General features: G+C 44.1%; 53 protein-coding genes (1 of these 53 running past the window's edge). 20 read left to right on the forward strand and 33 right to left on the reverse strand.

Annotated elements, in window-relative coordinates; all coding sequences use genetic code 11:
* Window positions 1-664: 664 nt before the first annotated feature.
* Window positions 665-1,342 carry a LuxR C-terminal-related transcriptional regulator gene (locus tag C4S39_RS00010; protein ID WP_103965022.1) on the reverse strand — a complete coding sequence of 226 codons (678 nt, stop codon included), beginning with the start codon at window positions 1,340-1,342 and terminating at the stop codon, window positions 665-667.
* 391 nt (window positions 1,343-1,733) lie between these two features.
* Here C4S39_RS00010 and lysS point away from each other — a divergent pair, with 391 nt between their 5' ends.
* Window positions 1,734-3,239 (forward strand): lysine--tRNA ligase, encoded by a 1,506-nt coding sequence (gene lysS, locus C4S39_RS00015; RefSeq protein WP_103965023.1) that lies wholly within the window; start codon window positions 1,734-1,736, stop codon window positions 3,237-3,239.
* Here lysS and C4S39_RS00020 read toward each other — a convergent pair.
* From C4S39_RS00020 to C4S39_RS00040, 5 genes are all read right to left on the reverse strand, one after another.
* Complete coding sequence (locus C4S39_RS00020) at window positions 3,236-3,898, reverse strand: histidinol-phosphatase (RefSeq protein ID WP_103965024.1); 663 nt, start codon at window positions 3,896-3,898, stop codon at window positions 3,236-3,238. The two genes, lysS and C4S39_RS00020, sit on opposite strands and share 4 nt — an antisense overlap.
* Window positions 3,895-4,572, reverse strand: a complete 678-nt coding sequence (hda, locus tag C4S39_RS00025; protein ID WP_103965264.1) for a DnaA regulatory inactivator Hda — start codon at window positions 4,570-4,572, stop codon at window positions 3,895-3,897. The genes C4S39_RS00020 and hda overlap by 4 nt, the downstream gene beginning before the upstream one ends.
* Before the next feature lie 186 nt (window positions 4,573-4,758).
* Complete coding sequence (locus tag C4S39_RS00030; protein WP_103965025.1) at window positions 4,759-5,820, reverse strand: AI-2E family transporter; 1,062 nt, start codon at window positions 5,818-5,820, stop codon at window positions 4,759-4,761.
* 10 nt (window positions 5,821-5,830) lie between these two features.
* Window positions 5,831-7,219: an aspartate aminotransferase family protein gene (locus C4S39_RS00035; RefSeq protein ID WP_103965026.1), complete on the reverse strand. Its 1,389-nt coding sequence runs from the start codon at window positions 7,217-7,219 to the stop codon at window positions 5,831-5,833.
* A 406-nt stretch (window positions 7,220-7,625) separates the two neighbouring features.
* Window positions 7,626-8,840 (reverse strand): succinylglutamate desuccinylase/aspartoacylase family protein, encoded by a 1,215-nt coding sequence (locus C4S39_RS00040; protein WP_103965027.1) that lies wholly within the window; start codon window positions 8,838-8,840, stop codon window positions 7,626-7,628.
* 573 nt (window positions 8,841-9,413) lie between these two features.
* On the opposite strand from C4S39_RS00040, the gene purM reads away from it, so the two are divergent.
* The 4 genes from purM to C4S39_RS00060 are packed head-to-tail and all read left to right on the forward strand — an operon-like array spanning window position 9,414 to window position 13,161.
* Window positions 9,414-10,472: a phosphoribosylformylglycinamidine cyclo-ligase gene (purM, locus tag C4S39_RS00045; RefSeq protein WP_103965028.1), complete on the forward strand. Its 1,059-nt coding sequence runs from the start codon at window positions 9,414-9,416 to the stop codon at window positions 10,470-10,472.
* 19 nt (window positions 10,473-10,491) lie between these two features.
* Window positions 10,492-11,130 (forward strand): phosphoribosylglycinamide formyltransferase, encoded by a 639-nt coding sequence (gene purN / locus C4S39_RS00050; RefSeq protein ID WP_103965029.1) that lies wholly within the window; start codon window positions 10,492-10,494, stop codon window positions 11,128-11,130.
* Window positions 11,127-11,852, forward strand: a complete 726-nt coding sequence (locus C4S39_RS00055) for a DUF3108 domain-containing protein (protein ID WP_103965030.1) — start codon at window positions 11,127-11,129, stop codon at window positions 11,850-11,852. The genes purN and C4S39_RS00055 overlap by 4 nt, the downstream gene beginning before the upstream one ends.
* A gap of 37 nt (window positions 11,853-11,889) precedes the next feature.
* Entirely contained in the window at window positions 11,890-13,161 is a 1,272-nt protein-coding gene (locus C4S39_RS00060; RefSeq protein WP_103965031.1) for an RsmB/NOP family class I SAM-dependent RNA methyltransferase, read from the forward strand.
* A gap of 7 nt (window positions 13,162-13,168) precedes the next feature.
* On the opposite strand, the gene C4S39_RS00065 is transcribed toward C4S39_RS00060, so the two are convergent.
* The 5 genes from C4S39_RS00065 to C4S39_RS00085 all read right to left on the reverse strand — a co-directional run bounded on the left by C4S39_RS00065 (window position 13,169) and on the right by C4S39_RS00085 (window position 19,912).
* Complete coding sequence (locus C4S39_RS00065; RefSeq protein WP_103965032.1) at window positions 13,169-15,835, reverse strand: MMPL family transporter; 2,667 nt, start codon at window positions 15,833-15,835, stop codon at window positions 13,169-13,171.
* Between the two features lie 36 nt (window positions 15,836-15,871).
* Complete coding sequence (locus C4S39_RS00070) at window positions 15,872-16,501, reverse strand: ABC transporter substrate-binding protein (RefSeq protein ID WP_258039212.1); 630 nt, start codon at window positions 16,499-16,501, stop codon at window positions 15,872-15,874.
* The gene (locus C4S39_RS00075) at window positions 16,479-17,612 is read right to left on the reverse strand and encodes a glycosyltransferase (RefSeq protein WP_258039213.1); all 1,134 of its coding nucleotides are present in this window, start codon (window positions 17,610-17,612) and stop codon (window positions 16,479-16,481) included. Before C4S39_RS00075 ends, C4S39_RS00070 begins: the two co-directional genes overlap by 23 nt.
* 53 nt (window positions 17,613-17,665) lie before the next feature.
* Complete coding sequence (gene hpnH, locus C4S39_RS00080; RefSeq protein WP_103965034.1) at window positions 17,666-18,784, reverse strand: adenosyl-hopene transferase HpnH; 1,119 nt, start codon at window positions 18,782-18,784, stop codon at window positions 17,666-17,668.
* Between the two features lie 597 nt (window positions 18,785-19,381).
* Window positions 19,382-19,912 carry a peptidoglycan-binding domain-containing protein gene (locus tag C4S39_RS00085; protein WP_103965035.1) on the reverse strand — a complete coding sequence of 177 codons (531 nt, stop codon included), beginning with the start codon at window positions 19,910-19,912 and terminating at the stop codon, window positions 19,382-19,384.
* A gap of 214 nt (window positions 19,913-20,126) precedes the next feature.
* On the opposite strand from C4S39_RS00085, the gene C4S39_RS00090 reads away from it, so the two are divergent.
* Both C4S39_RS00090 and C4S39_RS00095 read left to right on the forward strand, forming a co-directional pair.
* On the forward strand, window positions 20,127-21,266 hold the full coding sequence (locus C4S39_RS00090) for an FAD-dependent oxidoreductase (RefSeq protein ID WP_103965036.1): 1,140 nt from the start codon (window positions 20,127-20,129) through the stop codon (window positions 21,264-21,266).
* Between the two features lie 175 nt (window positions 21,267-21,441).
* Entirely contained in the window at window positions 21,442-21,648 is a 207-nt protein-coding gene (locus C4S39_RS00095; RefSeq protein WP_103965037.1) for a hypothetical protein, read from the forward strand.
* A 135-nt stretch (window positions 21,649-21,783) separates the two neighbouring features.
* On the opposite strand, the gene ssb is transcribed toward C4S39_RS00095, so the two are convergent.
* Together ssb and C4S39_RS00105 are read right to left on the reverse strand one after the other, a co-directional pair.
* Window positions 21,784-22,236 (reverse strand): single-stranded DNA-binding protein, encoded by a 453-nt coding sequence (gene ssb / locus C4S39_RS00100; protein ID WP_103965038.1) that lies wholly within the window; start codon window positions 22,234-22,236, stop codon window positions 21,784-21,786.
* Window positions 22,237-23,619, reverse strand: a complete 1,383-nt coding sequence (locus tag C4S39_RS00105; protein ID WP_258039214.1) for an MFS transporter — start codon at window positions 23,617-23,619, stop codon at window positions 22,237-22,239.
* Between the two features lie 66 nt (window positions 23,620-23,685).
* On the opposite strand from C4S39_RS00105, the gene uvrA reads away from it, so the two are divergent.
* Together uvrA and C4S39_RS00115 are read left to right on the forward strand one after the other, a co-directional pair.
* Entirely contained in the window at window positions 23,686-26,505 is a 2,820-nt protein-coding gene (gene uvrA / locus C4S39_RS00110) for an excinuclease ABC subunit UvrA (protein WP_103965039.1), read from the forward strand.
* Window positions 26,502-27,773, forward strand: coding sequence for a glycerate kinase type-2 family protein (locus C4S39_RS00115; RefSeq protein ID WP_103965040.1), 1,272 nt, complete (start codon window positions 26,502-26,504; stop codon window positions 27,771-27,773). Before uvrA ends, C4S39_RS00115 begins: the two co-directional genes overlap by 4 nt.
* Here C4S39_RS00115 and C4S39_RS00120 read toward each other — a convergent pair.
* From C4S39_RS00120 to C4S39_RS00130, 3 genes are all read right to left on the reverse strand, one after another.
* Window positions 27,757-28,251, reverse strand: a complete 495-nt coding sequence (locus tag C4S39_RS00120) for a DUF2806 domain-containing protein (protein WP_103965267.1) — start codon at window positions 28,249-28,251, stop codon at window positions 27,757-27,759. The genes C4S39_RS00115 and C4S39_RS00120 overlap by 17 nt on opposite strands.
* A gap of 88 nt (window positions 28,252-28,339) precedes the next feature.
* The gene (locus C4S39_RS00125; RefSeq protein WP_103965041.1) at window positions 28,340-28,786 is read right to left on the reverse strand and encodes a hypothetical protein; all 447 of its coding nucleotides are present in this window, start codon (window positions 28,784-28,786) and stop codon (window positions 28,340-28,342) included.
* Between the two features lie 122 nt (window positions 28,787-28,908).
* Window positions 28,909-30,114: a porin gene (locus C4S39_RS00130; RefSeq protein ID WP_103965042.1), complete on the reverse strand. Its 1,206-nt coding sequence runs from the start codon at window positions 30,112-30,114 to the stop codon at window positions 28,909-28,911.
* 668 nt (window positions 30,115-30,782) lie between these two features.
* On the opposite strand from C4S39_RS00130, the gene C4S39_RS00135 reads away from it, so the two are divergent.
* Window positions 30,783-31,772, forward strand: coding sequence for a L,D-transpeptidase family protein (locus C4S39_RS00135; protein ID WP_103965043.1), 990 nt, complete (start codon window positions 30,783-30,785; stop codon window positions 31,770-31,772).
* A 100-nt stretch (window positions 31,773-31,872) separates the two neighbouring features.
* Here C4S39_RS00135 and C4S39_RS00140 read toward each other — a convergent pair whose 3' ends face one another.
* The 4 genes from C4S39_RS00140 to C4S39_RS00155 all read right to left on the reverse strand — a co-directional run bounded on the left by C4S39_RS00140 (window position 31,873) and on the right by C4S39_RS00155 (window position 34,764).
* Window positions 31,873-32,163, reverse strand: a complete 291-nt coding sequence (locus C4S39_RS00140; protein WP_103965044.1) for an Lpp/OprI family alanine-zipper lipoprotein — start codon at window positions 32,161-32,163, stop codon at window positions 31,873-31,875.
* Between the two features lie 271 nt (window positions 32,164-32,434).
* Window positions 32,435-32,941: a L,D-transpeptidase gene (locus C4S39_RS00145; protein ID WP_181023705.1), complete on the reverse strand. Its 507-nt coding sequence runs from the start codon at window positions 32,939-32,941 to the stop codon at window positions 32,435-32,437.
* A 455-nt stretch (window positions 32,942-33,396) separates the two neighbouring features.
* Window positions 33,397-34,160, reverse strand: a protein-coding gene (locus C4S39_RS00150; protein WP_374953007.1) for an IS5 family transposase whose coding sequence is annotated in 2 segments (ribosomal slippage) — window positions 33,397-33,824 and window positions 33,824-34,160 — 765 coding nt in all. Because the reading frame shifts where the segments join, the coding sequence is not laid out codon by codon here.
* Window positions 34,161-34,281: 121 nt separating this feature from the next.
* Window positions 34,282-34,764, reverse strand: a complete 483-nt coding sequence (locus C4S39_RS00155; RefSeq protein WP_103965045.1) for a hypothetical protein — start codon at window positions 34,762-34,764, stop codon at window positions 34,282-34,284.
* A gap of 239 nt (window positions 34,765-35,003) precedes the next feature.
* Here C4S39_RS00155 and C4S39_RS00160 point away from each other — a divergent pair, with 239 nt between their 5' ends.
* Both C4S39_RS00160 and C4S39_RS00165 read left to right on the forward strand, forming a co-directional pair.
* Entirely contained in the window at window positions 35,004-36,245 is a 1,242-nt protein-coding gene (locus C4S39_RS00160; protein ID WP_181023706.1) for a TraB/GumN family protein, read from the forward strand.
* 6 nt (window positions 36,246-36,251) lie between these two features.
* Complete coding sequence (locus C4S39_RS00165) at window positions 36,252-38,108, forward strand: ABC transporter ATP-binding protein (RefSeq protein WP_103965046.1); 1,857 nt, start codon at window positions 36,252-36,254, stop codon at window positions 38,106-38,108.
* Window positions 38,109-38,223: 115 nt separating this feature from the next.
* On the opposite strand, the gene C4S39_RS00170 is transcribed toward C4S39_RS00165, so the two are convergent.
* From C4S39_RS00170 to C4S39_RS00180, 3 genes are read right to left on the reverse strand one after another with little or no spacing between them, the layout of a single operon-like run.
* Window positions 38,224-38,997 (reverse strand): HvfC family RiPP maturation protein, encoded by a 774-nt coding sequence (locus C4S39_RS00170; RefSeq protein ID WP_103965047.1) that lies wholly within the window; start codon window positions 38,995-38,997, stop codon window positions 38,224-38,226.
* Entirely contained in the window at window positions 38,975-39,832 is an 858-nt protein-coding gene (locus C4S39_RS00175; protein ID WP_103965048.1) for an HvfB family MNIO-type RiPP peptide maturase, read from the reverse strand. The genes C4S39_RS00170 and C4S39_RS00175 overlap by 23 nt, the downstream gene beginning before the upstream one ends.
* 10 nt (window positions 39,833-39,842) lie before the next feature.
* Window positions 39,843-40,157 (reverse strand): hypothetical protein, encoded by a 315-nt coding sequence (locus C4S39_RS00180; protein ID WP_103965049.1) that lies wholly within the window; start codon window positions 40,155-40,157, stop codon window positions 39,843-39,845.
* A 166-nt stretch (window positions 40,158-40,323) separates the two neighbouring features.
* Here C4S39_RS00180 and C4S39_RS00185 point away from each other — a divergent pair, with 166 nt between their 5' ends.
* The 4 genes from C4S39_RS00185 (at window position 40,324) to C4S39_RS00200 (ending at window position 44,474) form a co-directional block, all read left to right on the forward strand.
* A complete protein-coding gene (locus C4S39_RS00185; protein ID WP_103965050.1) occupies window positions 40,324-41,049 on the forward strand; it encodes a hypothetical protein in 726 nt (241 codons plus the stop codon).
* A 105-nt stretch (window positions 41,050-41,154) separates the two neighbouring features.
* Complete coding sequence (gene murJ, locus C4S39_RS00190) at window positions 41,155-42,693, forward strand: murein biosynthesis integral membrane protein MurJ (protein ID WP_103965051.1); 1,539 nt, start codon at window positions 41,155-41,157, stop codon at window positions 42,691-42,693.
* A gap of 145 nt (window positions 42,694-42,838) precedes the next feature.
* Window positions 42,839-43,372 carry an SRPBCC family protein gene (locus C4S39_RS00195; RefSeq protein ID WP_308457294.1) on the forward strand — a complete coding sequence of 178 codons (534 nt, stop codon included), beginning with the start codon at window positions 42,839-42,841 and terminating at the stop codon, window positions 43,370-43,372.
* Window positions 43,373-43,439: 67 nt separating this feature from the next.
* Window positions 43,440-44,474, forward strand: a complete 1,035-nt coding sequence (locus C4S39_RS00200) for a methyltransferase (protein ID WP_103965052.1) — start codon at window positions 43,440-43,442, stop codon at window positions 44,472-44,474.
* Between the two features lie 132 nt (window positions 44,475-44,606).
* Here the strand turns inward: C4S39_RS00200 and C4S39_RS00205 are convergent, their stop codons facing one another.
* From C4S39_RS00205 to C4S39_RS00250, 10 genes are all read right to left on the reverse strand, one after another.
* Window positions 44,607-47,189, reverse strand: a complete 2,583-nt coding sequence (locus tag C4S39_RS00205; RefSeq protein WP_103965053.1) for a glycosyltransferase family 39 protein — start codon at window positions 47,187-47,189, stop codon at window positions 44,607-44,609.
* Between the two features lie 45 nt (window positions 47,190-47,234).
* Window positions 47,235-48,230: an endolytic transglycosylase MltG gene (gene mltG / locus C4S39_RS00210; protein ID WP_103965271.1), complete on the reverse strand. Its 996-nt coding sequence runs from the start codon at window positions 48,228-48,230 to the stop codon at window positions 47,235-47,237.
* Between the two features lie 15 nt (window positions 48,231-48,245).
* Window positions 48,246-49,487, reverse strand: a complete 1,242-nt coding sequence (gene fabF / locus C4S39_RS00215) for a beta-ketoacyl-ACP synthase II (RefSeq protein ID WP_103965272.1) — start codon at window positions 49,485-49,487, stop codon at window positions 48,246-48,248.
* A 35-nt stretch (window positions 49,488-49,522) separates the two neighbouring features.
* Window positions 49,523-49,765 carry an acyl carrier protein gene (gene acpP, locus C4S39_RS00220; RefSeq protein ID WP_103965054.1) on the reverse strand — a complete coding sequence of 81 codons (243 nt, stop codon included), beginning with the start codon at window positions 49,763-49,765 and terminating at the stop codon, window positions 49,523-49,525.
* 153 nt (window positions 49,766-49,918) lie between these two features.
* Window positions 49,919-50,662 (reverse strand): 3-oxoacyl-ACP reductase FabG, encoded by a 744-nt coding sequence (fabG, locus tag C4S39_RS00225; RefSeq protein WP_103965055.1) that lies wholly within the window; start codon window positions 50,660-50,662, stop codon window positions 49,919-49,921.
* Between the two features lie 46 nt (window positions 50,663-50,708).
* Complete coding sequence (gene fabD, locus C4S39_RS00230; RefSeq protein ID WP_103965273.1) at window positions 50,709-51,653, reverse strand: ACP S-malonyltransferase; 945 nt, start codon at window positions 51,651-51,653, stop codon at window positions 50,709-50,711.
* Window positions 51,654-51,655: 2 nt separating this feature from the next.
* Complete coding sequence (locus C4S39_RS00235; RefSeq protein WP_146059729.1) at window positions 51,656-52,612, reverse strand: beta-ketoacyl-ACP synthase III; 957 nt, start codon at window positions 52,610-52,612, stop codon at window positions 51,656-51,658.
* On the reverse strand, window positions 52,612-53,652 hold the full coding sequence (gene plsX / locus C4S39_RS00240) for a phosphate acyltransferase PlsX (protein ID WP_103965057.1): 1,041 nt from the start codon (window positions 53,650-53,652) through the stop codon (window positions 52,612-52,614). The genes C4S39_RS00235 and plsX overlap by 1 nt, the downstream gene beginning before the upstream one ends.
* Window positions 53,653-53,712: 60 nt before the next feature.
* Window positions 53,713-53,892, reverse strand: coding sequence for a 50S ribosomal protein L32 (gene rpmF / locus C4S39_RS00245; RefSeq protein WP_013646667.1), 180 nt, complete (start codon window positions 53,890-53,892; stop codon window positions 53,713-53,715).
* An 18-nt stretch (window positions 53,893-53,910) separates the two neighbouring features.
* The gene (locus C4S39_RS00250; RefSeq protein WP_103965058.1) at window positions 53,911-54,426 is read right to left on the reverse strand and encodes a YceD family protein; all 516 of its coding nucleotides are present in this window, start codon (window positions 54,424-54,426) and stop codon (window positions 53,911-53,913) included.
* A gap of 56 nt (window positions 54,427-54,482) precedes the next feature.
* Between C4S39_RS00250 and C4S39_RS00255 the strand changes: the two genes are divergently transcribed.
* The 4 genes from C4S39_RS00255 to C4S39_RS00270 form a co-directional block, all read left to right on the forward strand.
* Window positions 54,483-55,082, forward strand: a complete 600-nt coding sequence (locus C4S39_RS00255; RefSeq protein WP_103965059.1) for a Maf family protein — start codon at window positions 54,483-54,485, stop codon at window positions 55,080-55,082.
* A 104-nt stretch (window positions 55,083-55,186) separates the two neighbouring features.
* Window positions 55,187-55,567, forward strand: a complete 381-nt coding sequence (locus C4S39_RS00260; RefSeq protein WP_258039215.1) for a hypothetical protein — start codon at window positions 55,187-55,189, stop codon at window positions 55,565-55,567.
* A 127-nt stretch (window positions 55,568-55,694) separates the two neighbouring features.
* The gene (locus tag C4S39_RS00265) at window positions 55,695-57,122 is read left to right on the forward strand and encodes a TolC family protein (protein WP_103965061.1); all 1,428 of its coding nucleotides are present in this window, start codon (window positions 55,695-55,697) and stop codon (window positions 57,120-57,122) included.
* 3 nt (window positions 57,123-57,125) lie between these two features.
* Window positions 57,126-57,671 carry the 5' end (the start) of an efflux RND transporter periplasmic adaptor subunit gene (locus C4S39_RS00270; protein WP_103965062.1) on the forward strand. It continues 954 nt past the right edge of the window, so 546 of the gene's 1,500 nt are visible here — the first part of the coding sequence; it begins with the start codon at window positions 57,126-57,128; its stop codon lies off the right edge, out of view.

Genomic DNA, 57,671 nt, shown 5'->3' on the forward strand with positions numbered 1-57,671 from the left:
ATTTTTTAAATTCACACTTTGAGTGTGTCTTGATTATGTATAGGCCCTATCAAACTTATATTGACATCCATCAAATAAAAACCATTTGATGGATGTCATTTCCTTCCCTGATGCTTACAACACCCACATATGTCATTTTTGTAAAATGATCATGCGTACATAACAAAGATTAAGGATTTGTTTGATGAATAAATAGCTACAAGATGTTAATTCGCGCTGTTAACAATTGTTAACATGACCGATTACAATAGGCACAACTTGGAATATTCTCCAACTCCCTGTTGGAAAAAAACAATATGCAGGATTTACTTATGCCAGAAACGTTTGTTCAGAATGACAACCGTCATTTGCTAAATTTTCGATATATCAGCGCGCCTTCTCAAGTCGCTTGAATATCGTTTACTTGGGCGCTAAACGTAATAATTGAAGCTATGTCCCTGTGCTTCAACTTTATATTCGCTGGCAAAACCTCTGAAATCAGATCAGAAAAACCAACTTTGCCCGAGTAACTGATCTTATGTATTGCGTTGATCGCTGGGAGCCAGTTCTTGCAAATCATTCAACTGATAAATAAGAAGATCCCATTATTTCCAGCTGAAATGGTTATTGAGAATTCAGGAGACGCTTTACAATTAATTGCAAAACGCATGATACGGGTGGGCAACTAATCCAATCCTTTTTCCTTGAATAGAAGTGCCAACTGCAAACGACTGGAAATATGTAACTTGGAATAAATACGATTGAGATAAACCCGCACCGAACCTTCGGTAATCTGTAATTCCCGCGCAGCCAATTTACTGCTATAACCTTTTGCAATTAAAGCAGCCAAAGACATTTCACGGCTGGATAAATGTGCAGAAACCTTCTGATGCGCCGATTCGCGTTGTAAGATTTGTTCAAACGCCATTCTCACGGAACGGCGATCCAGCCATTCGCCGCCTGCATGCACTTTTTTTAAACATTGCGGAATCAGTGAAACAGACATTTCTTTGAGTAAAATACCTTTGACTCCCATTCTGATCAGATCACAGGTTTCAGACTGATCGACCGCGGTAGTATAAACCACTATTTTGGTCTCGCTTCCAAGCGCTGCCTGGACTTGCTTGACTTGATTAAGTCCATCAACGCTAGGACTATGGGGGTCAATCAGCACGATGTCGGGGTTGTTCAGCTTCGATACATCCTGAATACAAGCTACTGAATGCAGCATATCCACAATTTCCAAGGTATCCTCCTCTTCGAGGATAACACTTAATCCAAACAGAACAATCGGATGTGGATCAATCAGAAGTACTTTAATACGATTGTTAGGCAATAAATTTTGTATCGCTTCAGTAAACATTTATGCCTACAAATTAAGAGAAAAATCAGATAGCCTATTCTTACTGATTTATTGTGAAAATTTCATAAATTCGTAGCCGAAATTCTGTTAATTTCTTGTGAAGCTTCCGTGAGCATTACAAAAAGCTAGAAAGCACCTTATTTATCAGTTAATATCACATACGCTGGAAATGCTGACAATTTAGGTTTTATCGCAACAAAACGCTGTGATAAATCACATATCTTGGTGCTCCTCATAAAGCAATGCATCAGAAATACAAAACCAAGCATACTCTAAAAATAAGCCCATCATCCCGGTCACATAAAATAACAAAACCAGAAACTGAATTGAGCAAACAACGCTATCAAGCAGTAACCCGTCTTAAAGTACATTTCCTATACAACACCTTAATATGATCCAAGAAAATACACCGGTCATCCCCGATGAAAATCAAATTATCGCTGAACGCCGCGCCAAACTAACTGAAATACGTCAGATCAACAATGCTTTTCCCAATACATTCAGACGCGATCATTTAGCTTCAGAGTTATATAAACAGTTTAGTGAATTTTCCAAAGAAAGACTGGAAGAACAATCAACTGTGGTAAAAATAGCAGGACGCATGGTGCTAAAGCGCATAATGGGTAAAGCCAGCTTTGCAACCATACAGGATATGAGTGGGCGCATTCAGTTGTATATCTCGAATGATCATACCGGAGAAACTGCGCATGCAGCATTCAAGCATTACGACTTGGGTGATATTCTGGGCGCACAAGGTACTTTATTCAAAACCAAAACAGGCGAACTCTCAATTCGCGTCACTGATTTACAATTGCTAACAAAATCCTTACGCCCCTTGCCGGAGAAATTTCATGGCTTGGCCGACCAGGAACAAAAATATCGTCAACGTTACCTTGATTTGATTACTAACGAAGAAACGCGCAGGGTATTCACTATCCGCTCCGGAGTCATCCAGGCAATTCGTGAGTTCTTTGTCGAACGCAATTATCTGGAAGTTGAAACGCCAATGATGCACCCGATTCCCGGGGGCGCATCGGCCAAGCCCTTTTCCACGCATCATAATGCACTGGACATGGCGTTATTCTTGCGCATCGCTCCCGAACTGTACCTGAAACGACTGGTTGTCGGCGGCATGGAAAAAGTTTTTGAAATCAATCGCAATTTTCGCAATGAAGGGATCTCCACGCGACATAATCCCGAGTTTACCATGCTGGAATTCTATGAAGCTTATCAGGATCATACCTACCTGATGGACTTTACCGAGCAAATGCTCGCGCATACGGCGCAAAAAGTACTGGGCACCACGCACATTACCTATCAAGGCAGGGCAATCGATTTATCCAGACCATTCATGCGCTTAACCATTACTCAGGCGATCCAGAAATTCCATTCGCACTATACTGCCGCGCAATTGAATGATCGTAATTATCTGATCGAAACATTGCAAGCGTTGAAAATTCACTACAATCCCAGCGATGGTCTTGGTGGCCTGCAACTATCGCTGTTCGATGAAACCACCGAGCACCTGTTGTTTGAACCAACGTTCATCGTTGATTATCCGGCGGAAGTATCTCCTTTAGCGCGGCGTAACGACAGCAACTCCAATATCACTGACCGTTTTGAGCTGTATATTGCCGGACGTGAAATCGCCAATGGGTTTTCTGAATTGAACGATCCGGAAGATCAAGCGGCACGTTTCCTGGAGCAGGCCAAAGCCAAGGATGCTGGCGATAGTGAGGCCATGCATTATGACGCAGACTACATCCGTGCACTGGAATATGGCTTACCACCTACAGCCGGCGAAGGTATCGGCATCGATCGCCTGGTCATGCTGTTGACTGACAGTCCGAGTATCCGCGATGTCATTTTGTTTCCGCAGTTAAGACGGGAAGATTAGCGCAAACTGATTATCGGCCAGCCATTGCTTTCTGCGTGGCTCTTCAGTGTAGGGTCCGGATCGACGGCAACCGGGTGCGTTACTTTACAGAGCAAGGGCAAATCATTGAGTGAATCGCTATAAAACCAGCTACGGAGAAACGATAACCAGGTCAGATTGTGCGCATCCAGCCATTTCTCCAATCGCTCAACTTTTCCTTCCCTGAATGAAGGTGTTCCAGACACCCGGCCTGTAAATTCTCCATCTTTCTCTTCCGGTTCAGTCGCGATCAAATGACTGATACCAAGCGCTTGGGCAATCGGGGTCGTGACAAAACTATTAGTGGCGGTAATAATGATACACAAATCATTGTCCAGCATATGCCGTTCGATTAGTTGCCGCGTCCCCGGCGCAATCAGCGGTATAATTTTCTTACACATGAATTCACTGCGCCAAACTTCCAATTGGGCACGTGAATGGCGTGCCAGAGGTTTTAACTGAAAATCCAGAAATTCGTGTATATCCAGCGTTCCCGCTTTATATTGCTCATAAAACTCAATGTTCTTGGCCTCGTGCAACTCACGATCCAACGCTTTTTTTTCTATCAAAAATTGTGCCCACTGAAAATCACTATCGCCTGCGATTAATGTGTTATCCAGATCAAATAATGCTAAATTCATGAATCCACCTGTAATAATTCTCGTAACAAAGGTATGGTTATGGGACGCTGATGAACCAGAGAATAACGATTCAGCGCATCCAGTGTCATCATCAACGACGGTAAATCGCGCCGGCCATGGTGTAATAAATACACGCAAATCTCCTGCGACAAAGTAAAACCGCAATCAGCAGCATGTGTCTGCATCGCCTGTATTCTTTCTTCTTCCGTTAACTCGTGCACCTGATACACTAACCCCCAGCCCAAGCGGGTGACCAGATCCTGCCGCATGTCCAGATACACCGGCGCAGTGGATCCGCTTACCAGCAATAATGCATGACCATCTTCGCGCAACCGATTATACAGACTAAATAGTTCCGCTTGCCCTGAAGCATCCAGACGATCAATGTCGTCGATTGCGAAACAATCTGCCGCACTGTCGCCACGAAAGGGGTAATGATTCTCGGCGCAGCTATACACCGCATTTGCGTTTCTTCGTGCATAGGCTGCGGCAATCGCTCGCAACAAATGACTCTTACCGCAGCCAGGATTACCCCATAAATAAACAAAACATTCTTTTTCTTTCCCAGACAAAATACTTCTCAACATGTGCATCAGTTCCGTATTGCGTCCTGGCAGAAAATTCTCCAGCGTGGATAACGGCAGGGGATTGATGTCTAGCAGCATCTGTTGCATGGTCATTACCTAAGGAAGCACTGATTAATTGGCTGCACGAGCGAATCACTTCGTTGCACGGCACTCTCGCCTTCGCCTATCTCGTTGATATGTCTCAGTTGCTGCGTTCCGGGCGCCTCGTGCTTCATCTCGTTCGCCGAATTAATCAGCGCTTCCCTAATCGTCATAATCCAGTCTGGAAAATTGCTACGAATTATAGAGATCACTTCCCAAATAACGCTGCAAATGCCGCAGCCAAACCAGCATTACCGCGCTAGCCGGTAACGCCAGCAGGATTCCAAAAAAACCAAACAATTGACCGAATGCCATTAAAGCAAAAATAACGACAACCGGATGCAGTCCAATCCGGTCACCCACCAACCAAGGCGTGATCAGCATGCCTTCAAGCATTTGGCCGACACCAAAAACAACCCACACCGTAATCACGCCATTCCAATCCTGGAATTGCATCATAGCGGCAAAAGTCGCCAGCATTAAACCAACAATCATCCCCAGATAAGGCACAAACACGAGAATACCCGCCACCAAGCCAATGGGTAACGCAAATTCCAACCCTGCCAGCCAAAGTCCGGTGATATAACAAATACTCATTAATAAGATCACCGCTAATTGACCGCGCAAAAATTCCGCCAAAACCCGGTCAGTCTCTCGCGCTAACTGAGAAATCTGATCATGCCAATAACGCGGGATCATTTGATCGATAAGTTTGATCAGCGTATCCCAATCACGTAACAGATAAAACAACACGACCGGCACCAATAGCAGATTGACCAGAAACTCAACAACCGCCATTCCTCCGCTGGTTAAGGAAGGCAGCATCTTTGCGGCCACGCCTCCAGCACTTTTCCAGTGCTCGGAAAGCGCTTCCCTTAACAGGTTCATATCCGGTTGCAGATTGATATCCAGTCTTGATTCCAGCCAGGGAATCACATGATTCTTCAGCATATCCCAATATGCCGGCATTTTATCCATAAACCGGTTTGCTTCTTTCTCAAATAAAGGCACCATAATCAAAATCAGAGCGGCAAACACTCCGAGCAACAACAGCATAACCAATACCGCGCCCACCGTCCGCGGTATTTTCCTATCAGCCATGTAGCTCACCATCGGATTACAGATATACGCAATCACTGCGGCTAATAAAAAAGGAGTCAGGATCGGACTGAGCAGATAAATCAGCCCACCTGCTACGCAAGCTAATAACAACCACCAGAGATAATGTAAGTTTCCGGAATATTCAGGGTTCATACGAAATGAATCAGCCAGCTTTCGCTTTTAGCGCATGGCTGGCCAGATTTTTGCCAAGTTCCCAAATAGAACCCGGCACTTGATGCGTATCCGCGATGGTCTTGGTCAATGCATGCATGATGTGGTCGCAATCTTTCTGGGCCAAAGTAAGGGGAGGCAAAAGTTTGATCACATTCATGCCGTGCCCCGCCACTTGTGTCAGAATTCTGTGCTCCTTAAACAAGGGAATCGTGATCATCTGGCAAAACAATCCTTTATTAGCAGCCTCCAGCATCATCCACGCAGCTTTCAACGAAAAACTATTGGGTGACTTGAATTCAACTGCAATCATCGAACCTTTGCCGCGGGCTCCTTTCAAAAATTCATACTGACTTGTCAAGGCATTGAGCCTGCCGATCAGATCATCACCAATTTTCGCGCTGTTTTCCACCAGCCTCTCCGTTCTGATTACTTCCAGACTCGCCAAACCAGCCGCCATCGCCATGTTATTCTTGGAAAAAGTAGAACCATGCACGACTGCCCGATCCATGCGATTAAACACGCTATCCATAACCTGCTGCGTCATGGCCACCGCACCGACCGGCACGAAACCACCGGATAACGCCTTGGCCATGCATATCATATCGGGCTTCACGCCCCAATGTTCAATGGCCCAGAATTTGCCGGTACGCCCAAGCCCGGTCTGAATTTCGTCTGCGACAAACAATGTACCGTATTTCTTACATAAGCGCTCAACCTCGGGCAGATAGTCATCATCCGGGATGTTTACTCCCTTGCCCTGAATCGGCTCGACAATAAAAGCGGCCACTTCACGATTGCTTAAGGCCTTCTCCAACGCCGCGAGATCATTAAATGGAACCGAGCCGCAATCCTGCAACAATGGGCCGAAACCATCCTTGAAAATCTGCTCGCCGTTCAACGACAAGGCCCCCATCGTCAACCCATGATAGGCATGATCACAACAAATAATCCGATTGCGCTTGGTGACGTAACGCGCAAACTTTATCGCCCCTTCAACCGCTTCCGTACCCGAATTACAGAAAAACACCCGTTCCAGATTATCCGGTGTTGTGGCCAAAATCTCCTTGGCCAATAAACCACTCAAAATCGACACATCCATTTGCACCAAATCAGGCATATTCAGTGACAATACCTCTCTTAACGCATTGACGATGGTTGGATGATTGCGCCCAAACGCATATACGCCAAACCCGCTCAACAAATCAAGATATTCATTACCTTTTTCGTCATACAGATACTGTCCCACCGCACGCTCATAATTCCGGTCATAACCGATCGTTTTCAAGACCTTGACCAACTGAGCATTCAAATACCGATCGTGCAAATCGAATTTATCGGTACGATGTTGTGATAACAGATTGGCGATACTGAAAGACATGAATGACCTCTGCATTAAAAAGCTGCCAAAAAACTGGAAGCTAGCGTCTACGGGTTCCCGGAAAGAAAAAAACGAATACCGCTCAAGGCGGTATCACTGCAACAAGTTCAACGTTGATCATACCATTTCCCACTCTTTGCTGCTAAAAACACACAAACGACTTATTAACTTCTACGTTTACGTCGATGTAGTTAATCAACATGCAATTATAAGCGCTTCTAACAGCAATGCATGAAATTTATAGTCCATGCAAATTTGCGAGATTTTAAAGAATCTTGATTTACATTTGATATCGTTGCGCACAGCCATGGAACAATCGCAAAAACTTTGCTTAATTGTTCTACCGGTGTAGCTGGAAAAGCCGCATGATCATAATTAAAGAAAAAGAATCAACTGCGATCCCGAATCATTCAGATTCCGGCGCTACCGATATATGCTGAACAATGACTTTCCGATCCTTATTATGATTGAGCCTGGCGGATCTTTCTTCGGATTCCTGAATACCGATATGAAAACCTGCAAAACCTGGCATAACCACTTGATCAATCGCCATACCAATAATCCGGCCGTTATGTGGTGAAATTATTTCGCTGCGTATATTGGTAATGGGATCGGTGACAATACCAAGGATATCGTTTTTGCTAATTTTATCTCCCAATCTGACATTGCCCAGAAGAATACCGCCATGATTTACGCGCACCCACGCTGAATGATAGTAAATTGAATCCGGAGCTTCTAATGGTTGAACTGCTTCCAGCATATTCATCCTACCCAACAGAGTTTGAATGCTTTTAACGCCATATTGAACAGCTGGTTCTTGCAGTGTCATGGATTTTCCCGCTTCTAAAGTTACCGCGGGAATTCCGATTTCAACGGCAGCATGACGCAACATCCCCGCAGAACCTTCGCTATGAAGAATCACGGATATTCCAAAAGCCTGAGCAAATTCAGCTACGCCCGGTTGCAGAAGATTAGCCCTGATCTGCGGCAGATTGGCACGATGCGCTGAACCTGTATGCAAATCAACAAGAAAGTTGCAATGACTGATGATCTCTTTAAAAAATGAATAAGCAATCCGTGATGCGGAACTGCCTTGAGGATTTCCCGGAAAAAAACGATTAAGGTCACGCCGATCCGTCAGATAGCGGGAAGAGCGCTGAAAACCTTGCAGATTTACAATAGGTACGCCAATAATAGTTCCGGATAATTTCTCAGGATCAGTGCCATGAAGCACACGTCTTACAATCTCGATACCATTTAATTCGTCGCCATGAATTGCAGCTGTCAGACAGAGCACAGGCCCTGGTTGAGCACCATTAACGACCAAAATGGGAGTTGGCATGGAAAGGCCATCCGAAGATTGATTGGGCTGCCAGGATAATCGCATCGCGGTTGCGGGTGGTACCACAGCACCCAATACCGCAAATGATGGCTTTGGCTGCTCGAGAGGCCCGGATTCGGGAGCGCTGGATAATTCTCTCGTTTTTAGCGCAGAAGAGTATATCATCGAGTCAGAGTGTACAATTAACTCATCATTGACACTATCAAACTTCAGTATTTGCTGCGAATACCCATTGATTGCAATCAATAGAAGAGTTAGGCCGACAATACTTTTTAACATTGCGCGATCACCTTATTAAACAAATTACTCGTTCCAGGTATTAAGGCCTATTTTTATAGCAATCAAATATTCAATTTAATTACAATATACTGTAATTAAATTGTATTGAAAAATTAAAATAGCGGTTAATTTACATCACAATTCGTTGTGTAATATATATACAACATGACTATCGAATTGGAGCAGTCAATATTCGCCGATTCAAATAAATAAGCACTCAAAAAATCAAAAACGCAATGTTCGAGGCCCGCTCCCAATGCTCTTCTTAATCAGTTCGTGGCATATCCGTAAGAAACTTCTGAACAACCCCGCTTGTCATTCACAAACAGGGCAGGAAATCTTTTGAGGCTAAAAATATAGATTCCTCACTACGCTCGAAATAACAATTATTCGGAAGCCTCAGAAAAAATAAACAATAATCAACCCATCACCCCGGTTTGATTTTCTTTTTAACAAGTGATATCAAAATGAACCGCCGGATGAACTTTTGCATCCATCTCATGCACATGTTTCATTTGCGTTAAAATTACAACTTTAAGCAACCTTTATTCAGCAACTACGCGAGAACTTAATTTGATTCCTTCTAACTCTGATCATTCTGATGCAAAACAACTATCTTATCGTGACGCCGGCGTAGATATCGAGGCAGGCGATCGCCTGGTTGAAAATATCAAACCGCTTGCCAAGCGTACATTGCGCCCTGAGGTAATCACCGGAATCGGTGGCTTTGGGGCTTTGTTTGAAATTTCCAAGAAATATCGGAACCCTGTTTTGGTATCCGGTACGGACGGAGTAGGCACAAAACTTAAACTGGCTTTTGAGCTGGAGCGGCATGATACGATAGGTATCGATCTGGTCGCAATGAGCGTGAATGATATTCTGGTGCAAGGTGCCGAACCGTTATTTTTCCTCGATTATTTTGCTTGCGGGAAATTGAACGTAGAAACGGCTACAGCAGTCGTCAGCGGCATTGCCAAAGGCTGTGAATTGGCAAGCTGTTCACTGATCGGCGGTGAAACGGCAGAAATGCCCGGGATGTACCCTCGTGACGAGTACGATCTGGCTGGATTTTCCGTTGGAATTGTCGAAAAAGATCAGGTAATTAACGGCAGCACAATCCAGGACGGCGATATTGTACTGGGCTTGGCTTCCAGTGGCGCGCATTCCAATGGATATTCACTAATTCGCAAGATTATTGAACAGAATTGCATTGATCTATCAAGTAATCTTGCTGGAAAAACCATCGCCGATATTATCATGGCGCCAACGCATATTTATGTAAAACCAATATTGAAGCTGATCCAACAATTACCTGTCAAAGGACTAGCGCACATTACCGGTGGGGGATTGATTGAAAACATACCACGTATTCTGCCACGCGGAGTTATCGCCGTATTGCACAAAAATTCATGGGAAATGCCGCCGCTATTTCACTGGCTGCAACAGCAAGGTAATATTGCAGAATACGAAATGGCGCGGGTGTTTAATTGCGGAATCGGCATGGTGATCGTGATCGCGCCGGAAAATGCTGACAGCGCAATCCAAAGTCTCAGTGCCGAAGGTGAAACAGTGTGGCGAATCGGTGAAATCAAGCCACGCGCATCTAATCAAGCATCCACTGTTATAGTTTAAAGTATTGTCATTACAAGACATGGAATCACTGGTTATTCTGATCTCCGGACGTGGCAGTAATATGCAGTCGCTACTGGAAGCCAGAGCGCAAATCGATCGCGTTACTGTTATCAGTAGCAATCCCAATGCAATGGGTTTAGAGACCGCCAGAAATTATGGTGTTGAAACGATCGTTATTGATCACCGCTCTTATTCCGACCGGCAAGCTTTTGATGCCGCATTGGCAGAGTGCATCGATGCGCATCAACCGAAGCTGGTTGCACTGGCCGGCTTCATGCGCATACTGAGCGATCGCTTTGTGCAACGTTATCAAGGCCGGTTAATGAACATCCATCCTTCATTGTTACCCGCCTTACCGGGTTTGGGAACACACGCACGCGCACTGCAAGAAGGTATTAAAATTCATGGTTGCACGGTACATTTTGTCACCCCGCGGCTGGATCATGGTCCCATTGTGATTCAAGCGGCCATTCCTGTATTACCCGGGGATACCGAAAAAACATTGGCCACCCGGGTTCTGCAGCAGGAACACCTTATCTACCCTCAGGCCGTACGCTGGTTTATGGAAGATCGGATCACAATGAATGAAAATCACGTTGAAGTGCTGGATTCCAGCATTTGTGAAATTACACTTTATTCGCCGGGGTTACCCAAATGAAACTTTCATCCGCGGCACTTCTAGTATGGATGTTAAGCCTCTCGGTCCCGGTTTATGCAACGGATATACCTTCCCGCATTGAAATTAACTATGCCGTGACAACAGATATCGGCGAAGGAGAAATCAATGAGGTGATGGAAATCAAGCACATGGATGACGGCCGCCATAGTTATAGCATTAATAGCGAAGCGCAAGCCACTGGAATTTTCAAGCTTTTAGAGCCCAACAGTATCACGCGGCATAGCGAAGGAATGATTACTGAAAATGGATTGCGGCCTTCTCGCGCTTATGAAAAACGTGGAAAAAAAGAACCCAGTGTGGCCCTATTTGATTGGGCAAATCACACCGTCACTGTAAATCATCAGAAACACAAAGCGCAAGAAAAATTACCCGAGGGCACTCTGGATCGCTTAAGCTTATCTTATAATTTTATGTTTACCCCCTTACCTGAGCACCATGTAGAACGTCACGTTACCAATGGGCATGGTTTGATGTTATCACGTTATACCATCACCAAAGAAACGCTCAATACTCCGCTCGGGAAGATGAAAACTATTGTATTGACCCGGCAAGAGAATAAAAACTCAAAACTTAAAAGAATTGTCTGGCTTGCGCAAAACAATCATATGTTACCCGTTCGCATTGTTTCGATAGAAGACAATGGCCGTGAAATCGAAAAAATAGTAACCGGAATTAATATCAGTTACAAAGCTGATTACTAATCCGATCTTTCAGCTACAACTACATATCAGGAAATCAATGCATTTTACTTCTTCTCAACTGGACGCGGCGATTGTTGCCATGCGTACCCTACTTCCTCTGGAATATCCAGCCGATGCAATCATGCGGCGTTTCTTCCAGGATAATCCAATATTAGGAGTCCAGGATCGCGCATTCATCGCAGAAACGGTTTTTGGTATTTTACGGCACCGCTTTTTTCTTGAAAGTTTAGTAAAAATTGTGACGCCACGCGCATTAATATTAGCGTATCTGGTTAAGCTTCAAGGAATGAATTTACGCGAACTGGAATCGATGATCAGTGAAACGGAGACTAAATGGCTGTCAGAAATTAAAGCTATCAAACCGGATATATTTCCACTGGCGACTCAGGCCGAATTCCCCGCATGGTTGGTAGAGAAACTACAACTTTTCATGCCCGATACAGATATTCTTGATTTGGGGCTCTCGCTACAAAAATCCGCGCCACTTGATCTCCGGGTCAATACCATCCTAGCCAAGCGCGGTGAGATTCTGGAAATCCTCAAGCAGGAAGGCATTGATGCCGAGGCGACACCTTATTCCCCTTGTGGCATCAGACTTGCCGGAAAACCTGCGATTAATCGCCATGCCCTTTTTTTATCGGGAAAAATAGAAGTACAAGACGAAGGAAGCCAATTACTTGGCTATTTGCTGGCACCCAAACGCGGTGAAATGGTTGTCGATTTTTGCGCCGGCGCGGGCGGCAAATCACTGCTACTGGGTGCTTTAATGAACTCAAAAGGGCGCATTTATGCTTTCGATGTTTCCGAAAAAAGATTGAACAACCTGAAACCGCGCTTCAAACGCTCGGGCTTATCCAATCTACATATACAGCGAATCACAAATGAAAATGATATCAAGGTCAAACGATTGACTGGAAAAATCGATCGTGTATTGGTAGACGCTCCTTGCAGCGGACTCGGAACACTGCGCCGCAACCCTGATTTAAAATGGCGCCAATCGCCACACAGTATTGATGAACTCAAAACCAAGCAGGCCGCTATTCTTGCTGCAGCCGCCAGTTTGCTGAAACCGGGCGGGCGATTGGTGTATGCAACATGCAGCTTCTTACCGGAAGAAAACCAAACTGTCATTAACGAATTTCTGCTCGCGCATCCCCAGTTTAGTTTGTTGAATTGCGCTGAATTACTATCTCAACAAAAAATACCGTTGGATACCGGTAAATTTTTGCAATTATTTCCTAAGCTACATCAAACGGATGGTTTCTTCGCCGCAGCTTTAACAAGAAATGATTCCGCGCAATCAGAATAAAGAATATTTAAGCATTGATCTCTTTTTTGCCGCTTGCTGATTGCAGCAATACCGGCAAAATAATCAGAACACAAACCAAAGTCAACAGCAATCCTATTGTTAGCAGTTGCCCCATGCTGGATGTGCCCTGGTGAATGGAGAATGCAAGACTGCCAAATCCTACCAGCGTTGTCAGCGCGCTGTAGAAAACGGCGCGCGCCGTGCTGGTATGTAGTAGATTTTCATAGTCCGCACCAGCACTCCGACTTCTGTATACCATGTGCAAGCTACTGTCGATACCAATTCCCAACAATAACGGCAACGCGATAATATTGGCAAAATTAAACGATAGATCCATCCATACAGTACTGGCTCCAGTTAACAATATTGCGATTAATAGCGGAATTAGCACCATCAAAGTCGCAGTAGCGCTTCGAAGCATAATCCAGATCGTCAATATGACACCAATTAGGGCGAGCGAGAACGCATGGAAAAATGCATCGACTACAGCCTCTCCTGCTTCCAAGCTAATAACAGGAACACCCGTCGCATTGGGGGTAATTTTTTGTACAGCGCGAACAAATCTGCGCAGAGCATCATTGTCATTAATATTTTCTGATGGATAAACTGCAATACGATACATATTATCCTTACCATACCAAAGTTCAGTCACCGATATTGGCAATGCCTCTCGCGAAAATGGTTGCGCCTCCAGCGCCAACTGCAGGCGCTTGATAGCGCCCGGCAATAAACTAAGCAAATCATTATTAACTGCAAGTAATAATTGTTGTTTCTCCTCTCCATCTTCCAATGCAAGTCTATCCAACTGCACAAGCAGATTAGTAAGGGATCCCTGTAATGCGCGAGCAGAAACTACAGCCGCATGTTCCGGTTGCTCAACAACGAGCTGACTTAGTGCGATTCTTAGCTGATCCAGTGCCATTCTCTGCTCCGCAACAGTATGCGGACTCGGAATCAGAAATGCCGTGGAAGAATAGGAAATGGGCCCGAGGATCATTGCCATCTCTTCAATCAAAAGACTCTTCTCTTCCTGTTCCTCAGGTACCAGATCCAATATACTGATAACTCTTTTAACTTCAGGCAAGGTACTCAACTGCTGTGCTATTTGCCCTATTTCCTGAGAATCATCGACCAATATATTGATATGCCAAGGTGAATCTTCCGTGCTTTTCAACAACTCCTGAAAAGTTTTCACTGATTCTGCACTTGGATTATTCAAATTCAATAAATTGTAATCGAACTTGATATGCGGCAATGCAAAAACAGACACCAGTATAGCGATGATGGTCACGCTGTACACGAGCTTGCGCGAACGCCCAGGCAAGTCCAGCATTTTATTAACTAATCGAATCGGAGAAGATGATTTCCTGATTTGGATCGGAAAAAATTTTTGCAAGGCAGGGATCATCGTGATCGTAATCAGAAAACTTATGAGCATCCCCGTCCCCGAGATTAAGCCCAGCTCCGCAACGCCCCGATAAGTCGTTGGCATAAAGGCATAGAAGCCGATCGCAGTAGTCAACGCACAGATGAGCAGCGATTGTCCCATATTACCACCTGTGTTATATACCGCTTCTGGAACAGCGGCTTGATCAATCCTTCTAATTTCTTCAAGCCGAAGCAGAAAATGAACCGCAAAATCAACACCCAATCCTATATATAATACCGCGAATGCGATAGAGATCAGGTTTAAATAGCCGACGGCAACGGTTGCAAAAGCGGCTGTCATCAACAAACCAAGCAATAAGCTCACTATGATTGTAAAGATTGCGCCTACAGAACGAAATGCAATCAGTAGTACCGCAGCAACCATGATGAGCGCCAATAACCCGGTGTCTTGAGTTCCGTGCATTGCGCTATTAAGTTCATCATGAGCCAGTGCCACCTCTCCTGTAATACGCAATTTCTCAGTCGCATCTGGAGCAAACCCCATCTTCTGCGCTGTAGTACGAATTGCGTCAATCGGCCCTTCAGCAGCAAATATTTGGGAATAATCAAGCTTAGGCTTTACGATAATCAATTCCTGATAGGTATCTTTTTGTACTTCGCCACCTAATAACGCCTGCCATGATAGTGCGCGGGATTTCTCAGCTAGTCGCGCGTCCAGCGTTGCGCTGATGCCACTGAACACTGACTCCAGTTCCAATTCTCGCCCCTTGCGCAATTCCTCAACTGCATCCGTCAAAACCGAAGAAAATGTGGATAAGGTGGGGCTATCAGCCAGACGTGCAATCAGTGGCTGCGCCGCGGCCAAATAATCAGTAATTCGGCTTAACTCGGGCAAGTCCTTGTAGAACAAGCCGTTCTGCTCAAAAAAAGGCTCTCCGGTTAAATAGTAAGTAGCAGGAAATTGTGTAACATCATCCTGTAAATAACGAGTAAAACGTTTTGCTGCTATATGTGCCTGTTCGGGTGTAGGGGCATCCAATACCAGCAATAACGTATCCTCATATTGAGGAAACGATTGTCGATAACGGATATCATTTGCGCGAAAGGGAACATCTTCGGATAGCATGTCGGTCGTATCCGTATGAACACCAAGATTATTGACTACATAAAATGCACTCAGCGTAACCGCTGCTAGAATAAGCAGAATAATCCAGATAGCGTAGCGATAGGATATATCTGCCCAACGCGCAAAAAAACGATACCCAAAATCCAGAGAATTACTCATACTTTATCAATCTGTTGAAAAAATAGATAAAAATCATTACGGATTCTGCCGCGTCAGCACAATTTTTTCTTTGAGCATTTCAATCAGCGCTTGGAAACCATCCCGCTGCAGAATGGCACGATATTCGCCCCGCTTTATTGCCAGATCACTCACACCGTCAAACAGGATGTTAACGATACGCCAATCCCCTGCAGCTTGATGTAACACATAATCAAAATTTACCGTACCGCCATCCGACTTGGTCAATTGGCTGCGTACCAGCACTTGATCTCGCGGCAGGACACGTTGCTCAATGATCTGAAACTGCTCACCCTCATACTGAACAAAACGACCCGCATACGTTGCTATACTCAACTGACGGAAGGTTTCAACTATTAAATCTTGCTGAGCATTATCCAGCTGCGACCAATACGATGTACCCAATATTGTTTTTATAATTAGGTCGATATCATGAGTTTGATCAATTACGGGTTGTAAATACTTGAAGCGCCCATTGTAATCCAACTTCTCGCCTTCACGCATAACCTCGAGTAAAGACGATTGTAGATACGCTACAGTCTGTTCCGGACTGCTTGTCTCTGAATCGGATGACATTGCAGGAATTGGTAACAGCATTACTAAAATCAGACACCATCCTATCAATTTAAGCGTTTGTTTTACTTTCATAGCGACGACCTTTCCACAAAGCACGCTCCCCCTGCCAATACCGCAATGCGGAAGTCCAAGTCATGGCAAGATACAAAATACCGATGATCGGCAAGGCACCCGCCCAAAGCGGAGAACGCTGATAATAAATTAAAGTTGGTAAATAAGTAAAAAACATGACAATCCATGCCAGAATACTTGCTAGATGTACTTCCAAAACGGATGAGAACATAAAAGCAAACGGCGCCATCCAAAACATGGAAATCATGATCAAGGTACAGATCACAAGTAAAATTAGTGAATATCTTAACTGCGTAAATGCAGTACGCGCGACCATTTCCCAGATTGACTTTAACTCATGATAGCCGCGTTGACTACTGGCTGCATGACTAAGTCCAATAAACGTTCGTGCCCCGGTACATTTAATATGTGCAGCCAAAGTACAATCATCGATCAATGCATCATGTAAATTGGCAAAAGCGCCTGTGGAACGCAATACTTGCGTTTTTACCAAAATACATCCACCAGCGGCGGCGGCAACGCCAGACCCCGGTTTATTTGCCAGCCCAAATGGATATAACAATTTGAAGAAAAAAATAAATGCTGGCATCAGCAAGCGCTCTATAAAATTGTTCATAGGCGGCTTAGCCATAAGTGATACCAGAGCCAAGTTATCATTACTCGCTTTTTGCCGCAACTCGGAAACAATTCCAGGAGCCAGTTCAATATCAGCATCCAGCAGTAATGTATAGTGCGTTTTAATCTCCCGTAACCCTTGTTCTAGCGCCCATAGTTTACCGCTCCAGCCTGCTGGCGGCGTAGTACCCGATAACACCTGCGCTCCACACTGCCTGGCCTGTTCCGCCGTGTCATCCACGGATTGATCATCGATCACGATGATACGTACATTCTCACCTTGCGCTCTGACTCCACACAGTGTACGCTGGATGTAAGGGTCTTCATTACGCGCTGGAATTAAGACGGTGATATTACTCAGGTCCTCATTGAAAATAGCTTTGTCATGCGCTGGAATTTCAATCTTCTCGCGCGTACTCCAAGGACGCCATGGAAATAATACCAGCAGCCACCAACATAGGGTGCCGAAGATCGACAGATACAGTACTAACTCCATCAACATTCTTACTCACACTGAATTTTAAAATACAGAATTAGTACAATCTCTGTCTATTTATTAACCAGTGTTACTGATATATCGGAAAGCTTTTTAGGTGTTTTGTTTTCTCCTGCCGCCCATTTGGGTACTGGTTCGGCAACCATAGGTCCCGTTGTTCTAGGTCCTTTTAGTGATGCAGCCAGCGCCTTCCAGGGATGGCGCAAAGTATCTTCTACAGCTGTCGCTTCATACCCACAGTGTGCCATGCATTGAGCACACTTCGGATTATTAGCCGTGCCATATTTCTCCCAAGGCGTATCATCAAGAAGCTCCTTAAAGGATTTTGCATAACCTTCATCTGACAACAGGTAGCAAGGCTTCTGCCATCCAAATACATTACGTGTCGGATTACCCCAAGGGGTGCATTCATAGTCCTGATTCCCGGCAAGGTAATCCAAATACAATGCCGAGTGATTTAAACGCCATTTACGTTTTAGTTTCTTACCTAACTCAAAAATACCGCGAAATAATATCTTGGTATCCTGACTTTTAATAAAAACATCCTGTTGTGGTGCCTTTTCGTAACTAAATCCGGGAGCAATCGTTGCAGCCTCGACGCCCAACTCCATGGCATAATCCAAAAATTCCGCCACATCTTCCGGTGTTTCGCCTTGAAACAACGTACAGTTTACCGTGACTCTGAAACCCTTACTTAATGCCAACTTAATCGCCTCAACCGCACGATCAAAAACTCCTTCCTGACAAACAGAGGCATCATGTCGTTCTTGCATACCATCCAGATGAATTGAAAAAGTCAAATAAGGTGATGGCGTATAATCGTCGATACGTTTCTTTAACAACAACGCATTAGTGCACAAATAAACATATTTCTTACGCCGAATAATACCTGCCACAATCTGCGGCATCTCTTTATGAAGCAATGGTTCACCGCCTGGGATCGATACCATTGGAGCGCCACATTCATCTACAGCTTGCATGCATTCTTCATAGGAAAGACGTTGATCAAGCACATCTTCGGGATGTGCAATTTTTCCACAGCCAGCGCAAGCCAGATTACATCGAAATAAAGGTTCCAGCATCAATACCAAAGGGTATTTTTTCACTCCTTTTAATTTCTGCTTGATCAAATACGTACCTACTGCAATCTGTTGACGTAAGGGAACACCCATGAATAACCTCCAAAAGTACTTCAAAAACAAATTATTAATAATCTGACTTACAATTAAATATGGAACAAGACTGACAATCAGTATGCTTCCCGTACTCATACGCAAACCATTGAGAACTATCTGTATTGCATTATGGTTTAAGACAAGCGCATGGCGCTAAAACTGACATAAACTGTGCTTTTCGCTCCTTCTTCCATGCATCAGTTACCTAAAAACATTTTTCAGCGATTCATTAAACGCACTAATACATGTTGAAAAAAACTTGAAATATATCTAATAAAAATCCTCAAACATAAATTTTCTCAACTTTAATCACTATACATTTATATTTTAATCTTAAAGCACCCTGAGAATTAGTTCCCTACGGAGTATTTCAATAACTCTCATTTTGAACACGGTGAGAAACCTACATTGCTGACTCAAAAATATTCTTAACTACACCTACAATGACGAACAAAGCTGTTCAGAAACTCCTTAACTATAGACCATGATCGCTTACTATAGCAAATATTTTTCAACTCATTGATTAATTATCAATATACATCAATAAAAAATACCAGAAACTTATAGTTCCTGGTACTTATAAGATGCCATCTTTTAAAACTCGACACCTAATGCACGTAATGTCCGTTTGTCAATCTTTCCAGATGCAATACCATTTTCTTTTTGAAATGCTTCAATCGCTGCTGTAGTTTTACCACCACTCTTTCCATCAACCGGACCAGGATTAAATCCAGCATTCACGAGCGCTTGCTGAATATCGCGTATCATTGCCGTATCAGGCTTCACAAGATCATCGCCATCATCAACCACAGGTTCTGGCGCTTCACTCGCCTCAGTGTCAGCACTTATAACATCAATATCACTTATAACATCAATATCACTTTCTGTTGAGTCCAAGCTTTGCAGGCTTTGCAGGCTTTGTATATCTTCAATTTCGACTGGCTCAGTAGTCGCGGGCGCTGCAGGTTCGGATTCCGGTGCTGATGCAGGCGCTGTCGCAGCTGCCTGCTCATCTTTGGATGGTATCGGCTTTTTTTCGAATATTGGTTTGCAACCAATCAACAGCGCTACGGATAAAAAAAGAACAAGACATAATGTTAATGTACTCGTTTTAATAAAATTCATAACTAATCTCCCAAAATATTAAATAAATTATCCAGCCGCTTCCAGGCATTGAAGCAGAATCAAATACTGTTTCAATTTCAATGCAATACCATATTCACCTTTGAAGCCAAGCAACATATTCGTAATTTCCTTGCCGTATTTTTTATTAACTTATAATGTTGCGGTGAGAACTATCACATTTTTCTAATAAGAACGCAACATAAAAAAGTTAATAATGATAGGCTTAACACAGAAAAATAAAGATTTACTCCTGATCGGCGGTGGCCACAGCCATCTCGTTGCAATCAAACAGCTGACTATGAAACTACCTGCCGATGTTCGCATAACGCTTATCAGTAGCGATACGATGACACCCTACTCTGGCATGTTACCCGGACTCATTGCCGGGCATTACACATATGAGGATTGTCATGTCGATTTGCGAATACTCTGCCAACGGGCTGGTATAAAATTTATCCATTGCAAAGTTACGCAGATGGATCCGTCAAGAAAACAAATCGATTGCCAAAACAATCTCTTGTTACGTTATGATGTTTTGTCAATCAATGCGGGGTCACAACCTGCGCTGCGTAGTGTCCCGGGGGCAACCATTTACGGTTATCCGTTAAAACCCATCAAGCAATTTCTGCGACAATGGCAACATTGGCTCACAACGCAACAAAGATCGAATCGACTGCAGCGCATTGTCATTGTTGGTGGAGGTGCTGCTGGAATAGAAATATTACTCGCTTTGCGCTATAGAATAATAAATACAACTTCTATTCGTGCAGAATTCACCTTGATTTGCGCTGATTCACATATCCTTAAATCATATAACAAGAAAGTACAGGATTTTTTCTATCGGCATTTACAAACGCTCGGAATCCGACTCATCTTGGGGAAATATGTGATTTCTGCACTCGAACATCAACTAATACTCAATGATCACACGCGTTATGATTATGATTTTCTCGCTTGGGCCATTCATGCAGGTGCGCAATCTTGGTTGGAAAAAAGCGGGCTGGCATGCGATAACAATGGCTTTATTCAAGTTGATGAATACCTTCGCAGCATTTCACATCCAGATGTTTTTGCAGCGGGCGATTGTGCAGCATTTACACCAATGCCCTTACCTAAAACTGGCGTCTACGCAGTTCGTCAGGGACCACTTCTGGCCAAAAATATTTCGGCGCAATTAGTAGGACATGGTCCTCTTCAGTCTTATAAACCGCAACGACACTTCTTAAGCTTACTAACTACAGGAGGATGTCATGCGGTTGCTTCCCGCGGCGCTTTTTTTGCCCATGGGAGGTGGGTTTGGCTTTGGAAAAACTATATCGATCGCAGCTTCATGACAAGCTTCAATCTAAAATAATGACATCCTGGGACAGTCTCGATACGAATTCATATCAATTGGCGTTTCATATTTATGGACATAAAAGAATCATAACTCTAGGCTAAAGTTTATTTTTTTTAAGTCGTTGAAGCAGCATCATTGCTGTTAATTCACATACTAACTCATTAATAAATAAAACTTACCTGGAAAAACCATGAAAATTCTTGTTCATTTTGAATCTGGATTTAAGCAGACATTTATTGTTCCAAAATATATGTTAGCACTGGAATTTAGAAATATGGCTAGGGAGATTGGCGGTAATATTGCAAGTATCGAGTTCTCATTGCCTTCTCGTCGTCATGCCAGCATGGCTCCCGTCGAACTTCGGAATGAAGTATTCCGTTTACCTGATGAACGTTAATATGCTCAAACAAAGCATCTCGTCGCAAACAACAAGGTATTAAATATACGTATTAAATTACCAACTTTTAATCGATTCATTTCCTTTGAGGTGAAGAATAAAACTTGAAATAACCAAGCATATTCAACCATATGATTAGAATGGAATATCGTCATCCATATCATCAAAACCACTTGCATTTTTAGCTGAAGAAGGTCTGGCAGGAACCGAATGATCTTCTTCTTGATCAGGAGTTGATTCAAAACTACCGCTTCCCGATCGATTACCTAACATCTTCATATCGCTGGCGATAATATCAGTCGTATAACGTTCCACACCACTTTTATCAGTCCATTTTCTGGTTTCCAACCTGCCTTCAATATAAACAGAGCGACCTTTTTTTAAATATTCTCCAGCAATTTCGGCAAGCTTCCGATAAAAAGTTACACGATGCCACTCAGTTCTCTCTTGTTTCTCGCCATTCTTGTCTTTCCAAGTGTCTGTAGTCGCCAAAGTAATATTGGTCACCGCATCTCCACTTGACATATAACGAGTTTCCGGGTCTTTTCCCAAATTACCAATAAGTATAACTTTATTGACTGAAGCCATTTATGTTTTCTCCCCAAGCAATTGAATCACTTTCTTTTCATCGAAGCCTTTCATATCTACTTTCAAGTAGGCCACTCTTTCATTAACCAATACTAACGCTTCATTGACACCCGATATTGCTGCGAGTTGACGCGATAGTTCTCGAGATTGATCGATGTCCATTTCACCCACAGGATACATTCTGGAGCGCACAGCAGCAGGCGATTTCATCGTTGCAGCCAATACCAGCCACACCATCAGCAACGATCCGCAGAACAAATATAATGCGTAGCTTCCATGCGTACCGAATAAATAACCCCCTGCCGCAGCACCGACAAAAGCACCCAGAAATTGGGTGCTACTATATACCCCGATCGCCGTCCCCTTTGCACCCACGGGTGCAATCTTAGAGATTAAGGAAGGCAGACTGGCCTCCAACAAGTTAAATGCCGTAAAAAAAACCAATAATGCAATGGCCGTACCCCATATCGAATCAAACATCATGGCCAGCAATATCTGCCCTATCAGTAAAATAGCGATTGCTGCAACAAACACATGCTTTAACTTGGCTTTCTTCTCAGAATAAATAATTGCTGGGATAATAAAGACAATCGACAGCAATAACACAGGCAAATAAATTTGCCAATGATCACTCGCCGCCATTCCTGCTTGCCGTAAAGTCAGAGGCACAACAAGCCAAAGCGCCATCAATGTGGCATGTAAAGCAAAAATACCGTAATTTAAGCGCAACAACTGCCTGTTCTGCAATACGCTTACAAAGCTTGCAGACGACACTTCGGTATCGGAATGAAAACGACTGATATGCGGATCAGGAATGATCTTCTTTACCACAAGCATTGCAAGTAGCGCCAGCACGCCGGTCATAGCAAAAATCCCCGGCACGCCTATCCATTGATTTAAAACCGGAGCAGCAATCAGGGAAATGGCAAAAACTGTACCAATAGTCATACCGATCGTCGCCATCGCTTTAGTACGATGCTCTTCTCGCGTAAGATCTGCTGCAAGAGCCATTACAGCAGCCGATATCGCCCCAGCGCCCTGGATGACGCGCCCCACTATTACCCAATATATATCAACCGCCATGGCTGCGATCAAGCTACCAATAGCAAATAAAATTAACCCCAGATATATGACAGGCTTACGCCCAATACGATCGGATAACCAGCCAAAAGGAATTTGCAATATAGCTTGTGTTAAACCGTATGCCCCTAATGCAATACCAACTAACGTATAATTGTCCCCGCCAGGCAGGTCCTCAGCATAAAAAGCAAACACCGGTAAAATAATAAATAATCCAAACATACGCAAGCCATACACACCGGCCAAACCAATGGTTGCTCGCAATTCCGCCGGAGACATTTTTTCAGATGATAAAGCGGACATGAATCAAGTTGTTATATTTCTAAAAAGTTGGGTATATTAGCAGGTTGACTCATACATAGATAGTTCATGGAATCCATAAAAATACGCGGCGCACGCACGCATAATCTGAAAAACATCCATCTTGATCTACCCCGTAACAAGCTTGTTGTCATTACCGGACTCTCAGGATCAGGAAAATCATCGCTTGCATTTGATACGCTTTATGCGGAAGGTCAGCGCCGATATGTGGAATCCCTTTCGGCCTATGCAAGACAATTCCTTCAATTGATGGAGAAACCGGATGTTGATTTGATCGAAGGGCTTTCTCCCGCTATCGCCATCGAACAAAAAGCAACTTCGCACAACCCGCGTTCGACGGTAGGAACAGTGACAGAAATTCATGACTATTTGCGTTTGCTATTCGCTCGCGTGGGCGATCCTTTTTGCCCTGAACACAATATTGTTCTGGCCGCGCAAAGCGTATCGCAAATGGTAGATCATGTATTACAACTACCACCTGACACACGTTTGATGATTCTTTCTCCGTTAATCGTTGAACGTAAAGGTGAACAAGCAGAATTATTTGACGAACTGCGCGCACAAGGCTTCGTTCGCTTACGGATTGACGGCGAAGTTTATGAAATCGATGCATTACCAAAGTTGCAGAAAACCAGAAAACATACCATTGAAGTGGTAGTTGACCGCTTGAAGGTTTCCCCGGATGCCAAACAGCGGCTTGCCGAATCATTCGAAGTTGCGTTACGCCATTCGGATGGGCGTGCTTTGGCAGTTGAGATAGACAGCTGTCACGAGCATCTGTTTTCAGCCAAATTCAGTTGTCCGGTGTGCAGTTATTCGCTGTCCGAACTGGAACCGAGATTATTCTCTTTCAACAATCCATTAGGAGCCTGCAACAAATGCGATGGCCTGGGGCAGATCACTTTCTTTGATCCAGTACGTGTCGTAGCTTTCCCGCACTTATCACTAGCCGCCGGTGCGGTAAAAAATTGGGATCGGCGCAATCAATTTTATTTTCAGTTATTAACAAACCTCGCAACACATTATCGTTTTGATCTGGAAACACCCTTTGAGAAACTGGATGAAGCTATTCGCGACATTATTCTGTATGGTTCCGGTAAAGAGAAAATACATTTCTCTTATTTGACAGAAAACGGCCGCAAGCAACGGGAAACCCATTCTTTTGAAGGAATCATTCCCAATCTGACACGGCGCTACAAAGAAACCGAATCCCAAACCGTGCGGGAAGAACTGGCTAAATATCTCAATGCACAAACCTGCCCGGATTGCCAGGGTACGCGCTTATGTCAGGCTGCACGTCATGTGCATGTTGCTGGACAAGCAATTTACCAGATTAGCGCTTTTCCACTCAAGAAAGCCAAGCAATTTTTTGATCATCTTGAGTTATCGGGTCACAAGCAATCGATTGCTGAACGCATCATCAAGGAAATCTCCAACCGTTTACAATTTCTCAATAATGTCGGTCTGGATTACTTATCTTTGGACCGTTCCGCGGATACATTGTCCGGCGGTGAATCTCAACGCATCCGTTTAGCCAGTCAAATCGGCTCCGGTTTAACGGGCGTCATGTACGTTTTAGATGAGCCCTCCATCGGTTTGCATCAACGCGATAATGACCGCCTGCTCAATACACTCAAGAAACTGCGTGATCTGGGCAATAGTGTCATTGTGGTTGAGCATGATCAGGACGCCATACAGATTGCAGATTATGTTGTAGATATGGGACCGGGTGCCGGTGAGCACGGGGGATTCGTTGTTGCTCAAGGCACACCGCAATCAATCCGGGAAGATAATGATTCTCTGACGGGAAAATTTTTATCCGGAAAATTATCAATCAAGATCCCGGAAAATCGTCATTCACCCAACGATGATCGGATACTTCGAATCAAAGGCGCCACTGGAAATAATCTCAAGAACGTTACGCTGACTCTACCGATAGGTCTCTTTATTTGCGTAACCGGTGTTTCAGGATCCGGCAAATCCACTCTCATTAATGAAACGCTACATCGCACAGTCGCTCGCCATCTTTACGGCAGCAATACTGAACCCGCACCCTATCAGCACATCGAGGGATTGGCTTTTCTCGATAAGGTTATCAATATGGATCAAAGCCCGATTGGACGTACACCGCGTTCCAATCCTGCAACTTATACCGGATTATTCACTCCGATCCGGGAATTATTTGCCGGGGTACCTCAAGCACGCGAGCGTGGCTATGCACCCGGTCGGTTCTCGTTCAATGTCAAAGGTGGCCGGTGCGAAGCCTGTCAAGGTGACGGGATGATAAAAGTGGAAATGCATTTCCTTCCAGATATCTATGTTACTTGCGATGTATGCCACGGTCATCGGTATAACCGGGAAACTCTGGAAATTCAGTATAAAGGCAAAAACATCAACGAAATCCTGCAAATGACAGTGGAAAATGCATTTGAATTTTTCAGCGCAGTGCCGGTAGTTGCCCGCAAACTAAATACATTACTGGATGTTGGTCTGGGCTATATCACCTTAGGGCAATCCGCTACAACACTCTCCGGCGGTGAAGCGCAGCGGGTAAAATTATCTTTGGAGCTTTCCAAACGCGACACCGGCCGGACTCTGTATATCCTGGATGAACCCACAACCGGCCTACATTTCCAGGATATCGACCTGTTGTTGAAAGTATTACACAGACTACGTGATCATGGTAATACTGTGGTGGTCATAGAACATAACCTGGATGTCATCAAAACGGCCGACTGGATTATTGATTTAGGTCCGGAAGGTGGCGATGGTGGCGGATGTATCATTGCAGAAGGCGCACCGGAAGCAATTGCGACCAATAAAAACAGTTTTACTGGTCATTATCTGCAATCCATGCTGGCAAAATGAATCCATGCAGTCATTTGCTGGAAAGCTTTGCAGTAGCTGTTAAAGCTGCCGACCCTGCTCATATCATTCCGTTACATCTCCCTCACCCCCCTCCAGGCCGCACACTCGTTGTTGGTGCCGGCAAAGCATCTGCCGCGATGGCGATGGCGGTCGAAAACGCATGGCCCGCTAACGCTAGAATCGATGGATTGGTCGTCACTCGCTATGGACACACATTACCTACGCATAAAATTAAAGTAGTTGAAGCTGGTCACCCAATACCGGATGAAAATGGTGAGCGCGCGGCACAAGAAATTCTTGCAGCAGCTCAAGCATTAGAAGCTGATGATCTATTACTTTGTTTGTTCAGTGGTGGCGGATCCAGTTTGTTATCTTTGCCAGCTGAAGGTATTCTGCTGCAAGATCTTCAAGCAGTCACCCATCAGCTATTACGATGCGGAGCAACCATTCAGGAAATTAACATTGTTCGCAAACACTTATCAGCAGTTCAGGGAGGCAAGCTTGCTGCCGCGTGTAGGGCTCCCATACTCGCTTTAATTATTTCCGATGTTACCGGAGATGAAGCAACCCATATCGCCTCCGGACCTTGTTCCCCTGATCCATCCACATTTTCTGATGCACTGGCTGTACTTGATCGCTATCATTTGAATGCACCAAAATCGGTACAACAATTACTATTGACAGGCGAAGAGCGTGCTATCGCTGAAACACCCAAGCCCGGCTCTCCCATTTTCAATCGGGTTGAAAACCGAATTATTGCAAACGCTCATCAATCCCTGGCCGCAGCTGCGGATTATTTCCAAAAACATGGCATAAGTACTTTAATACTTGGTGATACAGTAACTGGAGAATCTCGCGAGATTGCCAAATGCTATGCCGCACTGACGAAAGAAATAAGGTTGCATCCGCAAACGCTGAAACCGCCCTTGGCTCTGTTATCGGGCGGCGAGACTACCGTCACATTGAAAGGTAACGGTCGAGGGGGCCGTAATTCCGAGTTCTTATTGTCATTATTAATCGAACTCTCTACTGTTGATAACGTTTATGCACTGGCATGCGATACGGATGGGTTGGATGGCAGCGAAAATAATGCTGGAGCACTCATCACTCCAGATTCTCTGATTCGTGCAAATAAACTTCGCTTGGATCCTGTATCGTTTCTATCTAATAATGATGCTTATACATTTTTTCAGCGATTAAATGATTTAGTCATTACCGGCCCCACGCATACCAATGTCAATGATTATCGCGCTATCCTGGTGCCCTAATTGCACACGCGCGGCCAGCGATATTGGGTCTCCGGTCGCGGTCAATCTGTATAGAGGACAAAACCAATCCTTGCTCAAACCATCTGCGAATAACATATTCATAAAACTGCTGATTCCTGATCACCGGAATAGTTAAAGCTAATTCTTTACCGCGCGCTGTCAATAGCACATGCCCCAGATCCAAGGAATTATTCTCATTATCCTGAAAACCCATTTTCGTCGGCCTATCGCAATAAAAAAGTCGCGTATGTTTTCCAAACCCTTTTTTTACGAAACCTTTATTCTCAAATGCAATTAAACCGGCATCCTCTAGATGCTTTAATACTGATAAAGTGATTCCTTGCTTTGAATAAACCTCATTCTCCACATCAAAAATAAGCAACAACGGCTCACCTTGCACCCACAAAAATTGACATAGCGTCGCAAAAATGTATTTATCTTTCTGAGTTAAATCAGATAGCACATTTAAATCATCCATCGGCAATGCTCTTTTGTTCGCATGATCTATTCCATAAATAATGAATCGACTCGAGTTCATCAATGGCTGAATCATTCTCATACACAAGCTATTTTTCTGATTTTTCTTCTGTTTTCTCTAGATGCTTTGTTCCAGCTACTGTCTCTGTACCATCTACATTTGTTGATTCTGCAAGCTCAACTTCATTTACCTGCACATTTGATTTATTTTTGGATATTGGCGCCTCTTTTATCTTGCGAGCTTTAATTTCTCTATTAATCTCATCCAGGAATGCAGCATTATCTTTACGTTGCTTTTCACTTTTATACCATGATGCGCACGTAATAGTACCCATAATTATTAATAAAATGCTCAATACGTCGATGCCATCAAAAAAGATAAATACAATACCTGTTGAAACTGCAAATGCACCTAATATAGCTGTAAACAACCACATTTTTGAACCAGAACCTGCGCCATTGCTTCGTTTACTCCATGATTCAAGATTATCACGTGTTGAAATAAGCTCTTCATCAGTCCATTTTTTCATACTCATATTTGAAGCCTCTCTATAAACATCAATCAATAGTATAGTAGTAATAATTAGAGATTCATTATATTTCTTTCTGGCAATAAAAAAGGCACCAAATGGTGCCTTTTTTACGAGATTAACTTGATTTAGAAGTTGTGTCGCATACCTACAGAATAAGTATTATGATCTCTGAGTGGATTAGCCGCTTTATCATCCACCATACCCCGTTGATAACCACCAAAGAGACTTGAGCGTTTGCTGAGGTTATGTATCAGACCAACGGTAAATGTACTGACTTCATGCTTAAGCGCAGTTGCAGTTGCGTTAGCATCTGACATACCACCTTGAGCAATGATGCTGGTATTACCCCAATCATATTGACCACTGGCGAACCAGAGATGACCATCACCACCTAGATTCATCGCCGAATTACAGTGTGAACGTGAATCGCCAAGACCAGTACCTGGGTTACCTAACGCAGCAGCATTGGAACAGGTTGCTGCTCCTATTGCGTTGCTGATTCTTTCATATTGACCACTAAGTTTAAAGTTTTGAAAACCCCACATTAAACCACCGCGCCATATATGCTCATTATTATGCAACACAGCAGGGTTTAGTGTTTTTTGTCGAGTGCTTAAGTTATCACGGGAATATCCACCGAATGCGCCTAGATTATGACCTGCAACTTGCGCCTCATATTTACCCGCAACTTGGAAGTCCCATTCACCATCTTCACCGCCTGAATTGGATTGGCTTCCTTGGAAAGTATCGGTCGGAGAGATGAAATTTGCCGCATCCAATCGATTAGAATCGCCAGGCATTAATATACCTGCAAAACTGAACCCTTCGACCCGTGGCGAATCGTAACGCACAGCACTGTTCACAAAACTTTGAGCACCAGAACCTAAGCCATTAGCAGAAGCAGTCATGGTACCGCCACTGCCTGCAGCTTGCAGGGTGGTATATGCAAACGGATCAATCGTCATACCACCCGCAAAATCTTTAAATGGAGATTGAACACGGCCAAATTTTACTTCACCCCAGCTATCGTTTGCCAGCGCTACCCAACGTTCCCGTGCGACACCTGTTGCGCCACTGCCGGTATTAAAACCATACTCAACATGCGCCTTTGCTTTCAAACCGCCGCCTAAATTCTCAGTTACATGCATTCCCATTCTTGAACGACCTGCATCATCACCGATAAGAGCCTGACTACTTTGACCGTCTTTATTAACTGTAGCATACTCGGCCTGCACGCTACCGAAAAGTGTTACATTCGTTCCTTGTGCTGACACAACCATCGGGGCTGCAAGTACGCCAGCTACCGCCAGCGATATAAGTTTCTTCTTCATACGGAAGTTCTCCTTTAATGTTAAAACGATTGGGGCCGTCCTTTTTGCCCTACTACACTCCAGTGGAATGCACCCCGCTTGTCCGGACCCCCCGACTCGGAGGGTTTGATTTGATTGTGCCGAACACATAAGCATTCTGCAAGAAAAACGAGCATATTTTATAAATTTAACCCCGTGATGTTGCATTCAAACAACACTCCTGTTGTTTTTCTGACTATAATTCTATTTTTTATATCTTCCACGCTAGCTTACTTCAGGATTAGCTATGCCGTATATGCTTAAAATAATCACTATTCTAAGCATATGCCTGAAAAATACATACTTGATCATTCATTTCCCAAGCCTAAAACGCAACTCGGATTACAAAAACATTTTAAATCAATGCTAACTGCAAAGCTCGGAACTTGTGGATTAGGCCTAAAACTCTATACGTTTATGCGAAATTCCGAGATTGCTTACATGACAAACATTATCAAGTCGAGAAAATCTTATTCTATTATCTATAGAGTCATATAGATAATACATAAAACACTTTGAACGCTTCCATTGTCTGTCAAATTTTGTAAATGCCTTATAGTTACGCTCGTTTTTTTACATTACTGATAAGAAAGTTTCAGTTATCATTTCACTTCTCCCACTAACTTCAATGATGCTGTTATGACACGATCATGAACAAAATTCATCTATTCTTTTTCCCTGCTATAGCCTTTCTTTTTACGATTACGATTGTTCGAGCTGAAACATGGACTCTTCCTCCGCCCGGCATTGATATTTTCGGCCAAATAAAAACTATGCGCGCCAGCAGCTCAGAGACATTACTCGATATCGCCAGACAATACGATATTGGCCAAATAGAAATCTTATTGGCCAATCCCAACGTTGACCGCTGGCTACCTGAAGATGGCGCCGCAGTTATCCTGCCAAGCCGCTATATTATTCCCCAAGCCGAGCGAAAAGGCTTAGTATTAAATTTACCCGAAATGAGAATTTACTATTTCCCTGAGCCTAAAAAAGGGGAAAAACCTACTGTCATTACCCACCCGGTTGGAATCGGCAGGATGGATTGGGTAACACCTTTGGGTATCTCTAGAATAATTGAAAAAAAGAAAGATCCAACTTGGATACCCCCAAAATCGCTTCAAATGGATAGAATTGCAAATGGTGAACCACCCTATCCCAGCATAGTGCCGCCAGGTCCGACTAATCCACTGGGGCGTCATGCAATGAGATTAAGCATTGGTAGCGGTAGTTACCTAATACATGGCACTATCAAACCATTTGGTGTCGGAATGCGTGTTTCGGCTGGGTGTGTTCGCATGTATCCAGAAGATATTGAAGCGCTGTTTGATAAAGTTCCAGTCGGCACGCAAGTGCAAGTGGTCAATCAACCCATTAAACTCGGCTGGTTATTAGATTCACTTTTCATTGAACTTCACCCCCCACTGGAAGAAGACGAATCAAAATATACCAACTACCAGCAAATAGCAATCAATGCAATTAATGATTTTCTCTTGTTAAAGAATAACAAAAGAAATATTCCAGTAGATTTTGAAATCGATCAGGAAACCCTAAAACAAGCCATACTTGAAAAAAGCGGAATTCCTATTTTAATCTCACGCACTCAAGTTCAAATGCATTCACAAAACTTCAACAATTGATTTTACGCCAGCCTAACTAAACACGATTCAACAATTACAAATATACACATAAAAAAACCCCTCTTGAGAGGGGTTTCTGAACACAGGAGCTATTAATCGCTTATTTATGCATCGCTTTCTTAAACATACGATCTATTTTCGATTCCGTATCCATTGAACGTCTGTTTGCTTCGTCTGCAACGCGTAATGCATCATTTGCTTTTGCATTGGCAGCATCCGCAGCCTGCTTGGCTGCAGCTGCGTCAGCTTTTGCTGAAGCAACATCAGCATTATGTTTATTTTGCAACTCTTCTAATTGACCAGTCGTTGCACAACCCGTCAATCCAATAAAAGCACCTACCACCACTGCCAGCGTTAACATACGTACTGGATGCTGAATTTTTTCTTTCATTCCGATCTCCTCAGTTGTTTATTCTATTCAATACGCACAAACATTCACAACTTTACTAGCCGCTGATACCACATAACCAGCAACGCATTGGAATCTTATCCGATTTCTTTCGCAAAATAAATGGATTTTTATGACAAATTTACCAACAGCTTAGCTATAAGCACAACAAGCAACACACTAAGCACATAATATAATTATATATTCCGCACAGACACAAGCTTAAGAAATTAACAACAAAGTCATACAAATCATATGGATGATGGAATTACTGCTAGCGAATGTTCACCCATATACCCGGTTTAATCCACTTACCCAGCTGATCTATTTGCTCATTTGTCAGCGCAACACAACCATTCGTCCAGTTGTATTTATGATGAATTTCTTGATCGCCTCTTCCAATACCATGTATTCCGATATGTCCCCCAAGTAACGTATCCTGCGGAGGTGTTCGTCCTCCATTTTTTGCTTGCTTGATTGACAACCAGGTTTCTTCATCAATCCTGTTTTCTTCCAATGCACGTTTCGCCGTGTCAAGATTGGGATAATCAAGACCAAAGAAACGATAATAACGGCTTTTTTCATTAACCCAGCCAACTTTAAATCTACCCAGAGGCGTCTTGTCATCTTTTGTCACTTTAGACCAAGTCGTGCCATAACGGCCAATGGCGACATTCTCAAAAACCGCTTGAACGGTATCACCCTGCATCACTGACAATGTCTGCTCAACCGTATCTACATCTATCCATATTCCATTATCAGCTCGAGCAACATTTTGCATAATTGAAAAGCCAAACAATCCAATTAGCAAAATTTTCAAATAATCTTTAAAAAAAATTAACCAAATCACTTTTCAAGCCCATTAGTCAGTTGAAATGATTAATTATGTCATAATTCCATTTTCTGGAAACTCACATTATAAGTGCGTATGTGTTCGCTATTCTTGCTCACGCTGAATAATTGATACTGACCAATCATGCATTCGTAAATAATGAATTCTGCGGCGCCCCATATGCGCACACCATTCCGCGTTTCGATCCGCTTGGCTTAGTAGGAAACACATCACTAGCAATGATCGACAGCTCACACTGGAACACTGCAAGGCAATGCTTATCACCACAGCATAAGGATTGATAATTCCTCACTTTAAATCTAAAAAATTCCAGAAAAAACTGATAAATATTGCGAAAATACTTGAACTGGCCCGGACTTTATCTAAGGCTCTAAGGCGTGTGGTCAATTAAGCCAAATGATAGCTACAGCGAGATGGATGCCGCCGAGGAAAGTTGAAGCACGTTTATCGTACCGAGTTGCAATGGCACGGTATTGCTTGAGTTTTGCAAAGAAATTTTCGATCAAATGCCGTGCTTTATACATTTCCTCATCGTATTCGCGTGGTTCCTTACGGTTTGACTTTGGTGGTATGACGGCCCGAACCCCGGCGTTCTTTAACAGATCAAGAACCCGTTCCGCCGCATCATACGCTTTATCGGCCAGAAAAGATTCTATACACGTCAGAATGTCCGGCAATAAAACATCCGTACCTTGAAGATCATGGGCTTGCCCCGGTGTAAGATGAAAACCGGTCGGGTTGCCAAGAGCATCACAGGTTACGTGTATTTTTGTGCTCAGTCCGCCTTTGCTGCGCCCAATGCACTCCGTTTCCCTGTTCCCCCTTTTGCCCCGGCAGCATGCTGATGTGCGCGGATGATTGTACTATCGATCATCGCATACTCATTATCAGCATCTTTGGCCAAATACGTGAAAACCCTTTCCCATACGCCGCTTTCCGACCAGCGGCGATGACGGCGGGCTATGTTGTTCCAATCTCCAAAACGCTCCGGCAGATCACGCCATGGTATCCCAGCACGGTAGCGGTACAAAACAGCTTCAACAAATAGCCTGTTATCCTTGGCTGTTACACCAACTGTTTGCTTGCGGCCCGGTAACAAGTGCTCGATCCGTTGCCATTGATCGTCCCGTAATCCATAGCGCTTCACCATTTATAGCCTCCTCTTACTGTTTATAAACAGTAAATCACAATCTGATTCTCAGGGAAACTATATACAATTTAATTGTCCACACGCCCTAGCTCCTGCAAAAAATACATCGATGTCAATCTCAAGCTATTATTTTATATACAAACTCTTCACTTTCTGATGCCGCGTTGACAGCAACCGGATTGGATATAAATGTTTCTACCAGATCTGGATCAAACTCTGGAGGTTTCTCAGCAGGAGGGATTACACCCGAACACTGCTTGATAACCGCCCATTGTTGTATTGCATCATACTCACTTTTAAGTTGCGCATATTCAGCTTCTTGCTCTTTGGTTTCCGCTAGCGCAAATAACGCTGTCCATGAAAGCGATAAATCCGCATCCAGGGCCAACTTATCATCGGTCGGCGCATTGCCACTTGACTTATCTGTTAAATGACTGACTCTAGATTGAATTCGCTCAATCTCAGCCAACAGCTCAGCACAGCTATAAGTTTGAAATTGTGCGGGCGATATATAAGGCGCATTATATTTTTCTGATGAAGATGCACAACCAGACAACATAATAGCTACGGCAAAAAGAACAGCAGCAATAAGTTTCTTCATGATAATTACTTTTCCCTCGAATATATTTATGCTTGCAAATAACTATCACGCAACCATCTATTTTTATGAATTGTACACCGATACTATAACTCTTTACATCTGCCAGTGTGCTTATGCTCAATCGTTCATTCTTACCTCAATGTTAATTCATTCTAGCTATCATCGCGATAACTACTGTACCGTTATGCAATACTGGTATCATCCGCCATTCCTTTATGATTTATTTTACCCAATAACCCATGATCAATATCGAAGAACAAACCGCTGAAACATCCGGCATATCCAGCACTCACGCCGAGCCGATCAGAACTGTTAAAGTAAATAACTGCTGCATCACATTATTGGGAACTGCGCATGTCTCAAAAGCGAGCGCAGACAAAGTACAAGAGTTAATAGCCACGGGAAATTATGATGCAGTAGCGGTTGAATTGTGTCCGAGTCGACACAAAGTTATCGTCAATCCTGACGCTATGGCTAAAATGGATCTTTTCCAAGTAATCAAAAAAGGTCAAGCCAGCATGGTTGCTGCAAGTCTAGCATTAGGTGCCTTCCAGCAACGCATGGCAGAGCAGTTCGGTATTGAACCGGGAGCCGAAATGCGTGTGGCCATCAGAGATGCGCAAGCTGTTAAGTTACCGGTTTTGCTGATAGATCGAGAGATTGGCACAACGATGAAACGGATTTATCATAGTGTTCCTTGGTGGAAACGCATGAATCTGTTCGCCGGTTTAATTGCAAGTGTAATCAGCAAAGAAAAATTCAGCGCCGAGGAAATTGAGAAGCTTAAGGAAGGGGATGTTCTGGAAAGCTCTTTCTCGCAGTTTGCCGAAAATGAAAAAGATTTATTCCACCCCCTCATCAGTGAACGGGATGAATACATGTCCGCCCGTCTTCTCAGAGAAAGCAAAGAAAACAACTATCAGCATATCCTGGCGGTGATTGGCGCCGGTCATTTGAATGGCATGGCGCAACAACTTGAGGCACAAAGCATCACAAATCCGAATGAACGAATTGTGCAATTGGATACTATTCCTCCTACCTCTCAATGGCTCAAATTTATTCCATGGCTGGTTGTTGCACTTATTCTCACAGGGTTTGTTATTGGCTTTATGCGCAGTCCAGAACTGGGAACAGCCATGGTCATTGATTGGATACTGATCAATGGCGGGCTTTCGGCATTGGGTGCAGCGATAGCTTTCGCGCATCCACTCTCAATTCTGGCCGCTTTTCTGGCGGCCCCGTTAACATCACTCAATCCAACCATTGGTGCGGGCATGGTAGTAGCCGCCGTAGAAACTTATTTGCGCAAGCCGGAAGTAGGCGATTTTAACCGGCTCAGAACTGACACAACCACTCTAAAAGGATGGTGGAACAATCAGGTTACACGCATCTTATTGATTTTTATTTTTTCTACACTTGGTTCCGCGATTGGCACGTATGTCGCTGGATTCAGAATTTTCGAGCAACTTAGCTCAAGTTAGACAGTTATGTTCGGCTTCTTCGAGCGCCTGATCAATCCTTACCCTCCGGAACACCCTATTGAACCACCGCAGGGGTTGTACCAGTTTTGCCGCCATTACACTCAGGGTATCGAGCCTTATCTTATATTGCTAGCAATTCTGACTACCTGCCTTGCGATCAGCGAAGCCATGCTCTACAGCGTTCTAGGGCAAATGGTCGATTGGCTGGCGGAAAAGAGAACGGGAAGCTTTCTGGAAGAAGAATGGCCAACCTTGCTCGGCATGTCGGTTTTCATACTGATAGTAATACCGTTATTGGTATTGTTACATTCATTGGTCATCCACCAAACATTGATGGGCAATTTTCCCATGCGTGTGCGCTGGATGTCGCACCGTTATCTGCTGAATCAAAGCTATGCATTTTTTCAGCACGAATTCAGCGGCCGCATCGCTACCAAAGTCATGCAAACCGCATTATCCGTCCGTGAAACAGTACTCAAGCTGATTGATGTCATGCTGTTTGTCTCGGTTTACTTGACCACCACCTTATTCCTGGTTATCAATGCAGATCCGGTTTTATGTTTACCATTGCTGGTGTGGCTTGTTTTATATATTGTTATTCTGTCCTATTTTGTTCCTCGATTGAAACGTATATCCACCTTGCAAGCCGACGCGCGCGCGCTCATGACCGGACGTATTGTTGACAGCTACACCAACATACTGACATTGAAGCTGTTTTCACGGAGCCAACGGGAATCGGCATACGCTCAGGCAGGCATGGAAGAATTCATGGCAACCGTACACCCCCAAATGCGCTTATCGACAGGTCTAAATTTCTGTGTTTGGGTTATCAATATGATGATGGTATTCACAACCGGTGCATTAGGTTTAACAATCTGGTTACAGGGTGATATCGGGCCAGGCGCCATAGCCATCGTCATGAGTCTCGCTATTCGACTAACCGGCATGTCACATTGGATTATGTGGGAAGTCAACACGCTATTCGAGAACATGGGTGCCGTCCAAGATGGTATCAACACGATTTCCAGACCACAACTTGTCACTGATATACCCAATGCCATGGAATTACAGGTGCATCAAGGCACCATTCATTTCAGTCATGTTTCCTTTTCCTATCACTCTGAACATCAAGAATCCATGAACATTTTCGATGATCTCAGCTTGCACATTGCAGCCGGTGAGAAAGTAGGCATTGTGGGTCGATCAGGTTCTGGTAAATCGACCTTCGTTAATTTGCTATTGCGATTCTACGATGTTCAACGTGGCAACGTCACCATCGACAAACAGGATATCCGCACAGTAACACAGGATAGCCTGCGAGCTAATATTGCCATGGTGACTCAGGATACTTCCCTACTGCATCGATCGGTACGTGACAATATTTTGTTTGGCAGGCCGGATGCTACCGAAGAACAAATGATTACAGCCGCTAAACAAGCTCAGGCGCACGAATTTATTCAATCACTGAGAGATATCAGAAACCGGACGGGTTATGACGCCCATGTCGGTGAACGTGGCATCACGCTATCTGGCGGTCAGCGACAACGCATCGCCATCGCTCGCGTACTGTTAAAAAATGCACCTATTTTGGTACTCGACGAAGCTACTTCCGCACTGGATTCCGAAGTCGAGGCCAGCATTCAGCAAAGCCTCTATCAACTGATGGAAGGAAAAACGGTGATCGCGATCGCGCACCGGCTCTCAACGATTGCTGCAATGGATCGACTCATTGTCTTTGATAAAGGCCGCATCGTTGAACAAGGCAGTCACGCCAGACTCATTGCCAACAATCAACTTTATGCGCAATTATGGAATCATCAGTCAGGTGGATTCCTCGGATTACTGGAAGATGATCTACCTTAGCTCAATCGATATCAAATACAATCCGCATAACTGTATTAAATTGTACTCTTGATGCTACGATTTGCTTATGTATATGCCTGCAAACGTCGAGTGTAGAATAATTCGCTTGAGTGTATCAGGAACCTAGAATCACCTGACGCTTCCGTAGATCATCCAACACTTCCATTCCGCCGCGGATAACGATATCGGGTTGCACATGATTCAGCTCAATGGCTATTTGTTGCAGCAATATCCGTACAGATTTATGCTCATTGCTGCTGATCAACTGCAACAAACGTGCTGTCACTAAGTTAATTTCCATGAAATGTACCTCAAAACCGGCATCTCGATAAACAATCAAATGTGTTTGCATTGCTCCGGGTACATGGGGTTGAAAATCCGGATTGATTTTGTGCACCGGAAAGTGATAATTCAATGGCCAGGCTAACGGAGAAATCGCCGGAATGGCATCAAGAAATTCGCTTTCTGGAATTGTTTTTTCTTCTCCTGCCTGTTCATCCAATATTGAAAGCGCTAATTCAACCCACTCATAATGAGCCAATTCCAGAATGAAGGGTGGGTCGTCTGGCTGCGCCATGCGTTCCTGTTCCAGGTATTTAAGAAATTCTCGCGGCATCTCCGGAAACAATGGCGTATGCGACAAGTGATTGGCGAAATAATCCCGGATCATTGCATGCCATTGTTTATCCGGAATGATTTGACGTAATACCGGGAAGCTGTTGGCGATAAAACTCTCTACGTTGTTATAGAACAGTTCACAGTATATTTTCATGCGCCGTTCTTCGACTGCTTCAGGGCACGGATTGCTTTCCGGATTGCGGATATGCGCCGCAAAAACGTATTGCTGCCGCATAAACTCAGGATAATCAACCGTGTTGTAGATAGTCACTGGATCGCGCCGACCATTTTGACTGTAATGAGTGGATAATATCCACTTCTTGCAACAATTCTGCCAGCGGTGGCAGATTAAAATCCCGCTCCAGCAAAGTAGGAATGACGCCAAAATGCTGATAGGCTTTCTCGAGTAACCGCCAGACCGGATCGATCACATCCGCGCCATGCGTATCGACAATCAGGTCTTCCGCCTCCTGATAATGCCCGGCAACATGAATATAACGGATGCGCTCAGTTGGTAATGCCCGCAAAAACGCTTCGGCATCGTAACGATGATTGATGCTATTGACATAAATATTATTCACATCAAGCAATAGATCGCAATCGGCCTCCTGCAGCACGGCATTCAAGAAATCAATCTCTTCCATCCGTTTACCGGGCGCCGCGTAGTAGGAAACATTTTCCACTGCAATGCGCTGCTCAAGAATGTTTTGTACATAACGGATACGGCCCGCTACATAATGCACCGCTTCCTCGGTAAAAGGTATCGGCATCAAATCATACAGATGCCCGTCGTCACTACAATAACTAAGATGTTCGCTGTAATAACGGATACGGTGCTCTTTAAAGAATCTTTTCAAACGCTGCAGAAAAGCTTCATCCAATGGTAACGGCCCACCGATTGAAAGTGATAATCCATGGCAGATAAAAGGAAATTTCTCAGTCAGTTCGTGCAGCTTCTTCCCGTAGCGTCCGCCGACACTTATCCAATTTTCTGGCGCAACCTCCCAGAAATCCACCTGATGTGGAGTTTGATCTGCCAGCGAATCTGTCATCGATCGCCGCAGACCAAGACCTACGCCATGAACAGGATAAAGATTTCCGCTCATGGATTCAACTTCACTTACCTTCTTGCTCAGCTTTCTTATCGCCGTCTTTACCTTCCGTATCTTGCTTCATTTCTTTCTTGCTGCCACATTTACCTTCGCCACACTTTCCCTCCATATCCTTTTTCATTTCACCCTTGCTGTCAGCCTTTCCTTCTTGCCCAGCTTTCTTTGCACTGTCTCCATATGCCAGCATATAACCACTGGAAAGCTCACTTATTGCGAACGGATTAGCATGCGTCTCAGCAGTCAGGTTGGTTGTTGCCAAACTGGTGACTAATGCTGCACCTAAAGCAATTGAAACAGGTTTAATGATTTTTTTAGACATTGTTTTCTCCTCATAAAAAGACAAATAAGATTGGATCATAATAATAACCGCAAATTGTTAAACAATTGCTGATTTCTTTGTTGCTTTTTTTGCTTGCGGCTCTCTGTTAAACTCAGCGCTTCAATAAATACTATAAGAATATGCTTGACAATCTAAGGAGATTTGAATGTTTAACAAACCCAACCAGATGATTTTTTACATCAATGTATTGATCATTGTTTTTGGTGCGTTGGTTGCACTGTTTACCCCATTTTTCGTTGTTGGATTAATTTTTGCGCTTTGTGCAGCGCTGCTAATTTTTGATCAATTCAGACAAAACAAATCTGCTTTTACCATTTCAGATTTAAAAAAAATATTAACTGTTCATGATGATGGCGGCAATAAAGCAACATTGACACAAACCCAAAAGACAACCGCATGTCATGTCGACAATTCAGAATACTGGTTTAAAAATATCCGCGCCATTGGGAGTATCAGTCATTTCAGAATCAACGATGAACAACCGGATAACCAACAAAAAGAAAACGGGAACTATCATGTATGCATGAGAATTCCACCCGAATTGAAATTAATCAATGGCTCCGATCTGACACTAATCTGCGAATATCAAGATGCTTTTACACAAAGCGAGGGTACGCTTTCGCATGTGATTGATGATGACACACAACATCTGCACATGACAGTACAACTGCCTGAAGGTCGCGCAGTTTCTACTGCCCGTTTTTTCTGTAAGCATGATGGCAAAGAGGAAGCTTTATTGCCTCCGGTTATAACGGGGCAAACAAAAATTGCAGCTGACGTTAAGAACCCTAAATTGGGCACGGAATACTGCTTACAATGGAATTGGGCCGAACCCGGTTTGTTAAAGAAATTAGGCGGTTTTTTTAAATAGTTGCTCTCGTTAATAAACTTAACAATTAATAGAATTTAGATAATACAAATTTAATGATACTGTGCGCCTTCTTTCCCGCTGTCGAAACAAGAACCAAATACCCCATTGAATTTACTTAAAGCTCTCGCTGCGGTCAGTAGCATGACCTTCGTATCGCGCATTCTCGGTTTTGTGCGCGACATCATGATTGCTCGGATTTTTGGAGCTGGAATGGCAACAGATGCTTTCTTTGTCGCCTTCCGGATTCCTAACCTGTTAAGGCGATTATTTGCCGAAGGCGCATTTTCCCAAGCGTTCGTTCCAATCCTTGCGGAATACAAGAACACCCGAACACCCGAAGAAACTCGCGAGTTGATTGATCATATCACCATGCTTTTGGGCATCACGCTGTTTGTTGTCACGCTGATAGGGATCGCGGCAGCGCCATTCATCATCTATGTCAGCGCACCAGGGTTTTCTACTGACCCGGAGAAATTCAATCTAACCGTTGAATTACTGCAAATCACATTTCCTTACATTTTATTTATTTCCCTGGTCGCGTTAGCAGGTGGCATACTCAATACTTATGGCAGGTTTAATGTACCTGCGATCACACCCGCATTATTAAATTTGTCATTTATCGGATGCGCATTGTGGCTCGCGCCGCTTATCGATCCACCGGTTCTTGCACTAGCCTGGGCGGTTTTTATTGGTGGCGCCCTACAACTCATATTCCAGATACCATTCCTGTTGCGCCTCAAATTACTACCACGCATCCGTTTCCAGAGCCGGGATACGGGTGCCTGGCGTGTAATAAAGCTCATGGGGCCCGCAGTTTTCGGTGTATCGGTCAGCCAAATCAGTCTTCTGATCAATACTATATTTGCTTCTTTACTGATTACAGGCAGCGTATCCTGGCTTTATTATGCCGATCGCTTAATGGAATTCCCCGCTGGCCTGTTAGGCGTCGCTTTAGGTACCATTCTGCTGCCATCCTTGGCGCGGCATTACAATAACAATAGCACAGAAGAATATTCCCGTTTGCTTGATTGGGGCTTAAGGATGACGATGCTCCTGACCTTGCCTGCGGCACTGGCACTGGCATTACTGGCAACACCTTTAATTACAACACTTTTTTATCATGGCGCCTTTACTGAACACGATGTATGGATGACACGTGAAGCATTAATTGCCTACAGCATTGGATTACTCGGATTAATTCTGGTCAAGGTCCTCGCACCAGGATTTTATGCGCGCCAGAACATCAAAACACCTGTAAAAATCGCCGTTATCACGCTGATTGCCACACAACTGATGAATCTTGCCTTTATCATCCCATTCAAACATGCCGGGCTTGCATTAGCCATTGGGCTGGGCGCTTGCATTAATGCGGGCCTTCTGTACTATAAATTATGCAGCCACAAAATCTATCAGCCGCAACCCGGATGGCGTAATTTCTTTCTAAAAATATTGATTGCCCTGGCAAGTATGGGAGTTATTTTATGGTTTATGGCGGGCACCGACGCTTCCTGGTTTACAGATTCTACAACGGTCCGCATCGCCCGGTTAAGCGGGGTAATAATTATGGGTGCTTCAAGCTACTTTGCCGTTTTGTGGTTGTTGGGGTTCCGCATAAAAGATTTTACAAAACAACAAGCTATATAATACTCCACATCCTTGCTCATATAAACATCACATCACTGACGCGAAAACAAATTTCTTGTTATTTTTCGCCATATTGATATAACTCTTGAAATTAAAACCTTATTCGTTTAACGTCTAAGCTAATCATGATCAATGGCATGATTGGATGTTTATTAGCCAACAAGGACCCAGCGATATGTTTAATTTAGGTTCCATGCTCAATTTGGGCTCCACCGACCCCGTCGTGGGCAGAGCCCATATCATAGTAGAGTATCCAGCCATCGCACTTTTCCAGTATGTCGCGGATGGTCTGTTTGAGAATTATCCGCTATGGTCTCCCGAAGTTAAAGAGCTTGAAAAAATTACCCCTGGTCCGGTACAACTGGGAACTGAGGGACGACAAGTGCGTGTTGATCAGGGACGTCGCTCAGAATCCAGATTCAAGGTTTCCACTTATGAGCCAGGTACACGTCTAACACTTCTCGGGATATCCGATCCATTCCGCTGCACGTATGAATTACAAGCCATCCATCCTGAGCGCTCTACTAAACTGACATTTTCTTTTGAACTGCTTGAAATTTTACCGATTATGCGCCCCGTTGAAGGACTCGTCCGTGCTGCCATCAGGGATGGCGCCGAACGTACGGTACGAAACATCAAGCGTTTGACCGAGACGGAGAAATCCAAGCACACTTCTTGACTTGAATCGCCTCAAATCATGCGGCATGACAGCCGGAGCATCTAATAAACAAAAAAGGAGGATTTTGATGGTACAAGACGCTTTTTCCAACAACCCGATACCGCGAGTTGATGATCGTCCGTTATGGGACGTGGTCTTTGCAATTTATGGTTATCCTGCATTATTACTGGCACATCGGCTAAAAATATTTCCTCTGCTGGCGGATGGTCCGCTCGCATTAGCAGATATTTGCAATGCACTAGACATCAAGCAACGGCCAGCAGAAGCAATTCTGACTGTAGCCACCTCATTGGGTTTCTTGTCGTTACAGGAAGGGCGTTATTCTCTGACTGCGGTAACCGAAGAATATTTGCTGGAAACAAGCCCGAATTACTTCGGCTTTTTTTGGGATATGATGATCGATAACTATCAAGTATCTTCTTTTCCTACACTGGAAAAAGCAATTCTTACGGATTCCCCTCAGGTATATGGCGGCGGTGATATTTTTAAATCTCATGAAGAACAGATCGAATTACTACACCGCTTCACACGTGGGATGCACAGCATCAGCATAACGTCAGCATTCGTTTGGCCTGAGGTCATGGATTTTTCCCAGCATCGTGTGATGCTCGATGTGGCAGGAGGCTCAGCCGCTCACTCGATTGGCGCGGCATCAAAGTTGCCGAATCTGAAAGTTATATTTCTGGATTTTCCTCAGGTATGCGAGATAGCTCAGGAATATATTAATCAGTATGGCCTGCAGGAGCGAATTAAAACACAAGCAATCAATATTTGGAGTGACCATTGGCCGACGGCTGATCTGCATTTCTTCTCAGATGTCTATCACCACTGGATGCCGGAAAAGTCTCATTTTCTAACAGCAAAAAGCTTCAACAGCCTTGAATCCGGAGGACACATCGTGATCCATGAAATGCTCTATAACGATCAGAAAACTGGTCCTTTTGCATCCGCGGCTTTCAGTATGATAATGATGGGCTGGACTGAAGGCAAGCAGTACTCCGGCCTGGAGTTATCAACGATGCTGAAGGAGATTGGTTTCGAGGACATTCAAATCCACAAAGCCTTTGGTTACTATAGTATCGTAGTCGGCCGCAAGCCTTAAACTTAAATTGCGCCTATTTCACGCTTGATCTCTAATGCCATTAGGTAGCTTATTGAGATTTCCGGTCGAAAAGAAGATTATAAAGTGAGCTATTAGCATACATTACAGTCTCTTGCGTGTATTCAAGACTCACTAATTAATTCCTTTAAACCCTTGGGAGATGCGGTAATATACCCGACGCACAGGAACGCCATGGCGTTCGATTACGCGATACTCAATCGCACCGGGTTGATCAAGCATTTCTTTGACATCATTGTCCGTCCATATTCTTTCTAAATGACGGCGTTTCATACCCACTTGGATGATCGGTCTATCGGTAGGATCCTGAGAAGGAAACCAGAACTCATACATGGCGCCGCTACCGCCAAACATATTACGCGAACGAATATCCAGTTTTGTATCGCCATGCGTATAAAAATATAGCGCACTGGCGACAGACCATTTGCTCATACCCACAATGATCGGCTCTTTGTCTGTTTGCTTTCTGACTGCGGCTGCAATTTGTTCTATCTCGGCAGCAGTTTCACGCCAGAAATAATGTTCCGTAAATAAATGATAGGGTACGCCCGGTATTCCGAGAACCACATAATGCAGCACAAAAGCATAGCCAAAGATACAGGCAATAATGGTTAAGCGCCAGGCTGCCTGAATTCGTTTGAACAGAGGGCCCAAATAATTCGTATGAACGATCATCCAGGCGATGGTTGGCAATAGTGCAAGCCAGATTGGCGCGGTCCAGTGAAATCGGGGCGCATCAAAAGTACTGAGTATGAAACAAACGAATGCCGGAGCACCCGTAAAAACTTGTACAAATAAATGGCGTCTGCGCTCGGAGTACTGGGACTCAGGTGGTTTAATGAAAAACAAGGCGCCTATTGCCGCAAGAAAACCAACGGGGGTTAGTAAAATGATAATGTGGGCAATGAATAAATGAACTGCAAATTTATAGTCATCTGCTAATACCCTGCCCGATTGGAATGCAAAAGATACCCAGTCATTCTGATAGTTCCAGATAATCGTTGGAGAGAAGAGAAGCAATGCCAGTAGTGCCGCCAGATAAGGGTGAGGACGTTTCATCCAGCGGCGTGCTGCCGGATCTACGATAACAAATACCAAGGCCGCGACACCCAACAATCCCAATGAATATTTCGACAAAAGTCCGAGACCGAACGCAACTCCCATGCCCAGCCAAGCCGTATTCTGGTGCGCAACGAGTGCACGTTCCATGTAATACAGCGTGGCTGCCCAAGCTGCGAAGAGCGGCGCATCGGGAGTCATCAGCAGGCCGGTAGCAAATCCGACCGGCAGGATAACCAATAACAACAGCGTGCGCATTGCAGTGGATTTATCGTATAAGTTCTGGGCCAATGCGTACAAATAACCCATGGTTATCAATCCACAAAGAAGAGCGCCAATGCGAACACCGAATTCATTGTGTCCTAGAACTGATGTCCCGAGCCAGATTAACCAGGCCACTGCGGGTGGATGATCATAAAAACTAAGATCCATGTGCTGCGCATATTGCCAATAATAAGCCTCATCTGGAATGAGTTGCGCCAAGCCGAAATAAACCAGCCGCAACAATATGGCGAACAACACAATACCAATTGCCGCTGTGCGCCAACGTATTTCCAGCGATGGAGGAGCTTTCTTATTGGGAAACACATAAAAAGCCGAGCCCAAGTAATTTACGGCTGCCGTGGTAACAATAGCGGGAAAAATGGCCAACAGAGGCGGTACATGCCAAACATAAACCAGAAAAGCCAGCACCCCTCCGCGCAGTAATAACGCAAGTGCACCAACAGTTAAGAACCGGCCAAATTGATGCCAACGTAAATAGCCTTCATGATGTTCGCGAAATGACCATTTCGAGTTAAAGGTATAATTGACAGTTGCTGCGATAAAAAAACTGACGAAGTGAGATAAAGCAAGCCCAGCCTCACGACTGATCATCCAGTGAAAAACAAAAGCATCTATTAAGACGCCTAACAATCCAACAACTGCAAAACGGCCTGCCGTATTGAGCGTGGCCGTTCCTCCGGCTAACGTGATCAAACGCTGTATATAAGCTTGCTGGTGAAATAATGATAATTTCGAAGTACCGTGTGCGCGATCGCGGAAGCAAATCGGTATCTCTGTTACACGAATTTTTCCCTGATTAGCCATCAGCAGTTCAAGCAAAATCTTGTAACCATGAGCATGACTTGAAATATTTTTGGCTAGATTCCGGCGGAATGCAAAAAACCCGGATGTAGCATCATTCACATCACAAATAGGACGCGCTATCCAGCCACCTACACGGGATAAGAGCTGTCGATACAATGGCCAATTTTCGGTGCTACCCCCCGCAATGTAACGACTACCGACAACTACATCATGGGAATTTTCTAATATTGGCGCAACCATAGCCGGCAATTGTTCAGGCGGGTGACTAAGATCAGCATCCATAACGACAATAACGTCATTCTTGGCCGCAGCAACACCAGTGAGTATCGATACGGTCAGATCCGGTGCCTCTCGGCGTTCGATCAAACGAACACTTGATCGATTTGCCCAGTTACGTACTTTATCCGGGGTACCATCCGTCGAACCATCGTCAACAACAATTACTTCAAAAGAATCCGGAGCAAGATCCAATGCAAAGATTCGGGTTAGAAGTAAATCAATATTCTCGGATTCGTTTAGTGTAGGCACTACGATGGAAAATTGTGTCATGTAGCTTACGGGCAAGAGTGATACTGGATTGATGGCGGCATGCTGTTATTTTTGTTGTTTCTGGTATTGAGTTACCGCTTTATTATGATCTGTCAAATTGGTTGAGAACTGAGATTCTCCATTACCTTTTGCAACAAAATAAAGCGCATCCGTTTCACTTGGATTAAGAGCGGCGCGGATCGAAGCAAGGCCTGGCATAGCGATGGGAGTGGGCGGCAAACCGGGGCGCGTATAAGTATTATATGCTTGATCGGTTATCAAGTCTTTCTTGCGCAAATTACCATCAAATTGTTCACCCAAACCATAAATGATGGTTGGATCAGTTTGTAAACGCATACCTTTGCGTAACCGGTTAATAAATACACCTGCTATTTCAGCACGATCACTTTCCAGGCCGGTTTCTTTCTCTATAATGGAAGCAAGTATAAGCGCCTCATAAGGCGTGGTTAGCGGCAATGATTCCGTACGATCCGACCAACTGTTTTGCAAGTGATTTTTCATGTTTTGATAGGCACGCTGCAAAATTTCCATATCACTACTATTTCTAACAAAATAATAGGTATCCGGAAAAAACAATCCTTCTGCAGCGGTCTCAGATGCACCGATTAAACGTAGAATCTCTTGTTCACTTAGTCCAGCCGTAAGATTCTTAATTGCTGGATGCTCACTCAATACCTGTCTGATTTGAGCGAATGTCCACCCTTCAATGAATCTTATTTCATTCTGTATGACATCGCCTTTGGTTAGAGTTCTTAATAATGCAGTCTGAGTAATATCTTCCGTGAATCGATAATCGCCTGCTTTGATTGCAGATTCCTGATTGTGATAGCGCGCTAATAGTATAAATGTCCATTTGTTAAGAATAACGCCGGCATCTTCCAGTTGCTGAGAGACTTGCTTCAGATTGGCGCCAGACGGAATGGCTATTTCATAAGGAATTGCAGGAAACCTGACACTTGAATGAACGTGAAGATAGAACCATGAAACAAGCAAAATGGCTATCAATGTACTAAAAAAAAGTAGGCGCTTCAGCTTTTGCATCGCCAATGGATAAACCTATATACGGCGGAAGACGAGCGTTCCGTTGGTTCCTCCAAATCCAAAGGAATTTGACAATGCAACTTTAATATTCATATTTCTAGCTGTGTTGGGAATATAGTCAAGATCACATTGCGGATCTTGATTGACAAGATTAATCGTCGGCGGCGCAATTTGATGATACGTCGCCAGTACCGAAAAAATAGCCTCCACGCCACCGGCGGCCCCCAGCAAATGTCCTGTCATTGATTTTGTTGAATTAACGGCAAGCTTGCTGGCATGACTCCCAAAACAACGCTTAACCGCAATGGTCTCAGCAATATCCCCTAATGGCGTAGATGTGCCATGTGCGTTAACATAATCCACTTCCGCAATATCGATTCCGGCATTTTTAAGTGCATTGGACATGCAGCGCGCTGCGCCTTCGCCATCGTCGCAAGGTGCTGTCATATGGAATGCATCCGCGCTCATGCCAAAACCGGCTAATTCAGCATAAATTCTGGCACCACGGCGTTTAGCGTGCTCCATTTCTTCCAATACCAGAACTCCGGCACCTTCACCCAGGACAAAACCATCCCGATCGATATCCCAAGGACGGCTTGCAATTTCCGGTTCATCATTGTGAACTGACAAAGCTTTTGCGGCGGCAAATCCACCGATGGCAAGCGGTGTTACACAGGATTCAGCTCCACCGCACACCATGACATCGGCATCACCATACTCAATCATGCGCGCCGAGTGGCCAATACTATGTGTAGCTGTAGTACATGCGGTTACGATAGCTAGATTGGGCCCCTTATAGCCATACATGATGGATAAATTACCCGCAATCATATTGATGATAGTGCTCGGTATGAAAAAAGGAGATATTTTACGTGGCCCACCCGCATGATATGCTATATCGGTGCTCTCAATCATCGACAATCCGCCAATGCCCGAACCGATATTTACACCGATTCTCTCTGCCTCTAACTGAGAAATTTCATCGATGCCCGCATCTCTAACCGCTTGTATAGCTGCGGCCATGCCGTAGTGAATAAAAATATCCATACGACGCGCATCTTTTGCTGAAAGATATTGATGGATATCAAAATCTTTTACTTCACCAGCAATCTGCGAACCAAAATTAGATGCATCAAAACGGGAAATTCTTGTAATGCCAGATTTTCCTGCAATAATGTTCTCCCATGCGCTTGAAATTGTGTTTCCAACAGGCGACACAATACCCAACCCCGTCACTACTACCTTACGCTTAGACAAAATCACTCCACTTGCATTTACATAAAAAACCAGAACTAGCCAGCACTCGTGTTAGCGGTGACGTAATCAATCGCTTCTTGGACAGTATTTATTTTTTCAGCTTGCTCGTCCGGGATCTCGCATTCGAATTCTTCCTCCAACGCCATGACCAACTCCACCGTGTCGAGCGAATCTGCACCTAGATCATTAACAAAAGATGATTCGTTCTTGACTTCTGCCTCATTAACACCAAGTTGTTCAGCTACAATCTTTTTAATACGCTGCTCAATATTTTCCATCTAGATATTTCCTTTTCAAGTAAGAAACATGTTTATTCTAACAAATTTTACATGCCGGCAGAACCGAAACATGGTTACAGATATACAACACGGCTTAGTTTCTATTCAGTGATGTATTATAAAAATGTTGCATGATTGTTACTCAACTATAAACTAGTCCATATACATCCCGCCGTTAACGTGGAGTATTGTACCCGTGACATAGCCGGCTGCAGACGAAGCAAGAAACGCAACCGCTGAAGCGACTTCTTCGGGACGACCCAACCGCCCTAAGGGAACATGCTGAATCAAATTTTGTTGAAACTCATCCGCCAGGGAGCGAGTCATGTCAGTGTCAATGAAACCGGGAGCAACGCAATTTACAGTAATATTGCGACTGCCAACTTCTCGTGCCAATGATTTACTAAAACCAAAGATACCTGCTTTAGCTGCAGCATAGTTTGCTTGCCCTGTATTCCCCATTGCACCGACAACAGAAGAAATGTTAATGATGCGGCCATATCGTGCTTTCATCATTGCTCGGAGAACCGCACGGCTTAACCGGAATACTGATTTTAAGTCGGTTTCTATGATTTCATCCCATTCTTCATCTTTCATGCGAACCAAAAGATTATCACGCGTAATACCGGCGTTATTTACCAATATTTCCACTTCACCAAATTTTTCACGAATGATCTGAATAGTATGGTTGATTTGCTCAGCATCATTTACGTTTAAAATAACACCGATACCTTGAATACCAGCCTTCTCCAAATATTGATTAATCACAGCGACACCACTTCCGGTGGTTGCCGTACCGACGACTCGCGCACCAAGCTGCCCTAGTTTTAATGCAATAGCCTGTCCGATTCCCCGGCTAGCGCCAGTTACTAGAGCAATTTTATTTTCCAAGATCAGATCTCCTTGTATAGAGTCATGACAATTGACTGCAAATAAACATTATTCATATAGCCCTGACATCGTTGATAGCTCGCTTGATTGCTTCGCTATCAGTCAATGATAACTGTTGCAAATGTTGATCAATGCGTTTATTTAATCCGGTCAATACCTTGCCTGGTCCACACTCAATGACATGCGTAATTTCAACAGCTACAAAAGCCCGGATAGTGTCCACCCAATGTATCGGATTTATGAGCTGCTGAATCAGAATTTCTTTAATTACCGATGGATCTGAATGCGGTTTTACATCAGTATTATGCAAAATTGGGATTTCAGGCGATTGCAATGTGACATGTTGCAATTGCAATCGCATACTTTCAGCTGCCGGTTTCATTAGAGAACAGTGTGAAGGGATGCTCATAGGCAGCATGATCGCGCGCTTTGCTCCCTTCGATTTCGCCAATTCAATTCCTTGCAGAATTGCATTTCTGTGTCCCGCGATAACGATCTGACCCGGTGAATTAAAATTGGCAGGTTCGAGAGATTCCCCATTACCCTGATTTGTAATATCGCGACAAATTGTTTTGATGGTTTCATCATCCAATCCGAGAATCGCGGCCATTCCACCAACACCTTCCGGCACGGCTTTCTGCATAACTCGTGCGCGGAAGCGCACCAATGACAGCGCATCGGAAAAACTCAGCGCTTCCGATGCGACCAGCGCAGTGTATTCCCCCAGACTATGTCCAGCCAGCAGCGCTGGTTTATTTCCACCCAGGCTAATCCAGGCACGATACACAGCCACTCCTGCAATCAGCATGAGTGGCTGTGTATTCAATGTAAGATTAAGTTCTTCTTCAGACCCGGAATTTGCCATCGCCCAGAAATCCTGTTTAAGGATATCGGAAGCCTCTTGAAAGGTTTCTTGAATAATGGGTAAATCCGCATACCCATTCATCATTCCTACCGATTGCGATCCCTGACCTGGAAATACAAATGCAAATTTCATGATTACCACCGCAGCAAAACTGCCCCCCATGTAAAACCACCACCAACACCTTCCATCAATATCAATTGATCAGGCTGAATGCGTCCGTCTCTTACCGCGATATCAAGTGCAAGTGGAATGGAAGCTGCTGAGGTATTGCCATGCTTATCCACTGCCACTACCACTTTTTCCATGGGCAATCCCAATTTCTTTGCAGTCGATTGAATAATCCGGATATTGGCCTGATGAGGAATTAACCAGTCAATATCGGTGGATTGCAAATTATTTTCTGCAACTGCCTCATGCACGACTTCTTCCAGGACTTTAACTGCGAATTTAAAAACGGCATTGCCTTCCATGTTGATGTAGGGCGTGCCATGCACTTTACCGCCACTGATGCATCCCGGCGCGGACAGAATATTACTATGGCTGCCACTGGCATGCAGATGTGTTGACAAAATCCCGGGTTGATCACTGCGTGACAGTACGACGGCTCCCGCGCCGTCACCAAATAAAACGCAGGTGTTACGATCGTTCCAGTCGATTATTTTTGAGTAGATTTCACTCCCAACTACTAAGGCATTGCGGCATTTTCCTGTGCTGACAAACATGTCGGCTGTCGCCAATGCATAAACAAAACCGCTGCAAACAGCTTGCACATCAAATGCCGGACAGTTTTCGATACCCAATTTATTTTGCAGAATACAAGCCGTACTTGGAAAAATCATGTCAGGCGTGGTAGTGGCAACGATGATAAGATCAATGTCTTCTCCGGTTACGCCCGCAGCCTGCATGGCATTCTGGCATGCATACAATGCGAGATCGCTGGCAACCTGATCTTCTGCGGCAATATGCCGTTGTGTAATGCCCGTCCGTGTTCGTATCCATTCATCACTGGTATCAACCATACGTTCCAGATCGAGATTGGTAAGTACTTTTTCCGGTAAATAACTACCTGTTCCAGTGATTCTTGAATACATTATCTTGTAACTTCTTTAGAAGGAATCTGTGGGTGTCGAGAGAATTCAGCGACCCGTTCACTAATCCGTCGCAACATTCCACCACGAACTTCATCCGCAGCCCGTTTTATGGCAAAACCAAAAGCATACTTATCCGCGGAACCATGACTCTTAATGACTATACCGCGCAAACCCAGAAAACTTGCGCCATTATAGCGTCGGTGATCAACACGGCGCTTGAACGAATTAATGACAGGCATTGCAATTACACCTGCTATTTTTGTCAGCAAATTACGCTTGAATTCTTCGCGTAAATAAGTTGCCAGCATTTGTGCCAAGCCCTCCGATGTTTTTAAGGTAATATTACCAACGAATCCATCACAAACCACAACATCAGTTGTCCCTTTATAGATATCGGTACCTTCGACATTACCATAAAAATTAAGCCCGCTATCCCGCAATAATTCAGCTGCCTGCTTGACTATCTCGTTTCCTTTGATTTCTTCTTCACCAATATTGAGTAACCCAACGCTTGGATACGCCTTGCTTTCTATTGAAGATACCAGGGATGCGCCCATGATCCCAAATTGAAACAAGTGTTCCGCTGTACAGTCGACATTTGCGCCCAGATCCAAAACGTAAGTATGACCAGTACTGGTGGGCAAGATTACAGCAAGTGCCGGACGATCAACGCCGGGAATCGTTTTCAATACAAACCGGGAAGTTGCCAATAACGCACCTGTGTTTCCGGCACTGATACAGGCCTGCGCTTCGCCTGTTTTAACCAGATTGATAGAAACACGCATGGAGGAATCTTTTTTACCACGCAAAGCTACTGCCGGCGATTCATCCATACCAACCACTTCGCTTGCTGGATGCAGGCGTATTCTCGGCCCAAGCTCCGAATGTGCGGCACGAAGCTCAGCTTCGATAGCATCAGGAATGCCGACAAGAATAATATTAGCTTCAGGATCGCTGTGTAGATAATCAAGCGCTGATGGAACTGTGACATGCGGACCATGATCGCCGCCCATACAATCTATTGCTACAGTAATATCCAATTTTAGTGTTCTTTGACTTAGAGAAGCTTATACCCAGGATGCTGTAGCAATAGGAAATCTTCAATCGTTTTTGGTTTTAACAACTTTCTTACCGCGATAATATCCATTTGGACTGATATGGTGACGCAAGTGAATTTCTCCAGTACTGGGTTCCACGGCTAAAGGCGGATTAGTCAGAAAATCATGCGAGCGATGCATACCGCGTTTTGAGGGTGATTTTTTATTTTGTTGAACTGCCATTGCGATAACTCCTTAAGCTTAATGTGTCTTTTTTAATGTTGCCAATACTGCAAAGGGATTTGCTGATTGATTTTTGCTAGCCAGATTATCTGTAGCTGATTTTAGCTTTAGCGGGTTACACTCACCATCTGCATGATGTGATGAAATCGACAAACCGAGAATTACCTCATCTTCAATTAAATTGATCACATCTAAATCAGGTGTTGCTAAAATGGCATCAATAGTATCGTCTTCATCAACCTGTTGCAGCTCTATCTCATTTTTTGCCAGCAACAAAAATGTCTTCAGGTCAATCTTGTAAGCCAGTTTTTCAAGACAACGCTGACAACTAAGATGAATCTCGCCTTTCACTTCCAACTGCAAGCCAGGTTTTGTATTCTTGTCGAATCGGCCACTAATTTGGTAGATTAGCTCCCCTTCTTTGTCAAACAATAAGTCATGCAAACGTACAAGATCAATTACCGGGATTTTACCATGACGTATACCCGCATTTTGAACAAAATCTATAGGATCTATTATTAACCTAACAGACATAAGGCGCGCATGTTATATTTTTTACTCGTAAGTGTCAAAAAATACAGAAGAAAACTTTGAAAACAAAAAACGACTCTACACCGCGGATTATACTGGGATCCGGCTCTATTTATCGCAAAGAATTACTTCAACGATTACAAATTTGCTTTGAAACCAGCAATCCACAAATTGACGAAACACCGCTAATCAATGAATCTCCTGACCAAACAGCCGCACGTTTAGCTGAGGCAAAAGCCCGCGCGGTAGCCAGAATTTATCCACAAGCACTTATTATCGGCTCAGATCAAGTGGCAGCATTAGGAGACATTCGCCTTGGCAAACCATTGAATCACGCTAATGCCGTGGAGCAATTGCGACAAACCCAAGGAAAGGAAGTTGTTTTTTATACCGCTGTATGTGTTCTGAATAGTTTTACAAATAAGCTGCAAATACGTGTTATTCCCTACCATGTGAAATTCCGGCGATTGAGTGATCAGCAAATCGAGAATTACTTGCTAAAAGAACAACCTTATCAATGTGCCGGTAGCGCAAAATCTGAAGGACTCGGTATTGCACTTATCGAACGAATGACAGGGGATGATCCCAGCGGATTGATCGGATTACCTCTCATCACTTTAATCGATATGCTAACTCTTGAAGGGGTCAAGATAATTTAAAAAACTCAAAATCTGAATTTTTTAATAAAATTTCCTAATTGCAAATGGCATGATAATGTGAAATGATTGCGGCTATTCAAAATTTACATTATTTGTAGATTGGCATGCCCATGCGGAAATATCCTGTTTATCCACTCATTCTTATGCTGATTATCAGTATATTGACGAATGGATTAAGCTTATCTTTTAGAGGGGAAGTTTTCACCCACGAACTGGATCATATCCGTCAGTCATTATCCGCGGATCCTGCGACACATCTGGAGTTGCATCAGAGCAATGTAGCTTGGGATGGCGTTGATCTTGATGCAGCCACTCATCTATGCCTGCACTCTGGAGGGCAATACCAGCCGTTTTTCTTTAATTCTTTTCCGCATATTCCCGGTCTGATCGTTACGGAAGCCGTAACCGTATTCATTTCTTCATTTATTCCGGAAACAATTCCGGATTTGCCCCTGCGTCCTCCTCGAAGCATTTCTCTCTGTTAAATTAAAAGAACTTTGATCGTTGTGGATTAAATTTATTGATTCACAACCGTGTAGGTACAGATCAATTTAAATTTGATGATCTGCTCTACAGATCTGCAGATGCATAAACAGACGACGGAGGAATTCCATGAAACCAATCAGTCTGTCCAGGATGTCATACAGTTGTGCGGCAACAGAATTACGGATCATGATATTGAGTTGTATTCTATTGCTGGGTTTTTCATCTCAAATAGAAGCCGGCGCTGATACCTTCAGTAACGCATCAAATCGGATGAATGATCATTCCGCCACGCCATCGATCAATGAGATGAGTGATCTTACGTTGCATGATGCGGTCAATCTTGCATTGCTCCGTAATCCGGAGCTGGCAGCTTTCTCCAAAGAAATACGTGCGTTGGAAGGAGTAACTCTACAAGCCGGGTTACTGAGAAATCCGGAACTGTCGGTGAATGTTGAAAATGCTGGAAATATCCAGAAGATACGTGGTGACCTTAATGCACCCGATTCGATAGTGCAAGAAGTTGTACAGCAGGTTACGACAATACGCATTGGTCAATTAATCGAGTTAGGTGGCAAGCGTGCCGCCAGAGTGAATGCCGCCATGCTTGGAGAAGAGCTGGCAACCAGGGATTATGAGGCCAAGCGCATCGAAATTATCGCCCGGGTCGCCAGCGTGTTCACAGAAGTACTGGCTGCACAGGAGCGGCTTAAGCTTGCCACAGAAACCAATCAAGTGGCGCAAAACGTGGTCAGTACCGTCACTGGGCGGGTGCAAGCGGGAAAAGTGCCGCCTATAGAAGAAACCCGGGTGAAAATAGGTCTGTCGACAACGCGCATTGAGCAGGAGCAGGCACAACGAGATCTGATATCCGCACGCAGGCGATTAGCGCTGTTATGGAACAGTTCCTCGCCACAATTCAATATCGCCATTGGAGATCTGAAAATGACAATTGCGCCGCCGGACCTTCACGTACTTGAAAAAAAGGTACTAGATAATCCACTGGCGCTTCGCGCCATAAAAAATATTGAGCATCGTAAAGCCTTACTGGAAGTTGAACAAACCCGCCGCATTCCCAACTTGACTCTAACGGCGGGAATTGTGAACTATGCTGTCGTGGGAGGTAACACAGCCATAGCGAGCGTAATGATGCCATTACCGCTATTCGATCGCAATCAAGGTAACCTCAAAGAAGCTTATCAACGTGTGGACAAAGCCGAAGATGAACAGACGATGACGGAACTCAGGTTGAAAACTGAACTGGCACAGACTTATGAAGCCATGCTAGCAGCCTGGAATGAGATTAACCTATTACGCGACGAAATTTTGCCTGGCGCCAAGAATGCTTTTCATGTGATGCGCAGAGGTTATGAATTGGGCAAATTTGGCTTGCTGGAGTTGCTGGATGCGCAACGTGTGTTATTTCAGAATCAATTGCTCTACGTCCGCGCACTGGCAAACTATCAACGCTTGATGAATGACATTGAACGCCTGATTGCAGCGCCTATCGACAGCATTCTAAATCATCGTGGTGTAGAGAAAAAGGCTAAGGAATAAATTATGGATAAAACGCGATTGATAGCAATTTTGAGTGTGATCACCGTTGGAATTGTATTGGGTGGGCTGATTTTAACCGTGGATAAGCCATCCGGGGTTTCAGTGAAGATGGGAGACACTCATGCCAGTGAAGAATCAACCGAAGATCAGATTGTTACTGGACCAAGAGGAGGAAAACTGTTTACCGATCATGATTTCAGCGTGGAACTGACGATTTTTGAGAAAGGCGTGCCGCCCCAATTCCGGGTTTACTTGTATGAAAAGGATAAATTGTTACCGCCCACCTCCGCTGTCGTCGCCATCACATTAACCCGTTTGGGCGCACCGGCGCAATTGTTCCGATTTACTCCGGAAGCGGATTATTTGCTAGGGGATCAAATCGTCGAGGAACCACATTCTTTTGATCTCGCCATTGCCGCGGAACATGGCGGTAAGTTGATGCGTTGGAGCCATAGCCAAACTGAAGGACGAGTAGAAATACCGGATGAAATGCTAAAAAGCATGGGTATCGAGCTGCTCACTGCAGGACCGGCGATTATCAAACCCAAA

Origin of the sequence: Nitrosomonas ureae (assembly GCF_900108305.1) — a bacterium.
In the GTDB taxonomy this organism is placed as follows: domain Bacteria; phylum Pseudomonadota; class Gammaproteobacteria; order Burkholderiales; family Nitrosomonadaceae; genus Nitrosomonas; species Nitrosomonas ureae_B.

Bases quoted from the DNA above. Each gene is read 5' to 3' on its own strand.
- C4S39_RS00105 (WP_258039214.1), bottom strand. From the start codon at position 23,619: ATGTCCGCTTTATCATCTGAAAAAATGTCTCCGGCGGAATTGCGAGCA.
- C4S39_RS00260 (WP_258039215.1), top strand. From the start codon at position 55,187: ATGCCCATGCGGAAATATCCTGTTTATCCACTCATTCTTATGCTGATT.
- ssb (WP_103965038.1), bottom strand. From the start codon at position 22,236: ATGGCTTCAGTCAATAAAGTTATACTTATTGGTAATTTGGGAAAAGAC.
- C4S39_RS00075 (WP_258039213.1), bottom strand. From the start codon at position 17,612: ATGGAGTTAGTACTGTATCTGTCGATCTTCGGCACCCTATGTTGGTGG.
- C4S39_RS00205 (WP_103965053.1), bottom strand. From the start codon at position 47,189: ATGACACAATTTTCCATCGTAGTGCCTACACTAAACGAATCCGAGAAT.
- fabD (WP_103965273.1), bottom strand. From the start codon at position 51,653: ATGAAATTTGCATTTGTATTTCCAGGTCAGGGATCGCAATCGGTAGGA.
- C4S39_RS00040 (WP_103965027.1), bottom strand. From the start codon at position 8,840: ATGTTAAAAAGTATTGTCGGCCTAACTCTTCTATTGATTGCAATCAAT.
- purN (WP_103965029.1), top strand. From the start codon at position 10,492: ATGGAATCACTGGTTATTCTGATCTCCGGACGTGGCAGTAATATGCAG.
- mltG (WP_103965271.1), bottom strand. From the start codon at position 48,230: ATGCAAAAGCTGAAGCGCCTACTTTTTTTTAGTACATTGATAGCCATT.
- C4S39_RS00020 (WP_103965024.1), bottom strand. From the start codon at position 3,898: ATGAATTTAGCATTATTTGATCTGGATAACACATTAATCGCAGGCGAT.
- C4S39_RS00035 (WP_103965026.1), bottom strand. From the start codon at position 7,219: ATGTCTTTCAGTATCGCCAATCTGTTATCACAACATCGTACCGATAAA.
- uvrA (WP_103965039.1), top strand. From the start codon at position 23,686: ATGGAATCCATAAAAATACGCGGCGCACGCACGCATAATCTGAAAAAC.
- C4S39_RS00120 (WP_103965267.1), bottom strand. From the start codon at position 28,251: ATGGATGATTTAAATGTGCTATCTGATTTAACTCAGAAAGATAAATAC.
- C4S39_RS00070 (WP_258039212.1), bottom strand. From the start codon at position 16,501: ATGAAAGTAAAACAAACGCTTAAATTGATAGGATGGTGTCTGATTTTA.
- C4S39_RS00135 (WP_103965043.1), top strand. From the start codon at position 30,783: ATGAACAAAATTCATCTATTCTTTTTCCCTGCTATAGCCTTTCTTTTT.
- C4S39_RS00130 (WP_103965042.1), bottom strand. From the start codon at position 30,114: ATGAAGAAGAAACTTATATCGCTGGCGGTAGCTGGCGTACTTGCAGCC.
- C4S39_RS00180 (WP_103965049.1), bottom strand. From the start codon at position 40,157: ATGTCTAAAAAAATCATTAAACCTGTTTCAATTGCTTTAGGTGCAGCA.
- C4S39_RS00095 (WP_103965037.1), top strand. From the start codon at position 21,442: ATGAAAATTCTTGTTCATTTTGAATCTGGATTTAAGCAGACATTTATT.
- C4S39_RS00195 (WP_308457294.1), top strand. From the start codon at position 42,839: ATGTTTATTAGCCAACAAGGACCCAGCGATATGTTTAATTTAGGTTCC.
- lysS (WP_103965023.1), top strand. From the start codon at position 1,734: ATGATCCAAGAAAATACACCGGTCATCCCCGATGAAAATCAAATTATC.
- C4S39_RS00200 (WP_103965052.1), top strand. From the start codon at position 43,440: ATGGTACAAGACGCTTTTTCCAACAACCCGATACCGCGAGTTGATGAT.
- C4S39_RS00185 (WP_103965050.1), top strand. From the start codon at position 40,324: ATGTTTAACAAACCCAACCAGATGATTTTTTACATCAATGTATTGATC.
- C4S39_RS00115 (WP_103965040.1), top strand. From the start codon at position 26,502: ATGAATCCATGCAGTCATTTGCTGGAAAGCTTTGCAGTAGCTGTTAAA.
- C4S39_RS00265 (WP_103965061.1), top strand. From the start codon at position 55,695: ATGAAACCAATCAGTCTGTCCAGGATGTCATACAGTTGTGCGGCAACA.
- C4S39_RS00065 (WP_103965032.1), bottom strand. From the start codon at position 15,835: ATGAGTAATTCTCTGGATTTTGGGTATCGTTTTTTTGCGCGTTGGGCA.
- acpP (WP_103965054.1), bottom strand. From the start codon at position 49,765: ATGGAAAATATTGAGCAGCGTATTAAAAAGATTGTAGCTGAACAACTT.
- hpnH (WP_103965034.1), bottom strand. From the start codon at position 18,784: ATGGGTGTTCCCTTACGTCAACAGATTGCAGTAGGTACGTATTTGATC.
- rpmF (WP_013646667.1), bottom strand. From the start codon at position 53,892: ATGGCAGTTCAACAAAATAAAAAATCACCCTCAAAACGCGGTATGCAT.
- C4S39_RS00160 (WP_181023706.1), top strand. From the start codon at position 35,004: ATGATCAATATCGAAGAACAAACCGCTGAAACATCCGGCATATCCAGC.
- C4S39_RS00010 (WP_103965022.1), bottom strand. From the start codon at position 1,342: ATGTTTACTGAAGCGATACAAAATTTATTGCCTAACAATCGTATTAAA.
- C4S39_RS00055 (WP_103965030.1), top strand. From the start codon at position 11,127: ATGAAACTTTCATCCGCGGCACTTCTAGTATGGATGTTAAGCCTCTCG.
- hda (WP_103965264.1), bottom strand. From the start codon at position 4,572: ATGCAACAGATGCTGCTAGACATCAATCCCCTGCCGTTATCCACGCTG.
- C4S39_RS00030 (WP_103965025.1), bottom strand. From the start codon at position 5,820: ATGAACCCTGAATATTCCGGAAACTTACATTATCTCTGGTGGTTGTTA.
- C4S39_RS00145 (WP_181023705.1), bottom strand. From the start codon at position 32,941: ATGCAAAATGTTGCTCGAGCTGATAATGGAATATGGATAGATGTAGAT.
- C4S39_RS00155 (WP_103965045.1), bottom strand. From the start codon at position 34,764: ATGAAGAAACTTATTGCTGCTGTTCTTTTTGCCGTAGCTATTATGTTG.
- C4S39_RS00125 (WP_103965041.1), bottom strand. From the start codon at position 28,786: ATGAGTATGAAAAAATGGACTGATGAAGAGCTTATTTCAACACGTGAT.
- C4S39_RS00165 (WP_103965046.1), top strand. From the start codon at position 36,252: ATGTTCGGCTTCTTCGAGCGCCTGATCAATCCTTACCCTCCGGAACAC.
- C4S39_RS00250 (WP_103965058.1), bottom strand. From the start codon at position 54,426: ATGTCTGTTAGGTTAATAATAGATCCTATAGATTTTGTTCAAAATGCG.
- C4S39_RS00090 (WP_103965036.1), top strand. From the start codon at position 20,127: ATGATAGGCTTAACACAGAAAAATAAAGATTTACTCCTGATCGGCGGT.
- C4S39_RS00235 (WP_146059729.1), bottom strand. From the start codon at position 52,612: ATGTATTCAAGAATCACTGGAACAGGTAGTTATTTACCGGAAAAAGTA.
- C4S39_RS00085 (WP_103965035.1), bottom strand. From the start codon at position 19,912: ATGAATTTTATTAAAACGAGTACATTAACATTATGTCTTGTTCTTTTT.
- C4S39_RS00175 (WP_103965048.1), bottom strand. From the start codon at position 39,832: ATGAGCGGAAATCTTTATCCTGTTCATGGCGTAGGTCTTGGTCTGCGG.
- C4S39_RS00140 (WP_103965044.1), bottom strand. From the start codon at position 32,163: ATGAAAGAAAAAATTCAGCATCCAGTACGTATGTTAACGCTGGCAGTG.
- C4S39_RS00060 (WP_103965031.1), top strand. From the start codon at position 11,890: ATGCATTTTACTTCTTCTCAACTGGACGCGGCGATTGTTGCCATGCGT.